General features: G+C 57.1%; 47 protein-coding genes and 1 tRNA gene (2 of these 48 cut by a window edge). 27 read left to right on the top strand and 21 right to left on the bottom strand.

Annotated elements, in window-relative coordinates:
- From BOSE62_RS09305 to BOSE62_RS09275, 7 genes are all read right to left on the bottom strand, one after another.
- Positions 1 to 271, bottom strand: partial view of a FecR family protein gene (locus tag BOSE62_RS09305; protein WP_159645301.1) — the 5' portion only. Its footprint begins 650 nt before the window's first position; the window shows 271 of its 921 coding nt (coding positions 1-271); its start codon is at positions 269 to 271; its stop codon lies off the left edge, out of view.
- Positions 261 to 959, bottom strand: a complete 699-nt coding sequence (locus tag BOSE62_RS09300; RefSeq protein WP_328799771.1) for an RNA polymerase sigma factor — start codon at positions 957 to 959, stop codon at positions 261 to 263. Before BOSE62_RS09300 ends, BOSE62_RS09305 begins: the two co-directional genes overlap by 11 nt.
- A 74-nt stretch (positions 960 to 1,033) precedes the next feature.
- Positions 1,034 to 4,240 (bottom strand): autotransporter outer membrane beta-barrel domain-containing protein, encoded by a 3,207-nt coding sequence (locus BOSE62_RS09295; protein ID WP_159645298.1) that lies wholly within the window; start codon positions 4,238 to 4,240, stop codon positions 1,034 to 1,036.
- Between the two features lie 167 nt (positions 4,241 to 4,407).
- Complete coding sequence (locus BOSE62_RS09290; protein ID WP_159645295.1) at positions 4,408 to 6,348, bottom strand: AsmA family protein; 1,941 nt, start codon at positions 6,346 to 6,348, stop codon at positions 4,408 to 4,410.
- Between the two features lie 369 nt (positions 6,349 to 6,717).
- Positions 6,718 to 7,314, bottom strand: a complete 597-nt coding sequence (locus tag BOSE62_RS09285; protein WP_159645292.1) for an SDR family oxidoreductase — start codon at positions 7,312 to 7,314, stop codon at positions 6,718 to 6,720.
- A 32-nt stretch (positions 7,315 to 7,346) separates the two neighbouring features.
- Positions 7,347 to 8,021 (bottom strand): type 1 glutamine amidotransferase domain-containing protein, encoded by a 675-nt coding sequence (locus tag BOSE62_RS09280; protein ID WP_159645289.1) that lies wholly within the window; start codon positions 8,019 to 8,021, stop codon positions 7,347 to 7,349.
- Positions 8,022 to 8,153: 132 nt separating this feature from the next.
- The gene (locus BOSE62_RS09275) at positions 8,154 to 8,651 is read right to left on the bottom strand and encodes a lactoylglutathione lyase family protein (RefSeq protein ID WP_159645286.1); all 498 of its coding nucleotides are present in this window, start codon (positions 8,649 to 8,651) and stop codon (positions 8,154 to 8,156) included.
- A 102-nt stretch (positions 8,652 to 8,753) separates the two neighbouring features.
- Between BOSE62_RS09275 and BOSE62_RS09270 the strand changes: the two genes are divergently transcribed.
- The 3 genes from BOSE62_RS09270 (at position 8,754) to BOSE62_RS09260 (ending at position 12,724) form a co-directional block, all read left to right on the top strand.
- Positions 8,754 to 9,650, top strand: coding sequence for a LysR family transcriptional regulator (locus BOSE62_RS09270; protein WP_159645283.1), 897 nt, complete (start codon positions 8,754 to 8,756; stop codon positions 9,648 to 9,650).
- A 55-nt stretch (positions 9,651 to 9,705) separates the two neighbouring features.
- On the top strand, positions 9,706 to 10,788 hold the full coding sequence (locus BOSE62_RS09265; protein ID WP_159645280.1) for a nucleotidyltransferase family protein: 1,083 nt from the start codon (positions 9,706 to 9,708) through the stop codon (positions 10,786 to 10,788).
- A 196-nt stretch (positions 10,789 to 10,984) separates the two neighbouring features.
- Entirely contained in the window at positions 10,985 to 12,724 is a 1,740-nt protein-coding gene (locus BOSE62_RS09260) for an ABC transporter ATP-binding protein (protein ID WP_159645277.1), read from the top strand.
- A gap of 44 nt (positions 12,725 to 12,768) precedes the next feature.
- On the opposite strand, the gene BOSE62_RS09255 is transcribed toward BOSE62_RS09260, so the two are convergent.
- On the bottom strand, positions 12,769 to 14,310 hold the full coding sequence (locus BOSE62_RS09255) for a carbon-nitrogen hydrolase family protein (RefSeq protein ID WP_159645274.1): 1,542 nt from the start codon (positions 14,308 to 14,310) through the stop codon (positions 12,769 to 12,771).
- A 194-nt stretch (positions 14,311 to 14,504) separates the two neighbouring features.
- Here BOSE62_RS09255 and BOSE62_RS09250 point away from each other — a divergent pair, with 194 nt between their 5' ends.
- Entirely contained in the window at positions 14,505 to 15,698 is a 1,194-nt protein-coding gene (locus tag BOSE62_RS09250) for a DUF3667 domain-containing protein (protein WP_159645271.1), read from the top strand.
- A 4-nt stretch (positions 15,699 to 15,702) separates the two neighbouring features.
- Positions 15,703 to 17,337: an alkaline phosphatase D family protein gene (locus BOSE62_RS09245; protein ID WP_159645268.1), complete on the top strand. Its 1,635-nt coding sequence runs from the start codon at positions 15,703 to 15,705 to the stop codon at positions 17,335 to 17,337.
- Positions 17,338 to 17,388: 51 nt separating this feature from the next.
- Here the strand turns inward: BOSE62_RS09245 and BOSE62_RS09240 are convergent, their stop codons facing one another.
- Entirely contained in the window at positions 17,389 to 19,338 is a 1,950-nt protein-coding gene (locus BOSE62_RS09240; RefSeq protein WP_159645266.1) for an alpha/beta hydrolase family protein, read from the bottom strand.
- Positions 19,339 to 19,639: 301 nt separating this feature from the next.
- Between BOSE62_RS09240 and BOSE62_RS09235 the strand changes: the two genes are divergently transcribed.
- The 4 genes from BOSE62_RS09235 to BOSE62_RS09220 all read left to right on the top strand — a co-directional run bounded on the left by BOSE62_RS09235 (position 19,640) and on the right by BOSE62_RS09220 (position 23,183).
- Positions 19,640 to 20,851 carry an LL-diaminopimelate aminotransferase gene (locus tag BOSE62_RS09235; protein ID WP_159645263.1) on the top strand — a complete coding sequence of 404 codons (1,212 nt, stop codon included), beginning with the start codon at positions 19,640 to 19,642 and terminating at the stop codon, positions 20,849 to 20,851.
- 43 nt (positions 20,852 to 20,894) lie between these two features.
- Entirely contained in the window at positions 20,895 to 21,584 is a 690-nt protein-coding gene (locus BOSE62_RS09230; RefSeq protein WP_159645260.1) for a glutathione binding-like protein, read from the top strand.
- A gap of 44 nt (positions 21,585 to 21,628) precedes the next feature.
- Positions 21,629 to 22,252, top strand: coding sequence for a 2-hydroxychromene-2-carboxylate isomerase (locus BOSE62_RS09225; protein ID WP_159645257.1), 624 nt, complete (start codon positions 21,629 to 21,631; stop codon positions 22,250 to 22,252).
- 106 nt (positions 22,253 to 22,358) lie between these two features.
- Entirely contained in the window at positions 22,359 to 23,183 is an 825-nt protein-coding gene (locus tag BOSE62_RS09220) for a crotonase/enoyl-CoA hydratase family protein (protein ID WP_159645254.1), read from the top strand.
- A 114-nt stretch (positions 23,184 to 23,297) separates the two neighbouring features.
- On the opposite strand, the gene BOSE62_RS09215 is transcribed toward BOSE62_RS09220, so the two are convergent.
- Positions 23,298 to 23,732 (bottom strand): acyl-CoA thioesterase, encoded by a 435-nt coding sequence (locus BOSE62_RS09215; RefSeq protein ID WP_159645251.1) that lies wholly within the window; start codon positions 23,730 to 23,732, stop codon positions 23,298 to 23,300.
- A gap of 6 nt (positions 23,733 to 23,738) precedes the next feature.
- Entirely contained in the window at positions 23,739 to 25,160 is a 1,422-nt protein-coding gene (locus BOSE62_RS09210) for a spinster family MFS transporter (protein WP_159645249.1), read from the bottom strand.
- A gap of 320 nt (positions 25,161 to 25,480) precedes the next feature.
- Here BOSE62_RS09210 and BOSE62_RS09205 point away from each other — a divergent pair, with 320 nt between their 5' ends.
- The 9 genes from BOSE62_RS09205 (at position 25,481) to BOSE62_RS09165 (ending at position 33,681) form a co-directional block, all read left to right on the top strand.
- The gene (locus BOSE62_RS09205) at positions 25,481 to 26,017 is read left to right on the top strand and encodes a helix-turn-helix domain-containing protein (protein WP_159645246.1); all 537 of its coding nucleotides are present in this window, start codon (positions 25,481 to 25,483) and stop codon (positions 26,015 to 26,017) included.
- An 89-nt stretch (positions 26,018 to 26,106) separates the two neighbouring features.
- Complete coding sequence (locus tag BOSE62_RS09200; protein ID WP_201295649.1) at positions 26,107 to 26,466, top strand: hypothetical protein; 360 nt, start codon at positions 26,107 to 26,109, stop codon at positions 26,464 to 26,466.
- Between the two features lie 62 nt (positions 26,467 to 26,528).
- The gene (locus BOSE62_RS17370; RefSeq protein ID WP_236553957.1) at positions 26,529 to 26,972 is read left to right on the top strand and encodes a hypothetical protein; all 444 of its coding nucleotides are present in this window, start codon (positions 26,529 to 26,531) and stop codon (positions 26,970 to 26,972) included.
- Positions 26,973 to 27,061: 89 nt separating this feature from the next.
- On the top strand, positions 27,062 to 28,489 hold the full coding sequence (locus BOSE62_RS09190) for a glycosyl transferase family protein (RefSeq protein WP_159645240.1): 1,428 nt from the start codon (positions 27,062 to 27,064) through the stop codon (positions 28,487 to 28,489).
- Positions 28,443 to 29,615 carry a hypothetical protein gene (locus tag BOSE62_RS09185; RefSeq protein ID WP_159645237.1) on the top strand — a complete coding sequence of 391 codons (1,173 nt, stop codon included), beginning with the start codon at positions 28,443 to 28,445 and terminating at the stop codon, positions 29,613 to 29,615. The genes BOSE62_RS09190 and BOSE62_RS09185 overlap by 47 nt, the downstream gene beginning before the upstream one ends.
- Positions 29,616 to 29,718: 103 nt before the next feature.
- The gene (locus BOSE62_RS09180; protein WP_159645234.1) at positions 29,719 to 30,633 is read left to right on the top strand and encodes a sulfite exporter TauE/SafE family protein; all 915 of its coding nucleotides are present in this window, start codon (positions 29,719 to 29,721) and stop codon (positions 30,631 to 30,633) included.
- Positions 30,634 to 30,668: 35 nt separating this feature from the next.
- A complete protein-coding gene (locus tag BOSE62_RS09175; protein WP_159647989.1) occupies positions 30,669 to 31,403 on the top strand; it encodes a TIGR02186 family protein in 735 nt (244 codons plus the stop codon).
- Between the two features lie 112 nt (positions 31,404 to 31,515).
- The gene (locus tag BOSE62_RS09170) at positions 31,516 to 33,219 is read left to right on the top strand and encodes an ATP-binding protein (protein ID WP_159645231.1); all 1,704 of its coding nucleotides are present in this window, start codon (positions 31,516 to 31,518) and stop codon (positions 33,217 to 33,219) included.
- 129 nt (positions 33,220 to 33,348) lie between these two features.
- Positions 33,349 to 33,681 carry a hypothetical protein gene (locus BOSE62_RS09165; RefSeq protein ID WP_159645228.1) on the top strand — a complete coding sequence of 111 codons (333 nt, stop codon included), beginning with the start codon at positions 33,349 to 33,351 and terminating at the stop codon, positions 33,679 to 33,681.
- 182 nt (positions 33,682 to 33,863) lie between these two features.
- On the opposite strand, the gene BOSE62_RS09160 is transcribed toward BOSE62_RS09165, so the two are convergent.
- The 6 genes from BOSE62_RS09160 to BOSE62_RS09135 all read right to left on the bottom strand — a co-directional run bounded on the left by BOSE62_RS09160 (position 33,864) and on the right by BOSE62_RS09135 (position 42,214).
- On the bottom strand, positions 33,864 to 36,584 hold the full coding sequence (locus tag BOSE62_RS09160) for a valine--tRNA ligase (protein ID WP_159645225.1): 2,721 nt from the start codon (positions 36,582 to 36,584) through the stop codon (positions 33,864 to 33,866).
- Between the two features lie 135 nt (positions 36,585 to 36,719).
- Positions 36,720 to 37,391 (bottom strand): enoyl-CoA hydratase/isomerase family protein, encoded by a 672-nt coding sequence (locus BOSE62_RS09155; RefSeq protein ID WP_159645205.1) that lies wholly within the window; start codon positions 37,389 to 37,391, stop codon positions 36,720 to 36,722.
- On the bottom strand, positions 37,388 to 39,481 hold the full coding sequence (locus BOSE62_RS09150) for a S9 family peptidase (RefSeq protein ID WP_159645197.1): 2,094 nt from the start codon (positions 39,479 to 39,481) through the stop codon (positions 37,388 to 37,390). Before BOSE62_RS09150 ends, BOSE62_RS09155 begins: the two co-directional genes overlap by 4 nt.
- A gap of 55 nt (positions 39,482 to 39,536) precedes the next feature.
- Positions 39,537 to 40,022 (bottom strand): DUF2497 domain-containing protein, encoded by a 486-nt coding sequence (locus BOSE62_RS09145; protein ID WP_159645194.1) that lies wholly within the window; start codon positions 40,020 to 40,022, stop codon positions 39,537 to 39,539.
- A gap of 53 nt (positions 40,023 to 40,075) precedes the next feature.
- Complete coding sequence (locus BOSE62_RS09140) at positions 40,076 to 41,539, bottom strand: TolC family outer membrane protein (protein ID WP_159645185.1); 1,464 nt, start codon at positions 41,537 to 41,539, stop codon at positions 40,076 to 40,078.
- Positions 41,540 to 41,560: 21 nt separating this feature from the next.
- Positions 41,561 to 42,214: a protein-L-isoaspartate O-methyltransferase family protein gene (locus tag BOSE62_RS09135; protein ID WP_236553956.1), complete on the bottom strand. Its 654-nt coding sequence runs from the start codon at positions 42,212 to 42,214 to the stop codon at positions 41,561 to 41,563.
- Between the two features lie 251 nt (positions 42,215 to 42,465).
- Between BOSE62_RS09135 and BOSE62_RS09130 the strand changes: the two genes are divergently transcribed.
- The 8 genes from BOSE62_RS09130 to BOSE62_RS09095 all read left to right on the top strand — a co-directional run bounded on the left by BOSE62_RS09130 (position 42,466) and on the right by BOSE62_RS09095 (position 52,350).
- Positions 42,466 to 42,539, top strand: a tRNA-Cys gene (locus tag BOSE62_RS09130).
- A gap of 234 nt (positions 42,540 to 42,773) precedes the next feature.
- Complete coding sequence (locus BOSE62_RS09125) at positions 42,774 to 43,154, top strand: hypothetical protein (RefSeq protein ID WP_159645178.1); 381 nt, start codon at positions 42,774 to 42,776, stop codon at positions 43,152 to 43,154.
- 312 nt (positions 43,155 to 43,466) lie between these two features.
- Positions 43,467 to 44,996 carry a hypothetical protein gene (locus BOSE62_RS09120; protein WP_236553955.1) on the top strand — a complete coding sequence of 510 codons (1,530 nt, stop codon included), beginning with the start codon at positions 43,467 to 43,469 and terminating at the stop codon, positions 44,994 to 44,996.
- Between the two features lie 71 nt (positions 44,997 to 45,067).
- The gene (locus tag BOSE62_RS09115; protein ID WP_159645173.1) at positions 45,068 to 47,794 is read left to right on the top strand and encodes a TonB-dependent receptor domain-containing protein; all 2,727 of its coding nucleotides are present in this window, start codon (positions 45,068 to 45,070) and stop codon (positions 47,792 to 47,794) included.
- Positions 47,795 to 47,983: 189 nt separating this feature from the next.
- Positions 47,984 to 49,540, top strand: a complete 1,557-nt coding sequence (gene gspE, locus BOSE62_RS09110) for a type II secretion system ATPase GspE (protein ID WP_236553954.1) — start codon at positions 47,984 to 47,986, stop codon at positions 49,538 to 49,540.
- Positions 49,541 to 49,605: 65 nt separating this feature from the next.
- Positions 49,606 to 50,403: a tryptophan 2,3-dioxygenase gene (locus BOSE62_RS09105; protein WP_159645156.1), complete on the top strand. Its 798-nt coding sequence runs from the start codon at positions 49,606 to 49,608 to the stop codon at positions 50,401 to 50,403.
- Positions 50,400 to 51,521, top strand: a complete 1,122-nt coding sequence (locus BOSE62_RS09100; RefSeq protein WP_236553953.1) for a kynureninase/PvdN C-terminal domain-containing protein — start codon at positions 50,400 to 50,402, stop codon at positions 51,519 to 51,521. Before BOSE62_RS09105 ends, BOSE62_RS09100 begins: the two co-directional genes overlap by 4 nt.
- Positions 51,522 to 51,663: 142 nt before the next feature.
- Positions 51,664 to 52,350, top strand: a complete 687-nt coding sequence (locus tag BOSE62_RS09095; protein ID WP_159645144.1) for a crotonase/enoyl-CoA hydratase family protein — start codon at positions 51,664 to 51,666, stop codon at positions 52,348 to 52,350.
- 15 nt (positions 52,351 to 52,365) lie between these two features.
- Here the strand turns inward: BOSE62_RS09095 and BOSE62_RS09090 are convergent, their stop codons facing one another.
- From BOSE62_RS09090 to BOSE62_RS09075, 4 genes are all read right to left on the bottom strand, one after another.
- Positions 52,366 to 52,734, bottom strand: a complete 369-nt coding sequence (locus BOSE62_RS09090; RefSeq protein ID WP_159645141.1) for a VOC family protein — start codon at positions 52,732 to 52,734, stop codon at positions 52,366 to 52,368.
- A 21-nt stretch (positions 52,735 to 52,755) separates the two neighbouring features.
- Positions 52,756 to 53,286 carry a DUF4199 domain-containing protein gene (locus BOSE62_RS09085; RefSeq protein WP_159645138.1) on the bottom strand — a complete coding sequence of 177 codons (531 nt, stop codon included), beginning with the start codon at positions 53,284 to 53,286 and terminating at the stop codon, positions 52,756 to 52,758.
- Between the two features lie 93 nt (positions 53,287 to 53,379).
- A complete protein-coding gene (locus BOSE62_RS09080) occupies positions 53,380 to 53,793 on the bottom strand; it encodes a response regulator transcription factor (protein WP_159645135.1) in 414 nt (137 codons plus the stop codon).
- A gap of 81 nt (positions 53,794 to 53,874) precedes the next feature.
- Positions 53,875 to 55,818, bottom strand: coding sequence for a S9 family peptidase (locus tag BOSE62_RS09075; protein ID WP_159645130.1), 1,944 nt, complete (start codon positions 55,816 to 55,818; stop codon positions 53,875 to 53,877).
- Between the two features lie 71 nt (positions 55,819 to 55,889).
- Between BOSE62_RS09075 and pabB the strand changes: the two genes are divergently transcribed.
- Positions 55,890 to 57,671, top strand: partial view of an aminodeoxychorismate synthase component I gene (gene pabB, locus BOSE62_RS09070; protein ID WP_201295648.1) — the 5' portion only. 39 nt of this gene lie beyond the right edge of the window; 1,782 of the gene's 1,821 nt are visible here — the first part of the coding sequence; the start codon lies at positions 55,890 to 55,892; its stop codon lies beyond the right edge, outside the window.

Below are 57,671 nucleotides of genomic sequence, written 5' to 3'. Positions count from 1 at the left end.
TTCCAAGCAGCGCAGCAGCCAGAGCTCCACTCAGCCATGTCCGGCGATTGGCAAAGACCGGCTGCTTGGTGGCTACAATGTCGTCGGCCGGTTCAGGATATTCATCAAGTTCCGCGTCGCGGGCCGCCAGCCGGTCGTAGATGGCGGCATGATTTGGGGCCTGTTCCAGCCATTCGGTGAAGTTCTCCCAATCGTCGAAAGCAGGATCGCGTTGGCGGATTATCCAGTCCAGTGCCTGGGCTTCGACCGCAAAGGGTGTTTCATCGCTCATCGATTTGCCCTTTCATTGTGGCAAGCACTTTGTAGACTTTGCGTAAATCCGCCTCCACCGTGCTCAGACTGACACCCAGCCGGGCCGCGATGGCGCGCTGGCTTATACCCTCGATGCGAAAATAGCGGAAGGCGGCGGCTGGGCGTTCGCCGAGCTCGTTGATCGTAGCTTCGACGCGGGCCAGTTCCTCCCGCGAGATAAGCGATTGTTCGACCGATGGATGCCCACGTCCGCTTTCTTGCTCACCCCAGGCCTTCTCGCGCATTTCAGTCGCACGCGCGGAGCGGTAGCGGTCCAGCATCAGATTGTTGGCGGCGCGGTAAAGATAGGAAAGCGGGTTTGCCACGGGTCCGGGGCGTGACCTTGCAATCTGTACCCACAATTCCTGGAATAGATCTTCAGCACTGTCGCCGGCGCCGCGAGCCAGCAGAAAGCGGATCAGCTTTTCACGGTTGGTGAGCAGCACAGCTTCGATGCCGCGTGCGGATTCAACTTTTTTATCAACCATGCTCATGAACTGTTCGCTTCGGCTGTGGCGCTTGTCCGGTGCGATGCGCCTTTTGCTGATATGGCCGTCGCAAGCGTCTTCCGCTGGCGCGATATATAGCGAGCGCAATCTATCGCGCAACAGCAGCATGAGTGGGCGGGCGGTGTCCGAGGCGGGTGTAGCAAAAATGTCTGTCTCCATTTCCGTTTTAAAGGAAGGCAAGGGGGGGATTGGGATATATCCTGCCCCCTTGCGCTCTCGCCCGAGCGATTTTACTACAGACCGACTCGCAGACTGGCGCGTACCGCTACAGCCGCATGACTCTGCTGTTCCTCGACAGAAACTTCGCCGCCGATCTGGAAGGCGGAATTGCCGGCGACTGCGCGCAATCGTCCGATCCATCCGCTTTTGCGTTGTTCCGGCACAAGGGTGAAGGGCGAACCGTTTTCGAACTGGGCAACGGTGACACCAAGAGATCCGCCGACGATTTCGCGTCGCCCTGCCTCGAGCTCAAAGCGATACCATCCATCATATTGGTCAACACCACCCAGATCGAGGCCCATCGAAATTGTGCCGGAAACCGCCAACTCGTCGCTTTCACGGTCGGCGACAGTCAGATCCAGCGCCTCGCCACCGCCGGATTCAGCATAGCCGTCTTCACTCAACTTGAAATATTCTACGGCAACTGTCGGGCGGATCGAGAAATTGCCCGAACGCATGTCACGGGCTACCGCACCGGAGGCTGACCACAAGGTGCCACCCCAATCCGATGTCATGGTCTTCGTGATATCCTCCCCGTCCAGTTCCCCAACAAAATAGCGGTTGCCGTCAAAGTTGATCTTCGCGCCGGATATGCGGGCATGGGCCAGCCAGTTGTCGGCGGCCAGACGCCAGTATCCGGCCAGTTCCCATTGTTCGGACCAGACTTCATTGCCATTGCTTGCGTTATCGTTCTTGCCGTGAATATATCCGACAGAGGCGCCGAAATTGCAGATGCCGGTCTTGTGTTCTGCACCCGCGGATATACCCCAGCCACCGACGTCATAGCCGGCGGTGTCGCCCACACTTTTCGAACTGCCCCAGCCGACCTGCGCAACCCAGTAGCCCCATTTGCCTTCATCCTTGAACGGAGCGCTCGGATCTGCAAGGAACCGTGCCATTGCCCGGGATCCCAGAGTGACATTTTCGAAAATTCCACCCCCATGCTCGGGCAACATCTGCTGCAACTGATTGCGAAACTGTTGCTGATCGGCAATTGCCAGGAACAGGCCTTCGACATCCTCATCGGTTTGCAGTGCCGCATAGGCTGCGGCAAATCCGCTTGCCTCGGACCGGTTGAGGCCGAGTTCCGTCGCATCCTTGCGGGCCACGCTGACAATGACCTGATTGGCGTTCGAGCTGAGGGATCCTTTGTAGAGGAAAGGCAGGAGCGCGGTTGAGGCGGTCAAATTTGTCGCGCCGGTGATGGTTCCAGCCTGCACGACCACATGGTCCCCCTCGGCGCTCTGGACATTGGACAATTTGATCGCGAGTTTCGATCCGGCACCAAAGCTTGCATCGCCTGATACCTGTAAAGCCGTATCGTTGGTGCCGCCCAGTGTGACGCCGAGCACAGCATCGTCCGTGATGGCAAGCGATGCAATTTGAGCAGCGCCGGTGACATCGAACGTGCCGCCAGACGCTGTCACCGCAAGGCCTTGTGCATTGGTCAGCGAGCCGGAGTATCGTGAGGTGCCGGACAAATCCAGCATGTCTGCTCCGCCGCCAAAATCAACATTGCCGTCAAACACCGCTGTGCCCGAGAGTGCCAGAATATCTGTGTCTGCGCCAAATTCCGCTTTGCCGGCGTAAACTGCGTCGCCGGACAGGTTGAGCTGATTGTCGCCGGCGCCGAAGCTGCTGCTTCCCCTCATGCTGCCATCGGCTATTTCGAAAATGTCGTTGCCGTTGCCGAAGCGAACGTCGCCGATGATCGAAGGAGCCTTCGCCGACGCCGCTACTGCGGTCTGGCGGACGGTGGCACCCGAGTCATTTGCCGAAAGATCGATCGCGACATTGCGGCCCGATGATGCGAGCGCACCGGTGGCAGCGATCGTACCGCTGTTTTCAATCAGCTCGACGGTGCCGGACGAGTCCATGATCGCAATCGCGGTGGCCTCATTGCCGCCCGCTTTAGCGCCAATCGTGCCACTGTTGCGGATGGTTGCGAGATTTGCGCCGGCGCTGATCGAAATCGCGGTGCTGATCGAAGTTGTGATGCTTCCACCGGTCGCTTCGATGGTGCCGGCATTGCGGATTTCTGGTGTCGTGGCGCCCGATCCCAATTGCACCGCTGTTGCCGATCCACCGTTGGAGACCGCTTTTATCGAGCCGGTTGCACTTATGCCAATGCCGCCGTCTATGGTGACGGTGCCGCCGAGTCCGCCGATTTGCAGGCCGCCGGCGTTGATGCCGCTGTAAACACCGCTGCCCAGGACGCCGCCGTCGATGACCAACCCAAAACCTGTTCCCGTGCCGGCGATCGCGCCGATGGTTACGGCGTTGCCGGCATCGCCAATACGCATTGCGGGCGCCGCGCCATAAGAACGGACGAGCGCAGAACCTTCTTTGGAATCCTCAATGCCGTCATCATCCTCGTCATTGTCTGTGGCGCTGTTATCCTTCGGCGGCACGGCGAGAATGATACCGCCCGAAACATTGCCAGCAATCGACAGGGTTGGGCCGCCTTGCAGCAGGTCGTCGGCGTCCAGCTTGGAGCTGTCGGCGGGCGCTGTCGCATATCGATAGCCGGTGGACTGCAGAGATCCCTGGACCACAAGCGCGCCATCGACATTACCGTCGACACGCGCCGCTACCGCGTCAAGACCTTGCACGGTGATGGTTCCGGCAATCCGAACATCGCCGGTAATATCTTGCAAACTAACGCCTAGCGCGTTGTCGCCGAGCACGGTGGTCGTGCCGTCATGCACAAAATTGCCGGCCAATGGACCGCCCAGACGGATCCCGGCGGAGTCATTGCCTTCGATCGTGATCGTTCCGCTATTCGTAATATTGCCGTTGAAAGCGCCGGCGGTCGCGATGCCTGTCCGGCCTGTTCCGGTGGCAAATGGGCCATCTATGTCCCCGTCATTGTCGGCATCTGTTGGCGCATAGGGCTCGTCAAGAATGATCTTTCCCGTCGCGCTATTGGTGATTGTACCGGTGACGCCTGACTCTGCGAGAATAGCGGTCGCGTTGTCGGCATTGCCGATCTCTATCGTACCGTCGTTGACCAGAATGTTGTCGCTGTCGACGGTAACCGCAATACCCGCTGTCGGTTGGACCGAGCCCGCTGAAGTGATCCTGATATCATCGGCTCCCCCTCCATCGATGGTGGATGTGCGGATCGGGTCGGTGGTGGCTGTCGCTATGCTTGTTTCCGCCCGTGCGGGGAGGGCAATGACAGCGACCAGACAGGTCGACGCGAGTAGATATTTGCGCATGTAAATCCTCTTGTGAATATGGGGACATATTTCCCTGAATATTCACAAGACGGAGCCATTTGGTCGCAGCCTTGACCGGAGTGAATTTTTTTTGGGGTTCAGCCTGATTGTTCTAGGTTTTTCAGGTGGCTGCAAGTGGTAGAAGGTGCAGGGCGGTTCCCGCAATATTAGCGCATCGCGTCGGCAACAATTGCATCGCAGTCCAGCGACTTCGGCTTTTGCATGAAAGCCTCTTTCTGTTCGTCGCTGTCGCCTATACCCAGCGCGCTGCCGATAGATTTTGTCGCAACTTTCAAAACATCTCCGAGGGAAGGCTTTTCTGCATCCCGGGCTTTGCCGAGCCCGGCCACGGACACATCCGGAGCGTTCAGCGTTCCGGAAATTTTGATCGGATCGACAATGCGCAAAGCGCTTTTCCCCTTGGCGCCGCCGCGCAATATCAGAGAGACTGTTTCGCCTTTCAGGGCGATCCGTCCCTGGCCACGTCCGACCGAGACACTGGTATCTATGGCAAGCGGTGCGGGTGTCAAAATACCGTTTCGGGCCGTAAAGCTGGCTACCAGACAGCGCAGTGGCACCCGCGCTTCCGGATTGCCGATTATTTCCTGGACCGCGGCCCCGAGATTCTGGCCAAGAACATGTGCAGCTGTAGCGCGAACGCTGCCGCCCGAAGCGACCATCGCGGCTCTGCCGTTTGCCTTTTCCAAGGCGGACCGGACCGTGTCGCCGGTGCCGGACAATAAAATCCGGCCCCGCATCTTTGCCGTCACGATATCGTCATTGCCGATCAGATCGGAAAGGGAAGCGCCTCTCAGTGTCAGGTCCGTTGAAAATTTCGGTGCGCCACTTCGGTGATCGACCCGCACGGTGCCAACCATTCGGCCACTCTTCAACACGATGACCAGATCTGTCATGTCGATCAACTTGTGATCCAGCGACAATTTGCCCCGCACGCTCCGGAATATCGTATCCCGCCGCGAAAGCAGGCGGTCAACGGTGAAAGTCATCTGGCCATCGGTCGGCCCCATTTTGGAGAGATTGATACGGGTGTTGGGAATGACCCGGGGGCCAATGCGCCGGGTGAGAGCCGCCGCTTTGGCCAAGCCTTCATCGTCTGCCAGATCGTTAAAGTCCAGCGTAGCGAATTTTATGCTGGCGTCTATTTTGGTCCGGCCATCCCGTTTCAGGACGTCCGCCTTGCCCGTCAGGCTGGACCGGCCTATCGATCCGTTCAGCTTCTCAATATACCAGTCCTTTCCCTGGTGACGGATATCTGCTTGCAAATCGATCTTTTGCGTCCCGAACAGACCAGCTTCGACAATGCGGTCGAGATTTTTTAGAGTCGGCGCGCGTGCAGATAGCGTCGCGACGAACCGATCGGTGTTCAATACGCCCTGCATTTCGCCTTTGGCCTTCAGTTCCAAAGCCGGAGACTGCAAGGAAAGCTGAAAAGGATAGCCGGCTTCGGGATCAATCCCCGTAATGGGGCCTCCGGTGAACGCCATTACGGCGCTGGACTTTAAAAATGTACCGCGTCCCTCCGCGCGAAGACCGTTTCGCGAATTGACCAAAATGGGACCCGCAAGCGAGAGGCCCCGCTTATGGTCGACATAGCTGAAACGGGAGTGGGCGACATCCAGATCGGTCAGGACCGGGGTGCTGGCTTCTGCACCATCCTTGCGATCATCTTGGTCATTCCAGTTGCTCCGGCCATCCTCGTCGCGGACAAGAGCGATTTCCAGCCCCTCTACAGTGACCCGATCTGGCTGAGTGTTGCCGGTCAGAACTTCAAACACGGACAGCCGCGCCGAAACTGATTTCAGTCGGAGGAAATCGCCTTCACCCGCCCAGGCCGGTTGCGCAACGCGAAGATTATGGATGGTGATAACCGGAGCGTAGGAAAAAAAGCTGTCCCGGGTGACGGTGCCGATTGTTACTTCGCGTTCGGCGGTTCCTTGCAACTTCTCCTTGATCACGCTTTTGAAGATGCCTGCGGGAACCGCCCCCAGCAGCAAAATAGCCGACAGCAGAACGACGAGACAGGTGGCAATGATGATTCTCAGCTTCCGATAGGGGCTTTCGCGAGTGATTTCAGCGATATCGACCATCTACGAATGATCCGCCGACGTTGCGCGGGTGCGGAATTTGGCAATGATTGCATATTGAACCGGTTCGTCCCGCTTTGCCCTTGCCAATTTCATCTGTTGCGCATCCTGCTGGTTGGTGCCGGTATTTTCCGCCCTTGGCGGTCGAATGGTCCTGCATAGCTGGATCTACGTCCGGGCGGGACAAAAGTTGCAGCGATACAGAGCGCCCCGACTGAGCCGGCGGACGAATGGCAGCGCTTACCGCTTTGGTGGCCTGCAACATATTGGTCATCGCATTTTCGCGGAGCCGTGTAGGGCGCTTGGCCGTCCGGGCAGGCGGTTGGCGTGGCTGATCTGAAATCGTTCAGCACCAGGGTTGCCAGCCCGGCACTAGACTGATTGCATCAGCAGAGCCTTGCCTGTCCAGTCACTGTCTTCCACCGCGTTGGCCAGCACTGCAGCGACATCGCCACGCGCCGCTTTTCCCTTGGGGTCAACATCGTCGCCGAACCGCATGTTACGATTGCCATCCTCATCGGTCAGGCTGACGGGCCGGACGATTGCGTAGTTCAGGCCCGAGGCTTTCAAATGTTCATCGGCGTCATGTTTCGCTTGCAGATAATGCGCAAGATCGCTTTCCGGGTCGGGATCATCCGCGCCAGCGCTGCTCAACATCACGAAGCGTGATACGCCCGCCTCGCTGGCCAGATCAATCAGCCGTTTGGCACCGTCGCGATCAACCTTGTCGGTCATTTCGGGACCGGTGGATCCGCCTGATCCGGCCGCGAAAATTACGGCATCGCAACCATCGCAAACGCCGCTTTGCAGATCGGTCAAGTCCGCCTGGCGTTGCTCTACCCCTTGCGGCAATGAGCTTGTATTCGAGGATTCACGAACCAGCGCGACGGGGGAATGGCCGCTGTTCTTCAGTTGATTCACGAGCCGCAATCCGGTTTTGCCGGTCGCGCCGGCGATCAGAATATTCATAGGTCGCTCCGTTCACTTCACTTGTTGGGGGATTAAAGCAGATCGAGCAGCTTGCTCGCGGCTTCTGCTGACGATGCGGGGTTCTGGCCAGTGACCAGCATGCTGTCGACGACAACGAAAGGGGCCCAGTCATGAGTCTTGCGATAGATGCCACCATTTTCTTTCAGCATATCTTCGACAAGAAAAGGCACGACATTGGTCAGGCCAACCCCTTCTTCTTCCGAATTGGTAAAGCCGGTTACTGCCTTGCCTTTGACCAGCGGTTCGCCAACCGCGTTTTTCGCATGTTTGAAGATGGCGGGAGCGTGGCAGACTGCGCCGACAGGGCGGCCGCTGGCGGAAAATGTTTCGATCAGGGCCTTGCTGTCATCATTTTCGGCCAGATCCCAGAGCGGACCGTGGCCACCGGGATAGAAGATTGCGTCAAAGCCGTCGGCCGAAACGGCTGACAATGGCTTGGTGTTAGCAATTGCCGCCTGCGCGGCTTTGTCAGACTTGAATCGTTTCGTATCTTCGGTCTGGGCGTCGTCTGCGTCGCTGGATGGATCCAGCGGCGGCTGTCCGCCTTCGGGGGAAGCCAGCGTGATATCCGATCCGGCATCCTTGAAAATATAATAAGGCGCTGCGAATTCTTCGAGCCAGAAACCGGTCTTTTTGCCGGTGTCGCCAAGTTCGTCGTGTGAGGTGAGAACCATCAGGATTTTCATATTTCTTGCCATCTTGTAATGTTATATTTGCTATTTCCTCCAACAACGTTCCGGTGGTGCATTGGTTGCGCGGCCGGGTCTCAAATTCGGTGAATGCAAGCTCAAGACCGCGCGTCCAATCCATTCATTCTGCTATGAATAGGCGCCTTCGGAATAGGTCAGTTCATAGCTGTGGCTGTATATCTCGAACACGATTCCGAACGGGTCCTCGACGTAGCACATGCGATAGGGCTTCTCGCCGGGATAATATTCGCGTACCGGCATGCGCTGCTTGCCGCCGGCCGCAACAATCTTTTCGATCAGCCCTTCTACGTCCGGATCTTGGACACAGAAATGGAATGTTCCCAAACGCTTGTGGTCCAGATTATTATCAGGCGCATAGTTGTCCGGAAACTCGAACAATTCGATGCCGACGCGATCAGCGGTGGCGAGGTGGGCGATACGCAGGCTGTCCCATCCGGGGCCAAAAACATCCGTACACATGATTCCGACCGCACTATCGTCTTCGATGACACTCGTCGGTTCCATTATCGTGTAGAGTCCGAGAACCCCGGTATAGAATTTCACCGCGGCATCGAGGTCGGGAACGGATAGTCCAATATGGGAGAAAGCGCGTGGTGCAGTTTGCATTCTAGATTTCCTTTCATCTTCTGATCAGAAGGAAATAGAGCAGCAACAACATTTAAAAAAATAATCATTCAAAAATATAATCATAACATATAGTAATGATTCATGCTGAATTCCCAATGGCTGGAAAGCTTCGTTGTGCTTTGCGAAACCGGTCACTTTACCAAGGCAGCCAGCCTGCTGAATATGACACAGCCAGGGGTTTCGCAGCATCTGCGAAAGCTCGAGACTCAAGTTGGTCAATCGCTGATCTCTCGCCAGGGCAAAGGTTTTAGCCTGACATCTGCGGGTGAAGCGGTTCTGGCAGTCGGACAGGCAAGGCGGGCTCAAGAACAGGCGCTGCAGGAAACCATATCGCAGGATGATCCTGCGGTTGGCGAAGTGGCTATGGCCTGTTCCGGTAGTTTTGCAACGCTGCTATATCCTGAAATGCTATCTGCGATGCAAACCTCGCCGAGCCTGAGTATAAGGCTCGAGGCGGTCCCGCAGGACAAGGTGCTGGCCGGTGTACTGGAGGGACGATTTGATCTCGGTGTTGCCGATCATGATCCGCAACACCCACGGCTTCAGGCAGAACATCTGGGGCAGGAGGAATTGTGCCTGGTGATTCCCGAACGCGCGTCGGTTTCGCCGATCAGCTTTCAACGGCTGGAAGAGCTCGGCTTCATCGCGCATCCAGACGGTTTCGCCTATGCTGACGATCTGTTCGCGATGAACTTTCCCGATGAGTTCCGCGGATCGGATCGCCTGCGAATCCGGAGCTTTGTAAACCAGATCAGCCAGATTCCCGCACCCGTGGCGCGCGGTATCGGTTATACGCTGCTGCCACGCAGCGGTGTCGACAGCTATCCTGATAACGACAGATTGCGCATCGCACCGCTTTCCAAGCAGCTGCGCCACGATCTGTGGATGATCTCCCGGAGGGGGCGAGTCTTGCCAGCACGTGTTTCGCGAATTGCGGCGCTGATACAGGCGGTATCTGATAGGCTGGAGAAAAAATGAGTGCCTTTGGCATTCAGGCCTCGCCTAAGCGGAAGTAAAATTCTAGGTGCTATTCATGGACAGCGATAGCAAGGCCCTTCTATTATCATTGAGCAGATATCTGCGTCCAGCCATATCCTTGCCGCCAAGAGGTGTTGGGGAACCGATCAGCGAGACGCTCGCAACTTTTGCAGACAATCGGCATCGCGTCGGCCCGCTCTTGCACATGGCGATGCAAAATTGTGCTGATATTACAGCAACGGGCCCTGCCGCAACGCTGTTGGAATTGGCCTGTCAGAAAAATTTGATTGCAAGTCTGAAACAAAAGGCTGCCGAACAAAGAATATCGAAATTGCTAAAAGACCATTCCATTCCATTCACCGTTCTGAAAGGGCGAGGACTGGCACAACAGCTTCATGATAATTCTGCTGTCCGACGATCGAAAGATATCGATATTCTCATTTCCCCGGACCGGTCCCGTCAAGCTATCGCAATGATGAACCAGCAGGGTTATATCTACAAGTCTGCGACGTTGAAACGTACTGAGATACCTCAGTCTATACGCCAGAAGATGGAGTTGAAGCGGTTCAAGGATATTACCTTTATTGACCCTGCTGTTTCGGTCCCAATCGAACTGCATCAGAGATTGTTCAAGTTCGAGCCGAGAGATCTCACAGGAGATTTTAACAATTCCGTGCAATTCGATGCCCAGCCATCGCTGTCTAACAGCTTCTACTGCCTGTACCTCGTCCTGCATGGATCGCTCGCCATGTGGCCGAGATTGAAGTGGGTCGTCGATTTGTCGATTGTTGCGCGATACATGCCCGCGGATAATCGACTGGAGATGCTGAGTATCGCGGCAACCTACGGTTGCGATACAGCGGTCGCGGCAAGTCTGCTGATGACCGAACAAGTCTTTCCTGACAGCCTGGATGACGGATGGCAGCAAATACTCAAGCCATATATGAAAGCTCGGAATACCGCAGAATTGAAGGACCTGTTCTTCGAAACATTGACGGCTGACACCAACGGCCGACCGAATTTGCCTTGGAAAAGCTCGCTCCTCTCTGGCTCTGCCGATATTATCTTTTCGGGGAAAATCGGTCTGATGGACAGCACGCGCGCCCGCGTTTTGAATTCTGTATTTGCCCGGATATAACCATGCATATCAGGCGGCCATATACGGCGATCATGGCGATGACTTTGTGGAGAAGGCGCTGACGCATTCGCTGCTTCATCCTTGTGACGATATTTCTTCTGTTTTTGTGGACCATCAAATGGCGTGGTGATTGCTGTCGCCCGCGATACGGCCGACGCCTTTCGATTGATTAGTTGAGCGCTTTAACTAAACGACTATGATGCTGATTCTGACTTATCTGAAAATGATGTGGCGTTTTTCGCCGGCCCGCTCGTTGCTGTTTGCCACATTATTGCTGCTGTCCAGTGTGACACAAGGCATCGGGCTGGTGCTGCTGGTTCCCCTGTTGGCGGCGTTGCAGAAATCGCAGACGGAGGCCACAGGTGTCGTCGGAATGATCGTGGATGGCCTGGTATTTCTGGGGATACCGATCACGCTGACTGGTCTTCTCGCCACATTCTTGGCTCTGAATATTTTACGCGCTTGTATAAGCTATAGCCAGACAATCGTATCCGAGCGTTTCCGGCTCGAATTGCTGGACGATCTTCGTACAAAAAGTTTCAATGCGATGCTGGAGGCACGCTGGGAATGGCTAACAACGCAGAAAAAGTCGGACATGTCCAATCTGCTGGTTACCGAAATCAGCCGGATGGGCACCGCGCTGATGTTCTCCGTCCGTTTCATTGTCTCGGCTTTTTCGATCCTGGCTTACATCACAGTAGCGCTCAGCCTGTCCCTGCCACTGACGCTTGCAGCCATGATCCTGGGCGGCGGGCTGTTCTTCACCATGCGCAGACAGCACAAGCTTGCCCATGAGCAGGGAAAGCTGCTGAGCGTTGCCAATCGGCAGGTGCAGCAAACGATTGAAGAAGGTCTGGCCGGCATCAAGCTTATCAAGATTCTCAGAAGCGAAAACCGCCAAAGCCGCTTGATGCTGGAAATACGCAGCCTTTTGCGCACACGGACTTTGCAATTCACCCATCTGAATGCCGCGATGAGCGTCATATTCCAGATCCTGGTCGCGTTGTTCATGGTGATGCTTCTCTATATCGGTGTCACGACATTCGAGCTCTCATTGCCCACCCTGCTTATTCTGGTTTTGATTTTTTCAAGACTTTCCCCGCAGATCCGGGAGATCCAGACCCAGATCAACAATATTCTCCATTCTGATTCCGTCTTGTCAAATTACACGAGTCTGATGCGCGAAGCCGGTGCGGCACGGGAAGCAACATTGTCTGAAAATCTGGGTGACAAAATCCGGTTCGACAAGTCCATAAAGCTTTCGGGCGTTTCGTTCAGCTACCGGACCCGGGGGACCCCGTCACTTTATGATGTCGATATCGAGATTCCGCACCGAAAAACCACTGCGATCATGGGGGCCTCGGGATCGGGGAAATCGACGCTGGCGGATCTCATCATGGGCCTGCTCACTCCTGCCACTGGGAGTATCGAAATCGATGGCGTACCGCTCGATGAGAAAAACCGGCTGCGCTGGCGCAAATCCATCGCCTATATGCCGCAGGATGTTTTTCTTTTCCACGATACGATCCGCAACAATTTGTTGTGGGCTGATGATAGAGCCACAGACCAGGAGCTGGAAAAGGCATTGCAATTTGCTTCCGCGGATTTTGTCTTCAGCCTTCCCGAAAAGCTGGATACCGTTGTCGGCGATGCGGGACAGCGCCTGTCGGGTGGTGAAAAGCAGAGAATTGCCTTGGCCAGGGCGATCATCCAGAAGCCGGAACTGATCATTCTGGACGAGGCCACAAGCGCACTCGACCTGGCAAATGAAGCGCGGATCCGCGATACGATTGACCGGTTACACGACAACATCACTGTTATTGTCATCGGTCACCGACTGCCCACGCTGGAAAATTCGGATCAGTTGATCGTGCTCGAGGATGGGCGCGTGAAGGAGACCGGTAAATGGGCGGATATCATGGAAAACGGTGACTAGAAACCGGACCAGAACCGATCCGGCGAACGTCGTTTCGAACGTATCTATCCCTTCCACAATACCCGGTACAGATCGAAACGCCGGTCCTTGAGATTTTGCACTGCTCCTGATTGGCGGCTGGTCAGGAGGCTCGACATCGACAGGTCGGCAATCGCAATTGTCTCCGTGTTGGGAGCGGTGTCGGCTGCCACGCCGTCCCGAGCAAACGGGAAATCCGAAGGGGTCAGGATCGCGCTTTCGGCATAATGAATGTCCATATTCTCGACATTGGGCAGATTGCCGACGACCCCGGACATCACGACGTAGCACTGGTTTTCAACCGCGCGCGCCTGACAGCAGTAACGCACCCGCAAATAGCCGCGCCGTTCGTCGGTGCAGAAGGGCACGAACAAAATCATCGCGCCCTGGTCGACCAGATGGCGTGCCAGTTCCGGAAATTCGCTGTCATAGCAGATCATCACGCCGATCGGGCCGCAGTCGGTCGGAATCGCTTCCGCGCCATAGCCGCCCTTAATATTCCACCAGCGCACTTCGCTGGGCGTCGGATGGAGCTTGTCCTGCGTGTAGACCGCGCCGTTGCGCAGAAACACGTAAGAGATATTGCGGATATCGCCATTTTCCATGCGGGTGGGGTGCGAGCCGCCGATGATGTTGATATGATAGGAAACCGCCAGCTTCTCCATCACTTCCTTGAACCGGTCGGTATATTCGGCGATTTTTTCGATCGCCTGGGCCGGTTCCAGTTTCTCTCCTTCGAGGGACAGCAATTGCAGCGTGAACAGTTCGGGGAACGTGACAAAGTCTGCGCCATAATCAGCGGCGACATCGACAAAATATTCAACCTGTTCCTCGAAGTCGGTTTGCGAAATAATTTTGCGCATCTGGAATTGTACCGTTGCCACGCGCACCGACTGGGGTAGCCGGTCATGCGGTGTCTGGGTCAGCAGCTTGGCTTCGGCAGCCAGCGGGTTTTCCCAGAACATATGCACTGCATTGCCGCCGGATGCCTTGTCGCTCGGCATATAGTCCTTCAAAATCCCCAGCGGGACAAAGCCCTGATTGAGCTGGAAATTGATCACCGGATCGCGGAACTGCTTGTCGACCACTGCGGCCAGATAATCGGCCGGATCGGGATATTTGCGCTTGCGCCGTGCATAGCCGGGCAGGCGCCCGCCAAAGATGATGCCCTTCAGCCCGAGATGCTGGCAGAGTTCCCGGCGCACCTTGTAGAAGCGCAGGCCGATGCGCAGCCGCCGGTAATCCGGATCGACGCTGACTTCCATACCATAGAGAATCTCGCCGTTCGGGTCGTGCCGCGCGGCAAAGCCGCCGCCGGTAATTTCCGCCCAGCTATGCGCTGCACGCGCTGTCTTTTCGGAAATCTGGAATGTCGCGCAATGGCCTACAATTTTGCCTTCATATTCGGCAACCAGCTGGCCATCGGCGAAATTGTTGATCTGGCCCCGCACTTCCTCGGCCGAATAGCCTTCGCCCTTGCCATAAACCTTGCGCGACAAGGCGGATATCTTGCGGGCATCTTCCAGTTCCGCCTTGCGGATGATGAGCTTCGGTTTTTCTGCAGTCATCTGCGCCCATTAGCGGTCTTTTGTATCGCGGGAAACAATTGTTGTGCAACCGGTGTGCATTTCCCAGTCTATCTATCGGCTGCAGAAAAGCTTTGCGGCGCGGCCGCGAATCTCGATTGCGTTACTGTTCATCTTTCTGGCCGCTCCCGATCCCAAAAAGCCGCTTGCCTTATCGATCGAATGGGCCAAAACTAATGGCTATGTCGGAAGAACTGGAAGCAATGGGAACGGCTGTAGAAGGCGGCTTGATAGCCAAAGCGGTGGATGCCGAAAACATGGGCGCATCGGACGGCGAGGGGCACATATGCCTGAATTGCTCATCGAAAGTTACGGGCCGTTATTGTACGGAATGCGGCCAGCCATTGGACATTCACCGGTCGATCGGTGCGTTCTGGCACGATATTTTGCACGGTGTATTGCATTTTGAGGGAAAATTCTGGCGCACTTTGCCCTTGTTGTTTTGGAAACCGGGCAATCTGACACGCCGCTATGTGCGCGGGGAGCGCGCCAAGTTCATTTCTCCGATGGCATTGTTCCTGTTCTCGGTATTCATGATGTTTGCGGTATTTTCATTTATAGAAAGTCCGTTTTCGACTGATGGCAATGATAGCGAAACTGTCGGCTTCAACGATGCGGTCACTGGAGAATCTCAAGAAATTGAGGCACGTCTGCAGGACAAGATCAAAGAACTGGAATCGGCGTCCGAGGCAGACAAGGCCGAGGTTCGCGCACAAATCCTGGACATGAAGCAAAACCGCAATGTCCTTGCCACCATGACGATGAGCGAGCTTCCCTATCCGGAAGTTGGCCTGGGGGAGGATTTTGCGGCGATTGACGATTCAGGACAGGTGGATGAGTCTTCCCGGACTGCGAATGTCGGGGCAGAAGAACAGAATGCAAGCCGCGGGAATGGAAATAGGCTGGGAATATGGTCGGATCTGGAGAATAGCGGGTTTGGCAAAATGCTTAAAAGCGGACTCGAACGCGCCAACAAGAATCCGTCCCTGCTGTTTTATAAGCTGAAAGCCAACGGCTATAAATTTGCCTGGTTGCTGATCCCGATCTCCATCCCTTTCGTGTGGCTCGCATTGATCGGTCGTCGCGGTTACCATTTCTATGATCACGCGGTTTTCGCCACTTATTCAATCGCATTCATGTCGTTGTTGTTCGTGGTCTGCGCGATACTGGCTGCAATCGGCGCTCCGGATGAAATCTGGGGGGCTTTGCTGCTGTTTTATCCGCCGTTCCATATCTACCGGCAACTCAGACATGCCTATAAGTTGTCCCGCCCCGAAGCGCTGGTCCGGCTATCGTTCCTGCTCATATTCACTGTCATCAGTCTGACGTTATTCTTCGTTATTTTGCTCGCTCTAGGCATTTTGGGATAAAGTCATGACCATGAATATCGATCGCCGCCAATTGATGGCGTTGGGAACTTTCGGCCTTGGTGCGCTCGGTGTGCCGGCGTCGGCCTCGCTAATGAGAGGGAAGGGGTTTACTCACGGCGTGGCGAGCGGCGAACCCGCGCAAGACTCGGTGCTCTTATGGACCCGTTATGTCGGCAGCGGCGATGCCAGATTGACCGCGGAAATATCGGATAATGCCGATTTTACCAGTGCCAGAATGGTTGGAGAAGTGCAGGCAACAACCGAGCGGGATTTTACGGCCAAGATCACCGTTGACGGTCTCAGCCCTGACCGGTGGTATTTCTTTCGCTTTGTCGGGCCGGACGGCTCCAAATCGGCCATCGGTCGCACGCGGACCCTGCCGCAGGGACCGGCGCAGAAGTTCAATATCGGCGTTGTCGGATGTTCCAACATGCCGTTCGGCTATTTCAACGCCTATGCCCATGCCGCGCAAAATAATGAACTCGACCTGATAATCCACACCGGCGATTATCTCTACGAATATCCGATCGGCACCTATCCTTCCCGGGAGGAGGCACTGGCCGGCCGGAAAATCGAACCCGCGCACGAGATGGTCCAGCTTGCTGATTACCGCCTGCGCTATGCCGCCTATCGCAGCGATCCCGACCTGCAGCGCATCCATCAGGTTTTGCCGATGATACCGTCATGGGATGACCATGAATTTGCCAATGACGCTTACAAGGATGGCGCGCAGAATCACGATCCGAGCGAAGGGGACTGGGAAGTGCGCAAACGCGTCGCCGAACGCGTCTACCGCGAATGGATGCCGGTTCGCGACATGGAATTCGGCAGCCCGCGCTGGCGCGAATATCAGATCGGTGATCTGGCGACGCTGTTCTTTACCGAGAGCCGGATTGGCGGGCGCGACAAGCCGGTGGACCTGGCCGAAGCGATCGAGGGGAAGAAAGATGTCGCCGCGGCGCTCAAGGCGTTTCGCGACGATGTCTGGCAGGACCCGGACCGCTCGATGCTGGGTGCGGTCCAGGAACAATGGTTCGCGAATGCCATGCGGAAATCCAGAGCCTCTGGCACGAAGTGGCAAGTCTGGTCACAGCAATGCGTGATGGGCGAACTGGTGCTGCCGCAAGATGCCAAAAACTGGGTACCGGAAGATGCGTCGCCGATCGCGCAGGCACGTGTCGCGGTGGGCGCACTGGCCGCCCAGATTGGACTGCCGATCAATTTCGACAGCTGGGACGGCTATCCGCAGGCCCGCGCCCGCTCGCTGGCCGCCGTGCAGCAAGCCGATGCCGACTTGATCGTCCTGTCGGGCGACAGTCACAATGCCTGGGCTTTTGACCTGGGGACACAAGATGGCGCTGCCGGTGTGGAATTTGCCGGACATAGTGTCAGCTCGCCAGGCTTCGAAGCCTATACCAAAGGCGTGAATCCTGATCTGGTGGCCAAGGCTGTGGTTGGTACCAACGAGCAGCTGCAATGGGCCGACACCGAACATCGCGGCTATATGAGCGTGGCGCTCACCCCCGAAAAAGCGACTTCGACCTGGCATTTCCTCGATACGATCCGGAAGAAGTCCATCGCGCTGAAGGGAAGCCAAAGCCAGACGGTGCTCCGCGGGGCTCGCACGATAGCGTCATGAAGCCCGGACTGTCCGTTCTAGTAGGCGGGCCGTTCTAAAACCCCGGCCGTTTTAGTAGGCCGGATTGTGCCGGTTCAGAAAGGCCTCCAGCTTATCCAGCCAGTCCTTCTCGCTTTCGGAATCCGAAAAGCCGTGTCCTTCGCTTTCGTAAACAATATAATCTGCGTCTTTCCCGGCTTTCTCGAGCTCTGACCGGTAAAATTTGAACTGGCTGAAAGGGACGGTACTGTCTTTTTTTCCGTGGGCGAGCAGGATCGGGCGCTCCAGTTGCGCAACGAGCCGGGCAGGGGAAACCGTGTCGAGATCAAATTCCTCATCGCCCCTTATTTCCTCTTGCCATTCCCTTTTATACCGGCTTCTCAAAAAGCGACCGTCATAACTGAGCTGTTTGTCCCAGTCAGTAACCCCGGCGAAACTGGCGGCACAGCGATAGCGTTCGGGATTTCGCGTGACGCCCCATAGGGCCGCGTAACCGCCATAAGAGCCCCCGACGATGCAGACCCGGTTCGAATCAACAATGCCGCGGCCAACCAGCCAATCCATCCCGTCGTCGAGATCGTCCTGCATCGCGCGGCCGATTTCTCCCGAGCCTTTTTTGTAGAAAGCCTCCCCATAGCTGTCGGAACCCCGATAATTGGGTTGCAACACGGCATATCCGCGGTTGGCAAGAAACTGTGCTTCGGTGTTGTAATCCAGCGTGTCCCGAACGCCAAAAGGGCCGCCGTGCGGGAGGATGACAAGCGGCAAATTCTCGGCGGGACGGTTTTTGGGCAGCGTGAGATAGGCCGGAATCGTGGTGCCGTCACGGGCATCATATTTCACATATTCCGTTCTGGACAGTTTCCCGGTGTCCAGCTTGTCGTTCAGGCTGGCAAACCACGCGAGTTTCTTGATCTCGGGTTCGTAGAGATAATAGCTGCCCGGATCGGTAGATGATGTCACATAGACGATCATGCGTTTCCCGTCGCGGCTTTTGGACTGGATCCACGCTTCCTGTCCCGGCAGGGCGGCATCCAGCTTCCGCTGATGTTCTGCAAGTTCGTCGTCAAACCATTTTACCCGGTCCCGGGAGTCGGTAAAATAGACCGATTCCAATGCGGTCCCACTATCGTTGAGGTTGAACCCGGTAATGTCATTCTCGTCATGGCCAAATACCATTTCTCCGACTTCGCGGGTCAGATAGTTGAACTTGTAAAGCGCGAAGCGTCCCGTTTTCTCGTTGGACAGGATGTAACCTTCATCGGCCTCGGAAACGATATCTGTGATATCCAGCAGGGCTTCTTCCAGATCGTCCTTTTCCCTTATTTTCCCGATTTGTCTGAATTTCTCTCCCGCCGTCTTTCGATAGTAGATTTTCAAGGTGCCGCCAATCTGGCTCAGCCCCATTCTCACAACGCCACTATTGTCGGCAATCCAGGTCCAAATCTGTGATTGCCTGCGGACCACGCGCGTGGTTTCATTATTGGCGAGTTCGACACGATATACGGCGGGATAATCGAAAATGGACCGCTGCATGGAAAGCAGGATATATGTACCGGTGGGATCGACATAGAGGACATTGTCCCCGTCATATCCCTGCGTTTTCCGGCCCAGTGTAATGGAAACGCCGCTGCTCACATCCGTGACATACAGCCCCGTGTGCCTGCGCTGGCCACGCGACGTGTCGACGATGGCGGACACGCCGAACAATATCTTGTTGTTGCCCGCCCACCGATACCAGCGAAGATCCACATTTTCGGGAATGGTTATGCGTTTCTTGGCATCACCATATAATACCGCAACGGTGAGATAGGATTTGCCGCCCAGTTGCTGCCGGTATACGACGCGCTCGCCGTCAGGAGATATTTTTGGATTACCGAAATGACCCGGTTTCGCGAAAATTTTTGTCTCGATAATATCGGCGGATTGGGGCTTTTTATTCGCCTGGTCTACAGTGGCAGTATCGTCCCGAGCCTGGGCCGCTGTAGTGAAAAGGCTGAAAATTACGATTGCTCTGACCACCTTAACAATAGGCAATCCAGTTACACCCATTCTATTCATTCATCCCCGCCCCGCAATATTCTCTGGATCTCTGGAATAATCACCGGGGGCGCAGAAATAAACCCGCAAACTGAAAGTCTTGATGGATAAACATTTGTTGGGAACCTGGGTGGGGAGGGAGGCTCCATTCCCGTGACGCGATTTTGTCTTTATCCAACGCCATGTCCGTTGCGCACAATTCCCACCGACTAGCACTCGACATTCGCGTGAAAATTACGCAAAGCGGGGGCCCTGTAATATTTAACGCAAGAAACGATCAATAATGTCCGAAGAGTTTTACCGCATCAAGCGACTGCCACCCTATGTGATTGCCGAAGTCAATAACATGCGGGCAGCGGCGCGAGCGGCCGGTGAGGATATTATCGATCTCGGCATGGGCAATCCCGACCTGCCGCCACCGCAACATGTCATCGACAAGCTTTGCGAAGTGGCGCAAAAGCCGGACGCGCACGGCTATTCCGCATCCAAGGGAATTCCTGGTCTGCGCAAGGCACAGGCCAATTATTACGGCCGCCGTTTCGGCGTGGATCTGGATCCCGAAACGGAAGTCGTGGTGACGCTTGGCTCGAAAGAGGGATTGGCCAGTCTGGCCACCGCCATCACGGCACCGGGTGACTGTATCCTGGCGCCGAATCCGAGCTATCCGATCCATACTTTCGGTTTCATCATCGCCGGTGCGACCATTCGCAGCGTACCGACCACGCCCGACGAACATTATTGGGAGTCGCTGGAACGGGCGATGGCTTTTACCGTCCCGCGTCCGACATTGCTGGTGGTCAACTATCCTTCCAATCCGACCGCGGAAGTCGTCGATCTCGCCTTCTACGAGCGGCTGGTGGCCTGGGCCAAGGAAAACAAGGTCTGGCTTCTCTCCGATCTGGCCTATTCCGAACTTTATTATGACGGCAATCCGACACCTTCAATATTACAGGTGCCGGGCGCGAAAGATGTCGCGGTGGAATTCACCTCGCTCAGCAAGACCTATTCGATGGCCGGTTGGCGAGTCGGCTTTGCGGTTGGTAACCAGACGCTGATCAGTGCGCTAAGCCGGGTAAAAAGCTATATCGACTATGGCAGTTTCACGCCGATCCAGGCGGCGGCTTGCGCGGCGCTCAATGGCCCGCAGGATCAGGTCGCGAAGAACCGCGAACTCTATCACAAGCGTCGCGACGTGCTGGTGGAAAGCTTTGGCCGGGCGGGCTGGGACGTTCCGCCCCCCGCCGCTTCGATGTTCGCATGGGCTCCGTTGCCACCGCAACTGGCCCATATGGGCAGCCTCGAATTTTCCAAGCAATTGCTGACCCAGGCCGGTGTCGCGGTCGCTCCGGGCGTCGGCTATGGCGAGGACGGCGAGGGCTTTGTCCGCATCGCCATGGTCGAGAACGAGCAACGCATCCGCCAGGCGGCACGCAATGTGAAGAAATATCTGCAGAAAATGGGTGTCAATACGCCGGGCCAGAACGAAGCGATTTGATGACGCGTGACGGAGGCTGCGATTTACAACAGGTGATATCCCCGTGATCGATCTTTATTTTGCGCCAACACCCAATGGCTGGAAGATTTCGGTCATGCTCGAGGAGGCCGGACTCGACTATAATCTCAAATGGGTGAAAATCGGGGCAGGCGAGCAATTTGAACCGGATTTTCTCGCGATCAGTCCGAACAACCGGATTCCCGCGATCGTCGATCATGAACCGGTGGATGGCGGCGAACCTGTGAGTATTTTTGAAACCGGTGCGATCCTGCTTTATCTGGCGGACAAGGCGGAGCAGTTTCTGCCGCACGATCTGCGCGGACAGATTGCCGCGACGGAATGGCTGATGTGGCAAATGGGCGGGCTGGGGCCAATGATGGGGCAGCATGGTCATTTCAAGCTCTACGCGCCCGACCGGATCGAATATGCCACCGGACGCTATCGCAAGGAAGTGCTGCGCTTGTTTGGCGTGATGGACCGGCGTCTGGCGGATCATGACTTTCTGGCGGGTGAAGAGTATAGCATTGCCGACATGGCCTGCTTTCCGTGGGTGCAGACCTACAAGCGGCAGGAAATCGCGCTTGAGCATTTTCGCCATGTGAAGCGCTGGTACGAGACGCTCAAGCAGCGCGAAGGTCTGCGGCGCGGGATGGCGGTCGGCCGCGACAAAATCAATCGCAACCCACAGGATGACGCGCAGGCGCGCAGGACATTGTTCGGGTTGAAGGAATAGAGCGCGCGATGCGCGGAACAGGGTAAAGTGAAGGGAACCGGTATATGACCACAGTGGAATTCTATTTCGATCTCTCTTCCCCCTGGACGTGCCTTGCCTTCCACAACATCCAGCCGATCATCGAAGATAATGGCGCAGAAATCATCTGGAAGCCGTTTCTCGTTGGCGGCGTTTTCAATGCGGTCAATCAGGATGTCTACGCGGCGCGGGAGAATCCCGACAACCGCAAATTCGTCCACAGTTTTCGCGTGCTGAAGGACTGGGCCACGCTGGCCGGATTGCCGATGAATTTCCCGAGCGAGCATCATCCGGTCAAGTCGGTGCATGCGATGCGCCTGTGCTGCGCGCTGGAAGAGGACCAGGCCGCGCTGCACAAGTTCGCAACCGCTGCCTTCAACGCTTATTATGGTGATCAGCGCAATCTGGATGATCCGGACGTGCTGATCGCAATTGCCAATGAAGTCGGTCTCGACGGTGCCGCTCTTGCTGCGCAAACGCAGGAGCAGGCCATCAAGAACCGACTGCGCGCCAATACCGAAGAAGCGATTGCTCGCGGAGCCTATGGCTCGCCAAGTATGTTCGTGCCATTCGGAAAGGGTGAAAGAATGTATTTTGGCAATGACCAGTTGCCGCTGGTTAACTGGGCGATTAAACAGGCGGCCGGATAGCAACGAATCTTCATTCCCCTTCGTGACGAGCCCAGGCGAGGCACAGTGGGAATATCATATTTCTCGATGTCGCTCGCAGCGAACGGGGAAGAACAAAGGATGAAAAATGTCAGAGCGCGTCACCATCACCGTCAAGGATCATATCGCCGATGTCCGGTTCAACCGGCCCGACAAGATGAACGCGCTCGACGCGGCACAGATTGAAGCCATCGTGGAAGCCGGCGAAAAGCTGACAGCGATGGAGGGTATTCGTGCCATCGTCCTGTCGGGTGAAGGCAGGGCTTTTTGCGCCGGTCTCGATATGGGCAATTTTGCTGCCTCGGCTGCTGCCGCTTCGGACGAGAAAGAAGGCGGTGAAAAATCACCCCTCTCCAGCACGCTGGCCGAGCGGACCTTTGGCAATGCCAATAAATATCAGCATATCGTGTTGCTCTGGCGCCGCCTGAAAGCTCCGGTCATCGCCGCGATCCACGGTCCATGTATCGGTGGGGGGCTGCAATTTGCCAGCGCTGCCGACATCCGTGTGGTTGCGCCGGATGCCAAAATGTCGATCATGGAAATGCGCTGGGGCCTGATCCCGGACATGGGCAGCTACACGACCTGGCGCAGCTTTGTGCGCGATGATATCCTGCGCGAGCTGACCTATACCAACCGCATCTTTACCGGCGAAGAAGGCAAGGAGTTGGGCTTTGTCACCCATCTGTCCGATGACCCGCATGCCAGGGCCATGGAAATCGCGGCCGAGATCGCCAGCAAGCATCCGCAGGCCGTGCAGATCGCAAAGGATCTGATCAACAAATTGCCGGACATGAACGAAGACGAGATTTTAATGATGGAATCGGTGGGTCAGGACAAGGTTGCCCGCACGCCGAACCAGATCGAAGCAGTGATGGCCTTCATGCAGAAACGGGAAGCGAATTTCGTCGACTGATTTGCTGACTGCCGACCAGCGCCGTTCGTCCTGAGTCTGTCGAAGCACCTTGTTCTTGCGTGCCGCCAGTTTGGCTAGATCGTGGCTGGGGGGGGGGGAGCTTTCCCAAAGCCGTCAGCCGGTGGTGCGCATTTTCTCCAGTTCATCGACCACCTCCTGCCGCAGCGGTCTGCCTTCGCCGTCGGTGCGGCAGACGATGACAGACTCGCAAGTGGCGATACACTGGCCATTCTGGAACATTGCCTGTGCGATGACATAGCTTGACCGGCCGATCTTGCTGACGCCCGAACTCACCTCGACGTCATCAGGATAATGGCCTTCTCGAAGATAGTTGATCGCAACCGAGGCAACCATACTCCGCTCGTTTTTCGGTCGGTCCGCCCATGGCCGCAGGCTGCGGTTCAACCGCACCCGCGCATTCTCGAACATCGCCGCGAAGGCGACATTGTTGAGATGCCGGTTGGGATCAATATCCTGAAAGCGCGTTTGCATGACGACAGACACGGGATAATTTGCAGCGATCAGCTGCCAGGTTTCGGGGCGGGCCATATGGGTCTAGCTCATCTTTGCTACGAGGTCTTGCTGGAGCGTCTTGCAGACATAGATATAAAGACCGCCTGCGACGAAGAACAGGCCGACAATATAGATCATCGACCAGCGCAAACCTTCCGCGCTGGCCGTGAGGCAGGCGTTGGTCTTGGCTGCGCCCAGTGCTGCAATCAGCTCTTCCGGTTTGCCTTTGCAAATCTGGCCGGTCAGCTCCGCGGCATATTGCGAGGCAGCGAGATCGGCATTCATCAGCAGGTCGCTGGCAATTCCCATGACGAGTGGACCGCAGCCGTAACCGATAAGGTTTACGATGAACAGGAACAGGGCGACGGCGGTGGCGCGCGACTGCGGGCTCGCGACGCCCTGGCAGATCGTATATTGCGCTCCGAGATAGCCATAATGAAGGACAGCGGCGAACAGCAAAGCCGTCAACGCGATGCCTACGCTATCCGTGGTCAAGCCGATCCAGTATAAGGGAACGCAAATGATCAGCATGATCCCCGGCAGCCATGCCACCACATTGGGATAGCGTCCGCTCATTTTCTCGGTCAGATAGCCGGTAATGAACGCGCCGAATGAAGCGGCCAGGCCCAAGGGGACCGCAATCTGCAGGGTCACTTCCGAAATGGACATTTCATGCGCGCGCTGAAAAAAAGCGACCTGGAAATTGCTGACGCCATAGCCGACAAAGGCGACCAGTGCGGCAGCGATCATATTGATCCAGAAGCTGCGTTTGCCGGAAACTTCCCTGATTGTCTCCGTGATACCCATTTTCTCGGGTTTGGTCGCGGTTGGCGGATCAGCATAGCCGCGTGGCGGTTCCTCGACTGTAAACAGGAAAATCAGACCGAAAATGACCCCAGGGACGCCCAGAGCGAGAAAAGCCTCGCGCCAGGAAAATAATTCGGTGATCGGACCGCCAAAGGCATTGGCCAGCACGCCCCCCAAGGTAATGCCCATTGTGTAGATCGCGATAGCCCGTGCGCGGCTGCGCGGTGGAAAATAGTCTGAAATAATCGAATTGGCGGCGGGTGTCAGGCCAGCTTCCCCGATGCCGACGCCGATACGGAAAACAAGTAACGCGATGAAACTGCCGGCAATCCCGCATAATGCGGTCATCAGTGACCAGAGGATTACGCTGGCGGCGATGATCTTGACGCGGTTCATTCGCTCGGCAAGCCGGGCGATCGGAATGCCCATTACGGTATACATCAGGGCGAAGCCGAAGCCGGACAACAGGCCAAACTGCCAATCCTGCAACCTGAATTCTTCGATGATCGGCTGGGCGACGACACCGATCAATATGCGATCGATGAAATTCAGGGTGTAGAGGAGCATCAGCGAGATGATCACGTAGTTGCGATATCCGTCCGATCGATATGCCAGTCCCGTATTGGTCAGGGGCGCTGCAGCCTGCGTAGCGTTCATGCTCTCTCCATCTTTTTCTTTGGTAGATGGCCTGAAGCTGCGGGCAAGTCCAGCATACTTTACGTTCCAGAGCCGTTTCACCGGCTGGGAAATGTCTCGGCGGTCCGGCTGTCGTTCAGCTTGCCAATAATATTTCAAAATTTTCGAACTATCTGGTAATGGTCGTGCAGAATACCATGGAGCTAATTGAAAAATTAGGGGGCCTCAATGGCAATAGGGCGGTTAATTCCGATCTTATTTGAACAGGATCGACCAGGCTTTCCTTTCTGTTCGTCATCTTTCATATTTTTCTGCTGTCGATTCGACAGGCTTTCCTTGCAATGCCGGTAAGCAATATTGACCAGCTGAATGACGGACAGCGCGATTGCTTGCGGCTTGTGCTGGCGCATCTCAATTCGAAGGAAATTGCACGCGAACTTGGTGTGTCCCCGCACACGGTGGATCAGCGGTTGCGCACGGCTATCCGCATTTTGAACGTCCAGTCGCGTTTCGAAGCGGCGCGAAAATTCGCCGCCGAAGATCAGCAAAAAACGTATCAACCATTGATATATCAAACGTCGCGGGTTGAGCCTGTCCCTGAAACAAGGGAACAGGAGCCGTCATCCGGGAGAACCAGCGAAAGGCTAGCCGGCAAAACGGATGATCGAGCGAATGCGGTTCGTGGCAGGGCTGCTGCGGCTTTGGGTCAGGCGGAAGTTACACGACGGCCACTGCCCTTTCCACGCTTTCGCGGCGAGAAAAACCGTCTTGCTGCTGTAGAGCGTTTGGGATGGATATTGGCCATTGCGATCGGGTCTGCCTTGTCTTTCGGCGGCCTGGTTGCGGGACTGGAAGCGCTTTCCCGACTGAAGGGTTAAGCAACACGCCCTTCCGGCTCCATCATTCGCCCGTTGACGATTCCATGCGTGAGTTCGCGTGGATTCCCAGCCTTAGGAAAGGAACGAAGATGCTGAAACAACGACGAGACGCAGCCGAGAATCTGACGAAACGGCTATTTGCGGCGGAACAGGCCATCGACGATGCTATATGTAGAGTGTCGGATCTGGCCGGATATATGCCCGTTGCGCGGGCGAACGCCAAACTCTCGGCTGTAGTCGGGCAGAAGGCGATTGATCAGGCGGCAGCAACGCTGACTGCATTGGTTGCGGCCAGGGGATGTCTGGTTTCGACACACAACCATCTCGCAGAAACCCGTGATCAGATTGGATTGCAGGCGATGGCGATGGGGAGTACCGGAGTAAAGCCGTCCGAAATGGCTCAGACCTTGGATGAGAATATCGTCAATATGGCTGATCATGCTGCCTAGATGGTCAAAACGATGCTGGTCCGGTTTCACGATGCAGCGCGTCCAAAGTTAGAAACGACGCAGTGATCTTTCACACCATCTGGGGCTATCTCTATTATATTTTTTTGTTCGCTTGTTGCGGATATGCAATTTTGCGGGGCGCACGTTGGGAATATTGCGGAGCGACGATTATGATATTGGGATCACTATCGACCTTGGCGGTTGCACGTTCGTTCGGAACATCGTGGGCAACATTGGAAGTAGGAATATTTGCAATTGATATCGTTGCTTTTTTTGCGTTGATTTGGCTGTCGCTTAAATCCAATCGGTTCTGGCCGATGTGGGCCACGGCTTTTCATTTGCTAGCCTTAACTACGCATATGACAACGATCGTGGCACCGCAGATAACCGCTTGGGCGCTAGGTACGGGAGCAGTCTTCTGGGCCTATCCGATGTTGCTGGCGCTGGCGATCGGGGCCAGGGAAAATCAACTGGCACCGTCGCAGCAGCAACTGGAGTCCGGCTAGCGTCAGTACGCAGCAAACCGTTTGTTCTTTGTTCATCCCAGAAAACCACTCGCAGAGGCACAGCTTTTGCGAACAGCCGGAGAATGTCCATGGCAGGCGACCAATATTTGCCGTTTCTCGACTTTCTGCAGAAGGAACTGCTGCTGTTTGCCAGCCTGTCTTTCCTGATCGGTTCCGTCGACGATCTGATGTTCGACGGTTTGTGGCTTTTTCATCGCATGAAACGGCGGCTTTTCGTCTACTCACGCTACGAACGGGTGACGGTGGAAAAGCTTGCGGACCCTTCACCCGGATGCCGGATGGCGATATTCGTGCCGGCCTGGCAGGAGGCGGCGGTGATCGGGGCAATGCTGCGGCGCTGTTTGCAGCAATGGGCCGGCAACGAATATCGAATATACGTGGGCTGCTATCCCAATGATAGCGACACGATTGCGGCGGTGGCTGCCGCTGCCGCGGGCGATAGCAAGATCAGGCTGGTCATGTGTCAGCATGACGGCCCGACCACCAAGGCAGATTGTCTCAACCATCTCTGGGACGCCCTCTGTCGCGACGAGATCGAGGAAAACAGAAATTATGCCGCGATCATATTGCACGATGCGGAAGATATCGTGCATCCTGAAGCATTGCGGCTTTTCAGACATCTGATTGGACGCGCTGCATTGGTCCAGTTGCCGGTCATCCCCCGACGGGCAAAAGGATCGCGCTGGGTCGCCGGCCATTATGGCGATGAGTTTGCCGAATTGCACGGCAAGCAAATGGTGCTGCGGGAAGCGCTCGGCGCGTCCATACCTTCTGCTGGTGTCGGCTGTGCTTTCGCCAGAGAAAGCCTGCAGAAACTGTCGGCCAGAACCCGCGGAAAGCCCTTTGATGCGCGGAGCCTGACCGAAGATTATGAATTGGGACTTCATCTGACGGGCGGAGAATCGCGCGGCATTTTTGCCCGGTTGCGGGATCGGAACGGACAGCTGGTCGCCACGCAGGAGTTTTTTCCTGATAAACTGGAAGACGCCATACGGCAGAAAAGTCGCTGGATGGCAGGCATTTCCCTGTCCGGATGGGATCGTCTGGGCTGGAAGAATAGCTGGCGGGAAAACTGGATGCGTCTGCGTGATCGCAAGGCCAGTTTCGCGGCCATTATCGTCGCTATTGCCTATGTGGCCGTCATATTGATGGGAATATTGGCGTTTGCTGATCTGATCGGCATGTATCGCCCCCGGCCCGTTTCCGGTTTCTTGGAAATATTGCTCATTCTCAATCTGGGTTTTCTGCTGTGGCGGCTGGCGATGAAATTCTATTTTGTCTTTTCCTTATACGGTCTGCGCGAAGCCTTTTTGTCGATTCCCCGGACAGTGGTGGCCAATCTGATCAATATCATGGCCGTTTGGCGCGCGCTCAGCCAATATATCGGTCAGCTGACCGGTCAGCCCGCCCGGTGGGAAAAGACGAGCCATTTTTATCCCGATGAGAAGGATGTCCAGCGACTCCGACCGCAGGCCAGCACAGGCGGTAGAGGCTGATCCGTTGTTGACGACAACAGCAGGTGCGCCACTGCGTGCAATGGTCACTCTGGCCGCGATCTGGATAGTGGTGCGTGTGATCTCCTGGCATGGAACGGCGAATATCGTTTCAAACCCACCACAGCCAGTTTCGACAAGCGCTGCCTATCGGGCCGGAGACAGCAATCGGCTCTCCTTTTCTAACCGATCATTGGCCGTCCCGATTGAAATCCGCCGTGAACAGGCAAATACGTCCGATCATCATTCATCCAATATGACAGGAGAAGGCGCGCTAAAAGTACCGGTGGAAGATAGGAAAACCGCCCATGTGCCGGACCGTCCATCCTGGCGATGGCAGGATTCTGAAGAAGCCAGCAGTTTTCTTCTGCAGACTTTATCCAATTCGACCGGTTCGACTGCACCGGCAGGTGCCGGTGCCCGCCAGCCTTTTCCGGTTTCACCCGCTCTTCACGCGCGCAACCGGTTCTCTGCCTATTTCTGGATATTTGCACGGCAGGATCCCGGTCCGGATCGGGGGGTGCAGGGCAACGGGCGGCAATTGATCTCCAACGGGCAATATGGCGGTAGTCAGGCTGGCGCTATATTGTCCTATCAACTGCTGGACAGGCGGGCACCGGATATATCCCTATATGGCCGCGTTTCGACAGCGCTGGATCCCTGGAGCCAGGAGGAGGTTGCTCTGGGGGCCCGCATCCAGCCGGTTCGGACATTTCCCGTCGCCTTGCACGCGGAGCAGCGTTTTGATGCCGCGAGGGGACGGGAATCGGGAACCGCTTTCTTTGTAACCGGTGGCACCGGCCCAGAGCCGATTGCAGAACGTTGGACGCTCGAGACCTATGCACAGGCCGGCTATGTGCTTGGTCCGAATGAGACCTATTTCTTTGACGGCGCAGCAACTGTACAGCGACCGATAGCGGGGCTGGGCTCAGCAAGAATATCCGTGGGCCCGGGCGCCTGGGCCGGCGGTCAACGCAATATCCGCCGCGTCGATGTCGGACCGCGGATCGATGTGGCTGTCCCCGTCATCGGGCATTCGGCGCGCATTGCCCTTGACTGGCGAATCCGCGTTGCCGGCAATGCGCGGCCCGGAAACGGAGCAGCGCTAACCGTTTCGACAGGCTTCTGAACAAGCGTATTTCCGGTCCTGTCAGCGGATCGGATCGATTTCCTGCCGGCGAGACAGCAACGCCCTTTATCCCGACAGCAAAAGAGATTAGTCCAACATCTATATGGACATCTATCTGCCAATCGCCAATCTATCGGTAAATGCATTCGTTATCGTCCTTCTCGGCGGACTGGTTGGTATTTTGTCCGGGATGTTTGGTGTCGGCGGCGGGTTTCTTACCACGCCGCTGCTGATTTTTTACGGAATACCGCCAACTGTGGCCGCTGCATCGGCCTCCACTCAGGTCACAGGGGCCAGCATTTCCGGTGTCGCCGCCCATATGCGCCGCAAAGGCGTCGATTTCCGTATGGGTGCGATACTGGTGGTCGGTGGTATCGTCGGTACAATCGTTGGCACCGGGCTGTTCCAGATCCTCCAGACCTGGGGCCAGATTGATACCGTGATCAATGTTCTCTACGTCCTGATGCTGTCCAGCATTGGTGGGATGATGTTCAAGGAATCCCTGCAGAGCGTCCGCGCGCTGCGCGCCGGCAAGCCGATGCCCGCCCGTAAGCGACGCCATCATCCGCTGGTTGCCAATCTGCCTTTCCGATGGCGCTTCTACCGGTCCGGTCTGTATATATCGCCCATCGCGCCGTTCGTGCTTGGTCTGCTTACCGGCATTCTGACGATGTTATTGGGTGTCGGTGGCGGTTTCATCATGGTACCGGCGATGCTCTACCTGCTGGGTATGGGCGCGCAGGTGGTGGTGGGAACCTCGCTTTTCCAGATATTATTTGTCACTATCGCGTCGACGATGATGCACAGCATGACCACGCGGGCGGTCGATATTGTTCTGGCCTCCCTGCTGCTGCTTGGCAGCGTGACCGGTGCGCAGCTTGGCGCAAAGTTCGCGCAACGGATGCGACCAGAATATCTGCGGTTGGCGTTGGCATCCATGGTGCTGCTGGTTGCGATTCGCATGGCTCTCGGCTTGGGGTTCCAGCCGGATGAAATTTATACGGTGCAATTGCTGTGAAGCGGGGAGCTCGCCTTTTGGGTCGCTTGCTGGCAATGTTCGGTATTGCCATTCTGACAATTGCCGCAACGCCGGTCCTGGTTCCCGAAGTCTCGCAGGACCGGATCAGTATCAAGGGCGATTTCAATGGTGCGCAGCTACTGCTTTTTGGCGCCATCACCTATCCCCCGGGCACCCGCAATACCGATCAGGCCGATATCGTGGTGGTGCTCAAGGGACCGGTCAAATCAATTGTCGTGCGCGAAAAGCAGCAGATCGCCGGTATCTGGGTTAACGCGGCGAGCAGCGAGTTTCGGTCGGCTCCCGGTTTCTACGCGATTGCATCCTCCAAGCCGATCGACGAAATTGTCGACGGCAAGACCGCTGATATTTACGAACTGGGACTGCACCATTTGCAGCTTTCTCCGGCCGGGGCGATTGACAGTCGTGAACTGGATCGTTTTGTTGACGGCCTGGTTGATCTGAACGCGCGGGGAAATTTGTTCAAGAATCTGCCGAATAGCGTGAAGATCACCGATAGCGTACTCTATCAGGCGCGGATCAACCTGCCGGCCAGCGTACCGGTTGGAGATTATACCGCAGAAACCTTTCTTGTTATCGATGGTCGAGTGGAGGCTGCCGAAGTAAAAGAAATCACCATTGAAAAGACCGGAATGGGCCGCTTCATCACCAATCTTGCCCAGAATTACGGCTTTCTCTATGGGTTGATCGCGGTACTTATTTCAGTTTTTCTCGGCTGGTCTGCGGGTTATCTGTTCCGCAAGATGTAATGCTTGCCAGACCGCTTCTACCTTTGGCCTGTCTTTCTGTTGCCCGAGTAAATCTTCCTTAACCATGTTCGACTAGTTCGGTGTCCTGACCAGTAAAACAGGAAAATAACCGATGTCCGATATGGGTTCTCATAATTTCCCCGCCGCCACACCTCTCGCGGAGGCCGAAATTGCAACGCTGGAGGAGGAGAACCAGGGGGCCCCTTCGCAGCGTAGTGAAGGCTATAAAATCGGCGAGGTGATCGAAATAGCCGGCTCCGGATCAAAAATCCTTATGGATACCGCAGTGCTTGCGCAACTTCAGGACCATGTGGACCCGACCATCAAAACCGCGGGGCAGGTTGGTAGCCAGGTTAAGATACGCGTTGGCCAAACCTGGTTGCTAGCCAATATCCGGACCCAGCGCCTTTTCGAAGGCCAGTCCGGACTGGTGATCGCCGAGATCGATTTTCTCGGCGAAGGTGACGAAGAAAAACTGACCGGCCAGATCTACAATTTCCGCCGCGGCGTCACCCGCTATCCGACACCCGCTTCAGAGGTCTTTGCCGTCACGACGGCCGACCTCAAACAGATATATGCCTCCGACGGTCGCGCTAACGTCGAGGTTGGTACCGTCTATCCGACCGATGATATCCGCGGTGCGCTTTATGTCGACGCCATGCTCGGCAAGCATTTTGCGCTTCTAGGATCGACCGGTACCGGTAAGTCGACAGCGGCAGCTCTGATCCTTCACAAAATATGCGATCTTGCACCCGAAGGCCATATTTTGATGATTGACCCGCACGGTGAATATTCAGCCGCCTTCAAGGGTAACGGTAAATTATTCGATGTGAACAATCTCAATCTGCCCTACTGGTTGATGAACTTCCGCGAACATTGTGAAGTATTTGTCCAGTCCAAGGGCGATGCCAAGCAGATGGACTGTGATATTCTGGCCAAATGTCTGCTGGCGGCAAAAGCCAAGAGTCAAGGAGCAACCGGCGGCACCAAGCTGACGGTGGACTCACCGGTCCCCTATCTGCTGTCCGATCTGACAACGATCCTGCAGAATGAAATGGGCAAGCTCGACAAGGCGACAAACAGTGCGCCTTACCAGCGACTGAAATCGAAAATCGATGAAATCAAGGCCGATCCGCGCTATAGTTTCATGTTCTCCGGCATGCTCGTCGGGGACACTATGGCGGCGTTTCTTGCCAAGATTTTCAGACTGCCATCCGAAGGAAAGCCGATATCAATCATCGATGTTTCGGCGATGCCGTCCGAAATCACACCGACTGTGGTTTCCGTGCTCAGCCGGCTGGTATTCGACTATGCAATATGGGCGCGCAACGAGCCCCAACGACCAATGCTCCTGGTTTGTGAAGAGGCGCATCGCTACATTCCCAATGACGATGTTTCCGAGGAAAGCAGCGTTCGCGATATTCTCAGCCGGATTGCCAAGGAAGGCCGTAAATATGGCGTGTCTCTGGGGCTGATCACACAGCGCCCGTCGGATCTCGCCGAAGGGGTGCTCTCGCAATGCGGTACGATCCTGTCGATGCGTCTGAATAACGATCGTGACCAGGCTTTCGTGAAAGCCGCGATGCCCGAGGGCGCGCGCGGTTTTCTCGATTCCATCCCAGCCTTGCGCAATCGCGAAGTCATTTGCTGTGGCGAAGGTGTCGCGATTCCGATCCGCGTTTCGCTGGATACGCTTGCCGAGGAACGTCGCCCTGCTTCGGAAGACCCGATATTCTCCGATCTCTGGCGCGAACATGGCGGCGAGGAAGAGATTGTCCAGCGCGTGATCAAGCGCTGGAGAGCTCAGGGCCGCTAACCGGCACCGGAGCGTTTGTCCATTCTCCTCGGTTGTTGATCGATAGCGACTTTCAAATCTCCAAGCATCGATTACATCTGTAGTCAACGGGCCAGGCATTGGGCTTGGCTGACTGATATGGAGAATCCGATGGTCGAGAAACGTTATTTCCCGTTGCTTGCGGGACTGGGGCTGGTTGCGGCGTCGCTAGTGCCGACTATGGTGGTGCATGCGCAAGATACGGATCATCAGCAAGAAAAGGAAGGGAGCGAAACGCTCGCTCGGGTAATCAAGCCGCAGGTCGAGGCCGGTATGGCTGAAGGTGCCGTCGGCATGGAAAAAGGCGCAGAAGAAATGCTGCGGGGAGCCGAGCGGATGGAAGCCTATGCGGATCGGCTGGAGAGCGATGCGGACTTTGTGAACGTGAAGCGGCCAGTCAAATTGGTCGCGGACATACGCATTTCACAGCATCGCAATTGCTGAACGGTGCACCAAAAATACGCCGGGCCGCGGAAAAAATGCGCGAGGGTGCCGAACGTATGCGGATTGCGGCAGAAAGATGCGTCGTGGCAAATCTAGCTAGACGCTATTCCGGATACTGAACCCGGGCTTTTTCGCAATCCGGGCAAACACTGGACGATTGGTCCCTGCATGAGCAGGACCTGTCACCCCAACCGGTCTATAGCGGCCTGCAATCGTTCGGATTCTGCCTCTTTCTCGGCCAGATCGGCGCGCGCTTTTTCCACTGCTTCTGGCTTGGCTTTCTCCACGAAATTTGGATTGCCCAATCGTCCGCTCAGGGATTTGGCTTCTTTTTGAGCGGTTTCCAAAGCCTTGTTCAGTCGACCCTTCTCCGCGTCAATGTCAATCGCACCGGCGAGTGGCAATATATAGGTCGCGTTGTCGACGATGATCTGAGCCGAGGGACCTTCCGGGGCAGGGTCAAAGGAAACAGCCTCGAGACGTCCAACCCGGTCAAGCGCGGAATGCTGGCGCGCCACCTTGGCCTGCAGACTGTCGTCTCCATCGCGGACATGGGCGGTCATTTTGGTCCCTGGGGCGATGTTCAGCTCGACCTTTGTAGAACGTACTTCGGAAATCAGCTTGATCAGCCAGTCCACTTCTGCCTTGGCATCCGCATCGACGGCAGCTTTCGGCGCCGGCCATTTTGCAATGATCAGATCATATTCCCTGTCGCCCATTGCGTGCCAAAGTTCTTCGGTGATGAAGGGCATGAACGGATGGAGCATGACGATGATCTGGTCGAGCACCCAGCCGGCCACCATCCGGGTTTCGTCGGCCGCGCTGGCATCTTCACCCTGCAGAACCGGCTTGATCAGTTCGAGATACCAGTCGCAGAACCGGTCCCAAGTGAAGTGGTAGATGGTGTTGGCCGCCGCATCGAAACGCAGGTCGGTCAGCGCCTTGTCGAGCGCCTGTTGCGTCTCGACCACTTCGCTGATGATCCAGCGGTTGACGGGCAGGGCGGCTTCCGGGGCAGCAAGCGTCTTGCTCGCGCCGATCCCGTTGGCCTCGCAGAAGCGCGAGGCATTCCACAATTTGGTCGCGAAATTGCGATAGCCCTCGACCCTTTTGTCATCCATCTTGATGTCACGGCCCTGGCTTTCCATGGCCGCCATGAAGAAACGCAATGCGTCGGCGCCATATTGGTCAATCAGGCCGAGCGGATCGACGACATTGCCCTTGGACTTGGACATTTTGGAGCCATCTTCGGCTCGGACCAGCCCGTGCAGATAGAGCCGCTTCCACGGCACTTCCTTCATGAACTGGATGCCCTGCATCGCCATCCGCGCATCCCAGAAGAACAGGATGTCAAAGCCGGAAATCAGCAGGTCATTGGGGTAATGGCGTTCGAGGTCTTTGGTCTGTTCCGGCCAGCCAAGCGTGCCAAAGGGCCAGAGAGCGGAAGAGAACCATGTGTCGAGAACATCGGGGTCGCGAGCGAGCGTGACGTCCGGGCCTGCCTGCGATTGTGCCTCCTCTTCGCTCATCGCGACATAGATTTTGCCATTTTCGTCAAACCATGCCGGAATCTGATGCCCCCACCATAATTGCCGCGAGACGCACCAGGGCTGGATATTTTCCATCCAGTTGAAATAGGTCTTTTCCCAACTTTTCGGCACGATTTCGATATCGCCATCGCGCACGGCCTTGATCGCCGGCTGGGCCAGCGTTTCCGCATCGACATACCATTGGTCGGTCAGCCATGGCTCGATCACCACGCCGCCGCGGTCCCCGAAAGGTGTCGCGATGGTGCGCGGTTCGGCGTCATGTTCAACTGGTTCGCCGTCCTTGTTTTTCGAAACATGCGGAATCAGGAAGCCCTGTTCCTTCAGCCGCTGTACAACCAGTTCGCGGGCGCCGTCGACGCCGTCTTTGCGGAACCGGTGCAGCCCGATATATTCGTCCGGTACCAGTCCGTCGGCAGTCTGGCAGACATTGGCTTCGCCATCGAGCATATTGAGCATCTCGCCGGCGGCAAAGCCCGCCCGCTTGCCAACCTCGAAATCGTTGAAGTCATGGCCCGGCGTTATTTTCACCGCGCCCGAACCCAGTTCCGGATCGGCATGTTCGTCGGCAACGATTCTGAAACGGCGCCCGGTGATCGGCTGCTCGATTTCCTTGCCGATCACGCTCTTGTAGCGCTCGTCCGATGGATGCACCGCAACCGCCATATCGGCGAGCATCGTTTCCGGCCGAGTCGTCGCGACCTCGATATAATCCTGCCCGTTGTCCAGCGTGACGCCATCGGCCAACGGATACTTGAAATGCCAGAAGCTGCCTTTTGTGTCGACGGTTTCGACTTCCAGGTCGGAAATCGCGGTCTTCAGCGCCGGGTCCCAGTTTACCAGGCGCTTGTCGCGATAGATCAGGCCGTCATTATAAAGATCGACAAAGACCTTGAGCACGGCCTCGTTCATGCCCTCGTCCATGGTGAAGCGTTCGTTGGACCAGTCCATCGAACAGCCGAGACGGCGCAGCTGTCTGGTGATCGTGCCGCCGCTTTCCTCTTTCCACTCCCAGACTTTCTCGACAAATTCCTCGCGGGTGAAGTCGGTGCGTTTCTGCTGGCGTTCGTTCATCTGGCGCTCGACCACCATCTGGGTGGCGATGCCGGCGTGATCCATGCCGACGACCCAGAGCGCATCCTTGCCCTTCAACCGCTCGTGCCGGATGATGATGTCCTGCAGCGTATTGTCCAGCGCATGACCGATATGCAGCGACCCGGTGACATTCGGGGGCGGGTTCACAATCGTAAACGGTTCGCGATCATCGCGTTCCGGGCGGAACAGGCCCTTGTTTTCCCAATGTTCATACCAGCGGGCTTCGATGGCGGCGGGGTCGAAATTTTTGTCTAAGGTCATGGCTGGGTCTTTGGCATTGCTTTTGGCGGGAGACAACAGTGTTGTGCTCCGCACTTGATGCTGAGGCCTAAAAAGGGACGTGCGATCTTGGCCTCCCGGAACTCCGCATCAGGTGCGAAGCACCGGGGCCGGCACTCAACCCTTCAAAATCGCATCAATCTCGGCATTAGCCTTGGCGCGCAATTGCCGTTTGCAGGCCTTGAATCCTGGCTGAGCCGCCAGTTCCCCTGCGGTGGCAACGGCCTGTTCGAGCAGTTGCCCGGGGCTTGCCAGCTCGTCAGCCAGCCCAGCGCTAAGGGCTTCGACAGGGTTTAGCAAATGCGAAGACAGAGCCAGCCGGCGCCGCCAGACAGGATCCAGCCAGTGATCCAGTATCGCCTGCGGAACGGGCGGAAAGGGCAGGCCGGCCTTTGCCTCCGGCAGGCCGATTTTATAATCGCCCTGTGCCGCGACAATCCAGTCCGCTGCCAGCGCCATGATCCCGCCCGCACCAATCGTGTTGCCGTTGAGAGCCACCACAAAGGCGCAGGGCAAGCGATGGAGTGAGGCCGCAAAAGCATCAATGGCGGCAGCGGCCTGTTTCTGGCCAGCCTTGTCCAGCGCCGCCGCGATTTTGGTGTCCATTCCGCAAGTAAAATGCTCGCCCGCCCCGGTCAGGACAACGCCATGTGGGGGAGGGTTGTCGGCCAGTGCCTGAAAGGCCGCAATACCTTCTTCCAGCAGTGCCGGGTGGAGCGTGTTGCGTTCGCCGTTGGTCAGCGTGACAATCGTGGTGCCGCCACGGTCCTCCGTGGGGAAAAAGCTCATTGGCCTTCGCTGTCCTGCCCATCGGTAGCGGTCCATTTGTCCATCCAGTCAAACACCGTCCGGTACCATTGCACGCTGTTCTTACCCTTGAGCACCCAGTGATTTTCATCCGGGTAGATCAGTAATTTGGAAGGGATTTCCATTTCCTGGGCAACGGTGAACGGCATGATGCTCTGGGTGTAGGGAATGCGGAAATCCTTCTCCCCATGGATGAACAGCGTCGGTGTTTTCCAGTTTCCGATGTGGTTCACCGGATTCCATTTTTCCGGATTGGGGCGTGTCCACCAGTTGCCACCGTGTTCCCATTGGTCAAACCACAATTCCTCGGTGCTTAACGCCATCGAGCGCAGGTCAAATACACCCGCGTGGTTGATCAGGCAGTCAAACCGGTCAGGCCAGTTGCCCGCGATCCAGTTCATCATATAACCGCCGTAAGAGCCGCCGAGTGCGCAGGCGCGATCGCCATCGATTTGTGGGTCGGTCTCGAGAGCGGCAGCATAGCCCAGTTTCAGGTCTTCCAGCGGCTTGCCGCCCCAGTCCTGATTGATGCTGTCGGTAAATTCCTGCCCGTAGCCAACTGAACCATGGAAATCGATGGTGACTGCGGCATATCCCTGCGCAGCCATCACCTTGGGGTTCCAGCGTGTGGACCAGCTGTTGCCGAAACTGCCCTGTGGCCCGCCATGGACCAGAAAGGCCATCGGCAGTTCGCCGGGCACGCCTTCCGGCTTGATGATCTGTCCCCAGACGGTGTCACCATTGGCACCAGCGAAACTGAACCGCTCGATTTCTACCTTGTCTATCTCGGCCAGCTCGGCGCCATTGATATTGGTCAGCTGCCTGACACTACCATCCGCTGCGCGTCGATACAGGTCTGTCGGTGCTTGCAGGCTGTTCATCGTGTAAAGCAGCGAACCATCCTGCAGGGGAATTGTTGTGCCAACATTGCCGCTTCCAGTCAGGCGGGTAACCTTGCCGGTCGCGACCTCCACTGCAAAGGCGGGGTGATCGAGCACATCCTGTGCGGTTACGACGAGATATTTGTCGTCGGGCGTCCAGGTGATCGAGCCGACCGAACGGTCCCAATCCTCGGTCAAGGCAATCGCATCGCTTTCATCGCTGCCTTGCTTGCGCAACTTTACGACAAGCCTGTCTGACTCATAGCCGGGCCGTTCCATTGCCGCCCAGGCGAGCCATTCCCCGTCCGAAGAAAATGCGGGAAGCGTATCGGTGGCTTCGTTGCCATCGGTATAGTTGACGGTTCCCGAGCCATTGGTCTTGGCGCCGTAAATATCGATATTCGTCGACTTCGGTTCATTGCGGTCCGCGATCCTGAGCGCGAAGAACACGCCGTCTTCTCCTGGCACCCAGGCAATTTCCTCGCCGCCGCCAAAGGGTTTGGAGGGACTGTCGCCGACCAGATCACCATCCAGCGCCGCGCCGTCACCAGTGAGTTTCCCGTTTTTCAGGTCAAAGGCGAATATCCGGCTGTAATTGCCCGGTGTTTCCCAGCTGGACCAGTGGCGGATGAAAAGTTCGTCATATTCGCGGCCTGTTCCGGGGCCAGGTTCGGCCCGGTTTCCGTCTTTTTCGCATCCGAAGGTGGGGCAGTCTTTGGCAATATCACCCCAAAGCACAATTTTTTCGCCGGTTGGTGACAGCTTGAAGCCAGCGATGTCGGCTTTCAGGTCGCTCGCCTGGACCGGATTGCCCACTTGCTCGCCTGCTGTGATACGCGCATGCCAGAGCTGTTCCGAACCGCTGGCGTCGCTAAGATAATAAAGGCGGCCGTTGGGGGCGAAAGCCGGGCTATGTTCGCTTTTGCCGGCGGTGTCGGCAATTGGTACGGGAACAGCATTGTCAGTCTCAATGTCCAACAGATAAAGCGCGCTGGATCGTTCGTAACTGTCCGCATCGGTTTCGGTGACGTCAAAGACGGCCCATTTCTCATCGGGAGAAACCGAAACCGATCCCATGCGTTTTAAATTCGCAAGATCTTGCGCTGTCATTGGTCTTGCCCCAGCCATCGCAGGGGCCATCATGCCGGTTGCGAGCAGGGCGGCGGTGAATGTTTGGAAAAATTTGGTCATGAGCAACAGTTTAGCACGGCTGCTCGACAAGGCAATTGCGATTAGATCGGCGTGCCTATTTCTCGCTCAGTCGCTGGATTTCGCGTGCCACCAGCTCTTCAACCAGATCGGGCAAATTGGCATCCAGCCATTGCTTGATCATCGGCCGCATCAGGTCACGGGTCAGCTCTTCCAGCGATGTGCTGCCAGCGGGTAGCGCTGCCGGTTTGCGTTCCATGGCTTCCTTCTCCACCAGCGCCGAAAGCGACTGGCGCATGCTGTCCAGCTTGTTGTCGTCGATCAAGCGTTCTTCCTTGCGGCGGTCGCCGAAGACGCCGCTCGCGGATGAACTATGATGGCCCGGCAATTCGTCGGTCAGCTCCAGAATTTCTTCATTGCGATCGGCCGGAGTGATGTCGGGGACGGCCTGCAGCGCCGGTTTTGTTGCCGTTTTGCGATGCGGCTGGGGGGTGTCCGCGTCGATCGCCTTGTCCTCAGCGATGATGCGTTTGATCGACGAGAGAATTTCCTCCATCGACGATTCCCTGTTCTGTTCGGCCATTTGCGAAACCCCCAAGCTTATACTGTGTTGCCGCTACTATCGGCGCCATGCATCTATTGGCGCTTCGGTGTCTCGGGCAATGGCTCTATCTCCGCTTTTTGCGCCTGCGTGTCAACGGTCCTGGTCGCCTGCGGTTCGGGATTGGGGTCACTCTGGAAGTCGTAGAACATATCGTCGACCCGGTCATAATTGACATCGGGATCATAAAGCGGTCCGCCTTCCAGTCCCAGATCGCGCGCTTCTGCGCGGCCCATTGCGGCGAGCAGGGAGAATCCCGCGACATAGCTGTTGCGGCGGGCAGTCACCAGCTGGACCTGCGCGTTGAGCAGTTCCTGCTCGGCGTTCAATATATCCAATATGGTCCGGTTGCCGACGGAATTTTCCGCACGCACGCCTTCCAGTGAGAGGCTTGCTGCCGCCACGGCCCGCTCGGAAGACTGGATCACCCGCTCTGCCGCGCGCCAGCTGGAATAGGCCGCACGGGTTTGCGAAATGACATCGCGCTCAATGGCGATCAGCTGTTCGTAGGCCTGACCGGAGAGCGCTTGTGCCCGACGAATCTGGGCGGCCGGCCGGCCGCCTTGATAGATCGGTACGCTGGCACGAACTCCCACCTCGGCGGTAGACTGTTCCTGAATGAACACACTGCCGGCGACATTTCCGCCAAGCGAACCATGATAATTGAGATAGCGTCCCTGCGCGTAGGTGCTGACCGTCGGCTTGTTGCCCGCCCGGGCCGTCTTGATATCAAATTCGGCGGCCTCGCTGCGCTCCTTGGCGGCGAGCAGATCCGGATTATAGGTCAGTGCCACATCCACAGCCTGATCCGGAGTCTCCGGCATGTCCGGCAAAGGCGGAGGCGGTTCCAGCTCGCCCGGCTCGCGACCGACCAGAGCAATATAATTTTCCTTGCTGCCGATCAGGCTGGCGCGGGCGGTTTCCAGGTCACCCTTCGCCACTTCCAGCCGGGATTCCGATTGCGCCACGTCGGTCCGCGTCAAATCTCCGATTTCGAATCGGTCGCTCGTCGCTTCAAGATTGACCGTGAGAACGCCAACGTTGGCCCGGTTCAGCTTGACGATCGCAGTGTCGCGGATCACATCCATATAAGTAGCAACCACATTGCTGAACACGCTCGCTTCTGTCGCTCGAAGGTCATATTGTCCGGCTTCCACTCGGGTACGAGCGGCGCGAATGGCATTTTTTACGGCACCCCCGGAATAGATCGGTACGTCGATAGAGCCGCCTGCCGTGGATTGGCGCAGCGGAGCCGTGAAACTATTGGCACTGCGGAGGAAATTCTCCTGAAATCCGAAATCTGTTGTGGCGCTGGGTCGGCCATCGGCTTTGGCGATGGCAACCGTTTCATCTGTTGCCCGTTGCGCTGCCCGCGCGCCGGACAGCGTCGGGTTGGTTTGATAGGCAGCTTCCAGCGCGTCGCGCAACGTATCCGCTTGCACGGGTGCAGACAGCAACGCCACAATAGCTGTTCCCAGGAAAAGGCGGCGTCTACTCATGTCGTCACTCTCCCGAACGCCTTAAAATGTAAAGCTTTTTTCTTTTTCAAGGCCGGGCAGGGGGCTTGCTCCGCAATCGGCAAAATATTGATAGCCGATATGGCCATCTGCCGTTCGGCCCAGAGCAAGACGCGACACGCCGTCTTTCATCACGGCTGCAACCATGCGGCCATCCGGCGTGAGTTGATCGACCAATAGCTGGGGAATCTCTTCCACCAACCCGTCGATGACAATCACAGAATAGGGTGCAGCCTGATTCCAGCCATCAGCATGTTTTCCGGATTCGACACGAATATTGTCAAATTCAGCCAGATTTTTAGCCGCTATGGCAGCCAGTTTGGCGTCTTGCTCAACCGCGACGACATTCCCCGCGAGTTGCGCCAGCACCGCTGCCGTATAACCGGTGGCAGCGCCAACCACGAGAACCGTGTCGTCTTTGGTTGCATGCGCCATATTCAGCAAGCGTCCCGTTGCGAGCGGCGGGTTCAATGTTCGGCCTTGGCTGATATGCACACCTCGGTCTGCATAAGCAAAGCTGCGCTGGGCAGCCGGGACGAAATCTTCGCGAGCGACATGGCTCATCGCCGCGATAACCCGCGGATCACTGACATCAGTTGTGCGCAGCTGGCTTACAACCATGGCTTTGCGCATCTGTTTGAAATTTTCCTGGCCCAAGCGTCGATCCTCGCAATGAATGTTGTGCGTCCATGCCATTTCCGTATTATGAATACAATACACTATGGCGGAATGTTGTCGCTTCTAGCTCGCCTTGCCCTTTGCGCCAAGATGGATTTCGGTGATTTTCTGCTAACTGCGTCTTTTGCACGACATAGGGCCTTTTTTGACCTGTCGAAGGCAATGTGGTTTGCGGACGTAACTTTGGGTTGACTTTCGCAGCAAAGCGACGCAATTCGCGCCCTCTCTCTGGCCCGATGGCGGAGTGGTGACGCAGCGGATTGCAAATCCGTGTACGCCGGTTCGATTCCGGCTCGGGCCTCCAGAGACGCTTCCCATACCTGTAAATAGATTGACCGCCAAGCCGGCCTCGCGCTTCCGAGAGTGATTTGCTGTGCGCGCGATTGCCCGCGATCCTTTCGCCGGTTTTGTTAGTGCCGCGCTTTGTCCACCATTTTGGCCAACGGCCTCCTTGCCAAATATTACACTTTTATTGCACTTATGTTGCATCGCTGTCATATTTGTGTAACAAAGAGCTATCGGTAGAGGAGAAGATGTCATGAAGTCCGCAAAAATTCTGGGTTCTGCAACTGCTATGCTGTTGATGGGAAGTGCCGCCGTGGCGCAACCGTCTGGCGAGATTGGTTATGAAAGAGGCGCGCTCGGCTATGACGCGCTGGTGGCGGGGAACAATGAACTGGCCCTGAAACAGCTGAAGGCTTCCGAGAAGGATCACGCCAGGGATCCGGCTCGCTTGATCAATCTGGGACAGGCCTACGCCCGTTTGGGACGTATGGGCGATGCCGCACGGTTGTTCATGGCTGCCAAAAACAGTAGCCGCAATTACGATCTCGTGCTGGCCAGTGGCGAGGTGGTCAAATCCCGCGTGGCAGCAGAACTGGCTTTGCAGAATCTGAACGAGCGGCTTGCGCACCGCTAACGGGGGCCAAGTCAGGCAAACCGATCACTTAAATTTGAAATTCGGGAGGATGGCCGCTTTTGCGGTCATCTTTTTTTATACCAGAAGCTCTGTCGACCGGGATTGTTCCTCGGGCAAACCGTTCAATTCCGCAGTTGCGGTCATGTTGAAAAATAACCGTCATAATTGAGTCTCCAAACCGTCACGCAAACAGCATCGCAGGGTCATTTCCGGTCCCTAGTGCCCATTCCCGAGGGCGATGGGGGCCGGTTGATTCGAACCGCATCGTTTGATTCGAAAGTATCAAATCAGTTTTTTGCGGAGACCAAACCCATGTTGAATAAGCAATTTCGTTCTGTCCTGTTTGCAGGTGCGGCAGCTGTCGCAGTGACGGCCTGCGGTGCCGACGATGTCGCATCGCCGGGTGAAGGCAATATCGTTGTTCTGCCTTCGCCAACGCCAACACCGACACCGACCCCAACCCCGACGCCGACCCCAGGCACTGCGGCCGATGACTGTCCGACAGGCTTTACCAATGCCGGTGTTCTGGCAAACAACCGGGTCTGCCAGATTCCGAACAGCATTCAGTCTGCCCTTACGGTCCCGCAGCGCGACGGAACAATTTATTCGATGAGCGGACGCGTAGAAGTCGGTACCGACGTTGGCGGTGATGGCGCTGCTGCCGGTGGCGTATCCAGCAGCCTGACCGTCGAGCCGGGCGTTGTTGTTTTTGCCCAGAGCGCCACGACCTTCCTGATCGTCAACCGCGGATCGACCTTTAACGCTCCCGGTACCGCAACCGAACCGGTGATTTTCACCTCGCGCCAGAATATCGAAGGCACGACCACCGACGCCGACTCGAACCAATGGGGTGGAATTCTGGTTCTTGGTCGCGCACCGATCAGTAACTGCATCGGCGCCGTTGCTGGCGGTACTGCCGGATGTCAGCAACTGGCAGAGGGTGCAGGCCCGTCCGATTTCTACGGCGGAGACCAGGCGGCCGACAATAGCGGCACTATCAGTTATCTGCAGGTTCGTTATACCGGTCGGGCTGCATCGGCCAACCAGGAACTTCAGGGCTTGACCTTGGGTGGCGTCGGTTCGGGTACCGATATCTCCTACGTCCAGATCCATAATAGTGGTGATGACGGTGTCGAAATCTTTGGTGGCACGGTCAATCTGGACCACCTGATTATCACCGGAGCGGACGATGACTCGCTAGACACCGATGTCGGCTACAAGGGGGCCATCCAGTTTGTTATCGGCGTTCAGAACACCACCGGTGGCGACACATTGTGGGAAGTCGACTCCGATGATGACAGCGGCTTCGATTTCACCCCGCGTCAGGATGTCAAGCTGGCCAATTTCACCTTCATCCAACGCAAGACAGGCGACAAGGTCATTCACCTTCGCGGCGGACCGGATGCCGCGATCCTGAACGGCATTCTGGTCGGACCGGGAACCTGCCTGGATATCGATCAGGCCGAAACGGTTCAGGCAGCCAATGCCGCGCTTGACGAGCTCGGCCCCCCACGGATCCAGTCGGTGGTTGGCAGCTGTGCCACGGGCGACTTTGATGCGGATGCCGATACGTTTGAAGCCACTGCGGTGAATGCTGCGGGCAATGCGAATAACGACTTCAACTTCGTATCCAGCCTGGTTTCCCTGTTCATCAATGGCTCGAACGAAACGGCTGTGACACCGGTCGCCAATATCACCAGCTTCAGCCCGGATTTCGTTCAGGTAGATTATATCGGTGCCGTCCGCGACATCAACGATCTCTGGTACCAGAGCTGGTCTTGCAATGCGAGTTACGCCGATTTCGGTTCTCTCCAGACTTGCGCAGCTTCGCCGGTCTCCTGATCGCCACAGCCCGTTCAGGAGGTGGCGGCCCGTGTCGCCACCTCCCTTTCTTTTTATCCGAGGGATCATCAATGTCGAAACCTGCCCCACTCGCGAGCATACTCCTTTTTTCCACAGCACTCAGCCCTCTGCCGGCGCTGGCGCAAGCGAGCCCGGCTGAAGTCGTTGAGCCTTCTGAAGCTGAACCAGCTGAAGAAACGCAATCCGGCGATGATGTCGACATTTCTGCTCCTGGCGGTGGCTTCAGTGGCGAGATTATCGTTCGCGGCCGCTATATCCCCAATTCCATACGCAATAATTCGAGCGTGATTTCCGTCCTTTCGACGGAAGATATTGCCCGATCGGGCGATGGCGATATCGCCGGTGCTCTGGAGCGGGTTACCGGGCTTTCTGTTGATAGCGGCGGTTTTGTCTATGTTCGTGGCCTCGGCGACCGTTATTCGCAGGCATTGCTGAACGGCACGCTTATCCCCTCGCCGGAGCCGCTAAAGCGGGTTGTGCCGCTTGATATTTTTCCTGCCTCGGTGCTTGCCAGTGCCACGGTTCAGAAGAGCTATTCGGTCAATTATCCCGGCGAGTTTGGCGGCGGTCTGATCAATCTGACCACGGCTGCCATTCCCGATGAAAGCTATTTCGAATTCGGAATGGGCATGGGTATGAATAGCGAAACGACCGGGAAACTTGGCTATACCCATTTTGGCAGCGACAGTGACTGGACTGGTTTTGACGACGGTACCCGCGACGTGCCGGCCGGTCTGGCTGCGGCATTTAACGCCGGGTCCCGCATCGAACTGGGCCCTGATTTCACCCAGGAGCAATTGCAGGATTTTACCGCCAGCCTGGTTAACGCGCCGACCACATTGGTTCAGCGCAATGACGATATCCCGGTCAACTGGAGCGCCGATATGAGCGCTGGTCTGGTCGAGGATATTGGCGCCAGCCGTCTCGGCGTGATCTTCAATGCCTCGTACAGCAACAAGTTCTTCACCCGCGATTCGATCGAACAGGGCGGCACCACCAGCATCATTGCCGATGACGGTCGTAACGTGCGCACCGATCACAATATCGTGGTTAGCGGACTTCTCGGCCTGGGTCTCGAAGTGGACGAGCATGTAATCCGCTGGACCAATCTCTACATTCGGGATTCCCTGAAACAGACAAGCCTGAAAGCCGCGGACAATATCAATACCGGCGACATCGACCCCAGCACACCGGCGGATGAAATGCGCCAGCAGACCAACTGGATCGAACGTCAGTTGATAGACACGGTTTTGGTTGGCGAATTCAAATTCGGCGATATATCGCTTGATGTTCGCGGTGGTTATGCGAATTCGCAACGCGAAGCTCCCTATGAGCGCTCCTTTACCTATTTCTATGACCCGGTTGCCGAGGATTATGTCAATAACCTGCTGACCAACCCACAGTCGGCCACTATCGCATTCAGCGATCTGAACGAAGATGTGTGGAATGGCGGTATAGATTTTGCCTATGCTCTGCCGACTTCGCGCAACATAACTTTGTCGGCCGGCTACAGCTATGTGAACACCAGCCGGAACGCATTCCGGCGCGACTTCCGCTACTTTCCGACAAGCAGCCTGCCGTTCGGGGTGAGCCAGGAGCGTCCAGATTATCTCGTTTCCGACTTTAATGTCTACGGCGGCTACACCGAAGGCATTACAACCGACGGTATTTTCATTCAGGAAGACCAGACCAATGCAGGCTCTCAGGCCTATGATGCAGAGCTGACCGTTCACGGTGCCTATGTCAAAGCGGATGTGGAACTGATTGACTTCGTCCAGGCCGAATTGGGTGTCCGCTATGAATCGGCTGATCAGTCGATAACCGCGCTGGATATCTACAATGACGGCACGCTGGTGCAGACAGCCCCGCTCAAAAATGACTACTGGTTGCCTGCCGGTACACTGACATGGAATTTTGCCGAGGATATGCAATTCCGTGCAAGTGCTTCGAAAACCATCGCTCGTCCGCAATTTCGCGAACTGGCCCGCCCGCAATATCTTGACCCGGACTCCGGCCGGGTATTCTCGGGCAACCCCTTTCTCGAAGATAGCGAGCTGTTCAACGCCGAAGCCCGCGTCGAATATTATTTTGGCGATGGAGAACGTGTCCTGCTGGCCGGCTTCTACAAGAAGATCGACAATCCGATCGAACCCGTTGCATTCATTCCTGCCGGCAGTTCGGATTTCCAGACCACATTTGCCAATGCTCCGGAAGCCCAGCTATATGGTGCGGAAATCGAGCTGCTGAAATATTTCCCGATGGACGGGCTGGGGAGCTCAGACTTTTTTGCGGATAGAAGGTTCGTTGCGATTGCCAACTATACCTATACCGATTCCGAGCTGAAGGTGGGCACGAACGATACGACCATCCTGGACGATACGCTGGGCGTACGCTCGGCGGATCAGGTGTTCATCGACGGTTCGCCTTTGACCGGACAATCAAAACATCTGGCAAATTTCCAATTCGGAATCGAAAACACCGAACGGCTTTCGCAATATACTTTCCTGCTCAGCTATGCCAGTGACCGGGTCACCACGCGTGGCCCGATCACGGGTGGCCAGCCCGACCCGGATCTGGTGCAGGACGCAAGCCTGAAGCTGGATTTTGTTGCGAGAGAAGCCGTCACCATTGGCGGTCAGGAACTGGAAATCAAATTCGAGGCACGGAACCTGACCAACGAGAATTTCCGGGAAACCCAGTCCGGCAACGTTCTGATCATCAACCAGCAATATGATCTCGGCCGGAGCTTCTCCATTGGGGTCAAGGCGAAATTCTAGCCCCCCCCCCGGCGCGAGCGTAACCTATCTGTCATCTTAGTGTCGCGGAGGCGTCACCATAGCGATCTAGCCAGTGTAACGGGCAAGACAGGACAGGGACGTCGTGATAACCGGATTTCTGACAACAGGCTGCAAGAATAGGGTCGGATCGGCCGGGCAGGCCGTCCGATCCAATGACGGATTGCTGCCATGAATATGCCCGCTCCGGTCGAACAAACATCCGGCGGGAACACATCCCGGCCCATTTGCGACAGCCAAGCGCTATTGCTCGACCTTCCTTACAGCTATGCCCGCGATCAGGGCGTTATAATCTGTTCGATGGAGGACGAGCGGGCAACCATAGCAATGCGCGAGGGTGCGGACCCGTCCGCCTTGCTGGAGGTGCGGCGCTATCTGGCTCTGCCCTTCGATGTGGAACTGGTCGATGCTCCGGCGTTCGAGAAGCTACTGAGCGCCCATTATGCGATGGACGGCTCGGCGGCCGCCATGGCGGGCGATATGGCGCTGGCCGGCGAGGGGCTGGACGGCATTGCCGGGGACATTCCAAGCGCCGAGGATCTGCTCGACAGCGCCGATGATGCGCCGACGATCCGGCTGATCAACGGGATCATTGCCGAGGCGGCGCGGCAAGGTGCTTCGGATATCCATATAGAACCTTATGAGACGGGGCTCGTCGTGCGGATGCGGGTCGACGGCGTGCTGACCGAGAAGCTGCGTATGCCGCCGCATGTCGCCGGCGTAATCGTCAACCGGATCAAGGTTATGGCGCGGCTCGATATTGCCGAGCGGCGGATACCGCAGGACGGCCGGATCAGCCTGACGCTGGGCGGAAAGCTGCTCGATGTGCGTGTTTCCACCTTGCCCAACCGGGCGAGCGAGCGGGTGGTGATGCGGATCCTCGACAAGGAAAGCGCCGGTATTTCGCTCGACCTGCTCGGCATGTCGCCAAGCACCCACGCGATCCTGACCGATGCGCTGAGCGAGCCCAATGGTATCATATTGGTCACCGGCCCCACCGGCTCGGGCAAGACCACAACGCTTTACGCTGGGCTCAAGCAGCTCAATGACGGCAGCCGCAATATCCTGACCGTCGAGGACCCGGTGGAATATGCGATCGAGGGGATCGGCCAGACGCAAGTCAATGCAAAGGTCGGGCTGACCTTTGCTGCAGGATTGAGGGCGATCCTGAGGCAGGACCCGGATGTCGTAATGATCGGTGAAATCAGAGACAGAGAGACCGCCGAAATAGCAGTGCAAGCCAGTCTCACCGGCCATCTCGTGCTCTCAACCGTCCACACCAATGACGCGGTCGGTGCGATCACTCGGATGCGCGACATGAAAGTGGAACCGTTTCTGCTCGCCTCGACCCTGCGCGCGGTGGTTGCCCAGCGTCTGGTGAGAAAGCTCTGCGACCATTGCCGCACGCCGATCCAGGCGGACGGGAGCCTGGCAAGCTTGCTCGGTTTTGACAATGGCACCGTGGTCTATCGGGAAACCGGCTGCGACCATTGCAACCATACCGGCTTTCAGGGCCGGATCGGCGTGTTCGAGGCGATCCGGATTGACGACACGCTGCGCAAGCTGATCAACGACGGTGGCGACGAGGCGCGCATCGCATCGCATGCATTTCTCAAACAGCCCAATCTGGGATCCGCTGCCAGAGCGCTCGTTCGCGAAGGCCTAACCACTGCCGAAGAAGGAATCCGGATTTCCCGCCGCGAAAGCGAGACGATATTGATTGGATGAGATGATTTCATCGGATATCAGTCCGCTTCTCTTCCCATCAGGCGATAGCGGCGTTACACTTCCGCATGACCGACACATCCACCATGACCTATGCGCGCTATCTGGCGCTGGACACATTGCTCGACGCGCAGCATCCCCGGTCCGATCTGGACGACGAGATGCTGTTCATCATCATCCACCAGACCAAGGAACTGTGGCTCAAGCAGATCATCCGCGAGATGCGCTTCGCCAAGCAGCAGATCAGGACCGATGCGCTGGTGCCGGCCTATAAGGCGCTGGCGCGGGTCAGCCGGATTCAGGCTGTCATGACGCTGAGCTGGGACGTATTGTCGACCATGACGCCGAGCGATTATACGCGCTTCCGTCATGTTCTAGGACCCAGCTCGGGTTTCCAGTCCGACCAGTTCCGGACCGTCGAATATATGCTCGGCCTCAAGGACAAGGGCTTCCTGAAATATCAGGAGGATCGTCCGGAAGCGCAGGCGGCGATGCAGGCCGCGCTCGACCAGCCGAGCATCTGGGATGATGCGATCGCGGCGCTCGCGCGCGCCGGTTTCGATATTGATCCGGAACTGCTGGACCGCGATTTTTCGCAATCCCATCAACCGTCCGAACAGGTCGAGTCGGCTTTTCTGGAAGTCTATCGCAAGCCCGAGCAATATTGGGAGCTTTATCAGCTGGCGGAAAAGCTGGTCGATCTGGATGATGCGATGGCGACCTGGCGGCACAAGCATGTGCTGACGGTCGAACGGATCATCGGCGGAAAAATGGGAACCGGCGGCACGGCGGGCGTTTCCTATCTGCAGAGCACCTTGGGCAAACGCGCCTTTCCCGAACTATGGTCACTGCGCACCCAGTTATGAGCTGGAAACATCTGTTCTCCCGCTCTCTGTCGGCCAATCTGGAGCGGCTGCATTTTGCTGCTCACAGCCACCATCTCTGGCCCGATGCCAGCCACGACGGCCATATGACTGCCTGGCAGGATGCAGCGGCGTTGGCGGATCACAAATGGGACAAGATCATGGGGCCGGTCTGGACCGCAGCGCAGCAGCATGTTGCGAATGAACTGAACCTGCCCGATCCTGCCACCCTGTGCTTCGCGCCGAACACGCATGATTTCATCGTGCGCCTGTTGTCGGCCATCCCGAAGCGGCCGGTCCGGGTGCTGGCGACCGATGGCGAGTTTCACAGTTTTCGCCGGCAGATGACCCGCTGGGGGGAGGCGGGGGAGGTTATCCTGGAAACGGCATCGCCGGACAGCTTGCTGGAGACGGCTCGATCCGGGCATTTTGATCTGATATTTGCGAGCCATGTGCTGTTCAATTCCGGCGCCATTGTCTCCGTGCTGGACGAGCTTGCGGCGCTGGCGCGTCCCGAGGGACCTTGGGTTGTGATCGATGGCTACCATGGCTTCATGGCGATCGAGACCGACCTGTCGCAAATTGCTGACCGGGTATTCTATCTCTCGGGCGGGTACAAATATGCGATGGCCGGTGAGGGTGCCTGTTTCCTGCACGCACCGCCGGGCTATGCCGAACGGCCGGTGATGACGGGCTGGTATGCCGCCTTTGACGATCTGGCCCTGCTACCCGAAGAGGTCGGCTATGCACCGGACGGACGGCGCTTTCTGGGCAGCACGTTCGATCCGTCCGGCCTTTACCGCTTCAACGCGATCCAGAATATGCTGGCTGCGGAAGGGCTGACGACAGCGGTAATTTCCAGCCATGTCGGCGCATTGCAGGCGCAGTTTCTGGAAGAGGGTCCGCTGGCAGATTTCGAACTGCTCAATCCGCTTGGCGACCGGCAGCACGCCCGTTTTCTCGCCTTTCGCGGTGACACAGCCTCCGCGCTCCATGACCGGCTGGCCGCGCGCAATGTCGTGACCGATGTGCGCGGCGATGTCCTGCGGATCGGCTTTGGACTTTATCATGACCACGACGATGTGGCCCGCTTGCTAAAAATAACAGGCGAGCCGGGCTGAGCGATTTGCCGCTACGGCTTGTCAGCCCAGGCCCGTCACTCAGCGGCTTTCGAGATTTAGGCCGCACATTTTTCGATTGACCTGAGCCGATTCGGCCATAGGCTTAACCGGTCAATTAAACACGCATTGAAAGGGACAGGCCATGAGTATTTCCGTCGATATCCAGAATGATGTGGCTCTTATCACCCTCGATGACGGCAAGGCCAATGCGGTCAATTTCGATCTGATGATCGCGCTCAACGAAGCGCTGGACAAGGCTGAGGCGGACGCCAAGGCGATCGTGCTGGCCGGCCGTGAAGGCCGTTTTTCCGGCGGTTTTGATCTTGGCATGATGGGCAGCTTCACCCGCGAGGATTCCGTTCGTCTGCTCGATCGTGCTTCGGAGCTGGTGCTGCGGCTCTATGGCGGGCCGCTTCCTGTGATCGGTGCCTGCACAGGCCACGCGATTGCCATGGGCGTCTTCCTCCTGATGTGCTGCGACACGCGGGTGGGAGCCGCCGGCGAATTCAAGCTGGGCGCGAATGAATCGATTACCGGCATGACGCTGCCGGTCTTTGCGGTGGAACTGGCACGCGACCGGCTCAGTCCGCTGCACCAGACCCGCGCGATGATCCAGGCGTTCATCTATGATCCGAACGGCGCGGTCGAGGCGGGATATCTGGATATGCTGGTGGAACCGGACAAGGTGGTCGGACAGGCAACAGCGATAGCGGAGCAACTCGCCAAGCTGCCGGGCCATGCCTATGCCTATCAGAAATCGGCGATGCGCAAGCCGGCGCTGGACGCGATCCGCGCGAGCATTGGCAATCATCCGAATTTGCGGAACTAGCGCCGAGCGCCGCCGCTAGCGATGCTGGTCGATCAGGATCGGATTGCCGTCGGGATCGGTGAGCATGATGTTGGCCGGGCCTTCCCCGTCATCAGCCTGACTGTCGAGCTGCACGCCCGCCGCCAGCAATGATTTCTGGATATCGCGGACATCGGCGAAATCATCGAGATTCTGGCCATCCTGATCCCATCCCGGATTGAACGTCAGCATATTTTGGGGAAACATGCCCTCGAACAGGCCGATCAGCGTCTCGCCATTTTTCAGGATCAGCCATTTCTGGTCCTGATCGCCGGCGAATTGAACAAAGCCGAGCTTTTCGTAAAAGGCTCTGGAAGCGGCAATATCCTTCACCGCCAAGCTGATTGAAAAGGCTCCGAGTTTCATATTCCCTCTCCTTGTGCGGGTTCATTGCCGTGCGGGCAGGATTTTCGGATTTTGCAGAAGCGCGGCCGACAGGATCGATATGATCAGGCCGACCGGAAATATCTCCAGAAAGGTCATCGGCATGCGGATATAGATTTTTCCGTAGTCGGTTCGCATTTTTTCCAGACCGGCGATTTCCTCCGCCAGTTTCTCCGCGGGCAGCCCGGCGGCCTTTCTGGCCTCGATCGCGCTGTTCACATAGCTGTCGATGAAAGCATAGCCGTTGCTCATCGAATAGAGTTCCCAGACCAACGTATACATGATCCCAGCGATCACCGCGATGGCTAGCCCCATGGCAAAAGCGGGAAGAAAGCGGATCACCCCGCCCAGTTCCTGGTCGCGGTAGCGTTTGATACCGATGAATATCATCGACAACGCAACCAGCATCGTCAGATAGCCGAACAGTTCGGATGACAGGAAACTACCGCCGTCGCTGACCACCAGGCCCAGGATCAGGGTGACGATAGTGATCGTTCCGGACAGCACTCCGTAGGTCAGGGCGATTTTCCACATGGTCGTTCCTCCGCTTGAGCGGTGGTTATGGCACCTGCTCCTGCATTTGGAAATCACCCGGATGGGTGATCTGGGGCCAATCACCCGGATATATTAGGGGATCAGATGCAGGTGCCGCGCCTGTTCGATCGCCCGGACGCGGCCGCTGACCTGTAGTTTTTCGTAAAGCCTAGCGATATGGGTCTTCACGGTGTTGGGCGAAATAGCGAGCGTCCGCGCGATCTCCTTGTTCGACTGTCCCGCTGCCAGCGCCACGAGTACTTCGAGTTCCCGGTCCGAAATGCCCAGCGATTTCAGCGCTGCCCTGTTTTGTTCAAACGGACCGCGCGCTTTTTTCGCGGTCAGCCTGTGCCCCACCCAGACGCCCAGCGCGGCAAAGACCAATGCGATCAGAACGACATAGATTTCCACCGAATAGACCTTGGTGAAATATTGATATTGCAGCCACTCCAGAGCGAAAACAGCGGCGGCGAGGGGCATCGCATAGAGGATGACAATCCTGGCCACCCGAAAGGTCACTCCTGCCACCGAGGAATTATAACGGCGGAAATGACCTTCGGGAAATTCATATGGCCGGCACCCTCATATTCATTCCCCACCCAGTAGATATTTCTGCCAGAAGAGCAGGCTCGCCCAGAATTGATAATCGGCGTTGGCCTTCTTGCGGAAACCGTGCCCCTCGTTCTCGGCCAGCAGATGCCAGGCGGGACGCCCGTTGGCGCGGACCGCGGCGACGATCTGGTCGGCTTCGCTGGCCGGGACGCGCGGATCATTGGCGCCGGTGACCACCATCAGCGGGATATCGATCTCGCTGGCGCGGCGTAGCGGGCTGATTTCTTCCAGTTTGGCGCGTTGTTCGGGAATACGCTCGTCGCCATATTCCACCCGCCTGAGATCGCGGCGATAGGCCTGGGTATTCTCGAGAAATGTGACGAAACTGGAGATGCCGACGACTTCGAGCCCGGCCTTCAGTTTCCTGCCGTAGCGCAACATCGACGCCAGCGTCATATAGCCGCCGTAGCTGCCGCCGGTCACCGCTATGCGCTTGCGGTCGATCCGTTTGTCCTTGCGCAGATGGTCGAGGAACGCCCCGATATCGAGCACGCTATTCTCCCGCAGCCACGGACCGTTGTCCAGCGCGACAAATCTTTTGCCGAAGCCGGTGGAACCGCGAACATTGGGGTAGAATATGGCGACACCCAGCGTGTTGACGAGATAGTTACTGCGCCCGAGAAAACGCGGGGTGGCCTGACCTTCCGGACCGCCGTGTATATTGATGATCAGCGGCCGTTTGCCGGTGTGGCGCGCAGGATCGGGGCGATACAGAAAACCGGAAATTTTCTCGCCGTCGAAACTTTCTATCTCCACCAGCTCGGGCGCGACATTGTCCGCTGCATCAAGCCCGCCGGTCTCGCTTCTGGTCCAGCGGGTCACCGCCAGCGTTTCCGGGTTGATGCTATAGGCATCTATGCCGGTCCGGTTGCTGTTCAGAGTGATGCCCAGTTCGCCCCAGGGCGCGAACTTGACACCACTGATCACGCCATCGGGCAAGCCGTCAACGATCCGGACCGCGCCGCTCTGCATATCATAGAATTTGAGCACGGAACGGCCCGCATGGTTCACCTCGAATGCGATCCAGCGGCCGTCAGGACTGATGTCGAAATCGGTGATATCCCGGATTTTCTCGTCAATCACCGGTTCAAACGTCGCGGTTTCCAGATTGACGATGCCGAGCCTTTTGACGTCGCTGCCATCGTCCGATGCTGCCCAGAGCCGGCCGTCGGGCGCGAATTTCAGCCCGTCATAGGCCACCGGCTGGTCGCTTTCGGTCAGCTTGCGCGATGTCCCGTCGGCGATGTCGATCAGATAGAGCTGGTTGTCGGTAACCGAGACATAGTTGAACACCAGCAACTGCTTGTCATCGGGCGAGAAATCGATCGGGAACCAGCCGCCGCCGGTTGAGGCGACCAGCATTTTCGCGCTCTCCGGATCAGCCGGATCCATCAGGTAGATATCGTTATACAGACCGGTCCGCTTGTTCGAGCCGAAGGCGACCAGTGTACCACTGCTCGACCACGGGCCCAGACTGTTGCGGCTTTTGCCGTCGGTCAGCATTTTGGGCTGGCCCTTTTCCAGCGCGAAGATCTGGTTGACCTCATTGCCGCCGCTGTCCTTCTCGAACAGCAGGGCCGAGCCGTCGGGCGCGTAACGGGCGGAATAGACCGGTTCGCTGGCGAAAGTCAGCTGCTGGCGCTGGCCCATCGGTGCAGCGACGCGGTGCAACTGGCTGGTATCGGCGAAGCGGGTGGAAATCAGCATTGCCCGGCTTTTCGGATCCCAGTCGACAAAACTGGCGGTGCGATATTCCATATAGGGCCGGGTCTGCTCGACGATTTCCTGCGGGATGGCAGGGACTTGATCGGCAACCAGCGCTGCCGGGCGAAGGGCAATCCCATCCGCCTCCGCGGCTGCTGGAGCAACGGTAAATACCGACAATATAAGTCCAATCTGCCAGACCGGTCCAAAACGCATATGACAAGCTCCCTGTGTTTCTTTTGGCAAGCTTATGGACGAATGGTGGCAAAAGCAATTAGGGGAGGGGGATGTTCGATGGAAATTCTCCCTTTGTCCTGCTCGACGATGCCCGGGCCTGTGATGCAGCGCCAGCGCGGCTTTACAGCGATCCGGTGGCGGTCATCCGGGCCGACAAAATGGAAGAATTGGAAGCATGTTTTGCCGCCCTGTCGCGGGCCCGATCGGCGGGGCAGCATGTGGCGGGCTATCTGTCCTATGAGGCGGGGCTCGGACTGGAGGCGCGGTTGCGGGGCAAAATGCCGGCGGATTTGCCCGCCCCGCTGGCATGGTTTGGAATATTTCAGGATTACAAAGAGATAACGCAGAAATCTGTGGGAGAATCTCTGCCCGACCGCAACGGGGCCTGGCTCGGGCGGCTGAAACCCTCGATCTCGCGCGACGCTTATGAAGCGGCGTTCAAAAAGGTACAAAATTATATCAACAATGGCGATATCTATCAGGCAAACCTCACTTTTCGCGCGGAAATGGACTTTTCCGGACATCCGCTGGCGCTTTATGCCGCGATCAGGGACCGGGCGCAGGCCGGCTATGGCGGCGTCGTGTTCGACGGCGACAACTGGATGCTGTCCTTCTCGCCGGAACTGTTCTTCGCGCTGAAGGACGGCCGGATCACCGCGAAGCCGATGAAGGGCACCGCCGCGCGTGTTGCCGATCCGACAGCCGACGCAGCGGTGCAGGACCATCTGCAAAGCGACCCGAAGCAGCGCGCGGAAAATCTGATGATCGTCGATTTGCTGCGCAACGACCTGTCGCGGGTGGCGCAGCGCGGCAGCGTCGCCGTGCCGGAGCTGTTCCATATCGAAAGCTATCCGACCATCCACCAGATGACCTCGACCGTCACCGCGCAGCTGCAGGACGGGCTCGACGCGGTCGACATAATAAGGCAGATTTTCCCCTGTGGCTCGATCACCGGCGCCCCGAAAATCCGCGCGATGGAGATTATCGACGAGCTGGAAAGCGCGCCCCAGGGCTCCCCCGCCGACCACGCCCCGCGCGGCATCTATTGCGGCTCGATCGGCCGGATCGACGCGCCCGACGCACAGGGCCGCTCCGACGCCGCCTTCAATGTCGCGATCCGCACCTTCTTCCTGCAAGAGGGCAAAGAAACGCTTTCCATCGGCCTCGGCTCTGGCATAGTGGCGGACTCGGACGGGGAAGACGAGTGGCGGGAATGCCTCGCCAAGGGGAGATTTGCGAAAGTGGATGCCAATGCGGAAGGCGGCCATAAGGTCGATCTGATCGAAACCATGGCCTTTGATCCCGCCAGCGGCATCGCCCGGCTGGAAGCGCATCTGGAACGGATGAAGACCAGCGCCGCGACCCAGGACTTCGAATTCGACCGCCACGCCGCCCGCAACGCGATCCAGGCGATCACTTTTCATCAGGACAGCCCGGCGATGGTCCGCCTGCACCTCGGCCAGTCCGGCGCGCTGGCGATCGAGCTGAAACCGATGCCCGCCCCGCCGGACGGCCCGGTGCCATGCCGGCTGGTGCCGATGCAGGCCGACAAGGCGGATTTCCGCCTGCACCACAAGACCAGCGACCGGCGGGTTTACGCGGTCGATGGATTGGCCGACGGCGTCCACCCGATTTTCGTCGATGGCGAGGGCTATGTCACCGAAGGCGCGATCTGGAATATCTTCGTCGAGCGCGACGGCAAGCTGTTGACGCCGCCTCTGGGCCGGGGCCTATTATCGGGCGTGCTGCGCGCGGAGCTGCTGGAGAGCGGGCAAGCGGTCGAGACGGACCTGACTGCGGCGGATCTGGCGGGCGGGTTTCTGGTGGGGAAT

Source organism: Sphingorhabdus sp. 109, from assembly GCF_902506555.1.
Classification (GTDB): domain Bacteria; phylum Pseudomonadota; class Alphaproteobacteria; order Sphingomonadales; family Sphingomonadaceae; genus Parasphingorhabdus.
This window is presented reverse-complemented; position numbering and strand designations above follow the sequence as displayed.

What these genes read in the sequence shown, in the direction of transcription:
- BOSE62_RS09300 (WP_328799771.1), bottom strand. Translation starts at nt 959, where the DNA reads ATGGAGACAGACATTTTTGCTACACCCGCCTCGGACACCGCCCGCCCA.
- BOSE62_RS09295 (WP_159645298.1), bottom strand. Translation starts at nt 4,240, where the DNA reads ATGCGCAAATATCTACTCGCGTCGACCTGTCTGGTCGCTGTCATTGCC.
- BOSE62_RS09290 (WP_159645295.1), bottom strand. Translation starts at nt 6,348, where the DNA reads ATGGTCGATATCGCTGAAATCACTCGCGAAAGCCCCTATCGGAAGCTG.
- BOSE62_RS09285 (WP_159645292.1), bottom strand. Translation starts at nt 7,314, where the DNA reads ATGAATATTCTGATCGCCGGCGCGACCGGCAAAACCGGATTGCGGCTC.
- BOSE62_RS09280 (WP_159645289.1), bottom strand. Translation starts at nt 8,021, where the DNA reads ATGAAAATCCTGATGGTTCTCACCTCACACGACGAACTTGGCGACACC.
- BOSE62_RS09275 (WP_159645286.1), bottom strand. Translation starts at nt 8,651, where the DNA reads ATGCAAACTGCACCACGCGCTTTCTCCCATATTGGACTATCCGTTCCC.
- BOSE62_RS09270 (WP_159645283.1), top strand. Translation starts at nt 8,754, where the DNA reads ATGCTGAATTCCCAATGGCTGGAAAGCTTCGTTGTGCTTTGCGAAACC.
- BOSE62_RS09265 (WP_159645280.1), top strand. Translation starts at nt 9,706, where the DNA reads ATGGACAGCGATAGCAAGGCCCTTCTATTATCATTGAGCAGATATCTG.
- BOSE62_RS09260 (WP_159645277.1), top strand. Translation starts at nt 10,985, where the DNA reads ATGATGCTGATTCTGACTTATCTGAAAATGATGTGGCGTTTTTCGCCG.
- BOSE62_RS09255 (WP_159645274.1), bottom strand. Translation starts at nt 14,310, where the DNA reads ATGACTGCAGAAAAACCGAAGCTCATCATCCGCAAGGCGGAACTGGAA.
- BOSE62_RS09250 (WP_159645271.1), top strand. Translation starts at nt 14,505, where the DNA reads ATGGCTATGTCGGAAGAACTGGAAGCAATGGGAACGGCTGTAGAAGGC.
- BOSE62_RS09245 (WP_159645268.1), top strand. Translation starts at nt 15,703, where the DNA reads ATGACCATGAATATCGATCGCCGCCAATTGATGGCGTTGGGAACTTTC.
- BOSE62_RS09235 (WP_159645263.1), top strand. Translation starts at nt 19,640, where the DNA reads ATGTCCGAAGAGTTTTACCGCATCAAGCGACTGCCACCCTATGTGATT.
- BOSE62_RS09225 (WP_159645257.1), top strand. Translation starts at nt 21,629, where the DNA reads ATGACCACAGTGGAATTCTATTTCGATCTCTCTTCCCCCTGGACGTGC.
- BOSE62_RS09220 (WP_159645254.1), top strand. Translation starts at nt 22,359, where the DNA reads ATGTCAGAGCGCGTCACCATCACCGTCAAGGATCATATCGCCGATGTC.
- BOSE62_RS09215 (WP_159645251.1), bottom strand. Translation starts at nt 23,732, where the DNA reads ATGGCCCGCCCCGAAACCTGGCAGCTGATCGCTGCAAATTATCCCGTG.
- BOSE62_RS09210 (WP_159645249.1), bottom strand. Translation starts at nt 25,160, where the DNA reads ATGAACGCTACGCAGGCTGCAGCGCCCCTGACCAATACGGGACTGGCA.
- BOSE62_RS09205 (WP_159645246.1), top strand. Translation starts at nt 25,481, where the DNA reads ATGCCGGTAAGCAATATTGACCAGCTGAATGACGGACAGCGCGATTGC.
- BOSE62_RS09200 (WP_201295649.1), top strand. Translation starts at nt 26,107, where the DNA reads ATGCTGAAACAACGACGAGACGCAGCCGAGAATCTGACGAAACGGCTA.
- BOSE62_RS09190 (WP_159645240.1), top strand. Translation starts at nt 27,062, where the DNA reads ATGGCAGGCGACCAATATTTGCCGTTTCTCGACTTTCTGCAGAAGGAA.
- BOSE62_RS09185 (WP_159645237.1), top strand. Translation starts at nt 28,443, where the DNA reads ATGTCCAGCGACTCCGACCGCAGGCCAGCACAGGCGGTAGAGGCTGAT.
- BOSE62_RS09180 (WP_159645234.1), top strand. Translation starts at nt 29,719, where the DNA reads ATGGACATCTATCTGCCAATCGCCAATCTATCGGTAAATGCATTCGTT.
- BOSE62_RS09175 (WP_159647989.1), top strand. Translation starts at nt 30,669, where the DNA reads ATGTTCGGTATTGCCATTCTGACAATTGCCGCAACGCCGGTCCTGGTT.
- BOSE62_RS09170 (WP_159645231.1), top strand. Translation starts at nt 31,516, where the DNA reads ATGTCCGATATGGGTTCTCATAATTTCCCCGCCGCCACACCTCTCGCG.
- BOSE62_RS09165 (WP_159645228.1), top strand. Translation starts at nt 33,349, where the DNA reads ATGGTCGAGAAACGTTATTTCCCGTTGCTTGCGGGACTGGGGCTGGTT.
- BOSE62_RS09160 (WP_159645225.1), bottom strand. Translation starts at nt 36,584, where the DNA reads ATGACCTTAGACAAAAATTTCGACCCCGCCGCCATCGAAGCCCGCTGG.
- BOSE62_RS09155 (WP_159645205.1), bottom strand. Translation starts at nt 37,391, where the DNA reads ATGAGCTTTTTCCCCACGGAGGACCGTGGCGGCACCACGATTGTCACG.
- BOSE62_RS09150 (WP_159645197.1), bottom strand. Translation starts at nt 39,481, where the DNA reads ATGACCAAATTTTTCCAAACATTCACCGCCGCCCTGCTCGCAACCGGC.
- BOSE62_RS09145 (WP_159645194.1), bottom strand. Translation starts at nt 40,022, where the DNA reads ATGGCCGAACAGAACAGGGAATCGTCGATGGAGGAAATTCTCTCGTCG.
- BOSE62_RS09140 (WP_159645185.1), bottom strand. Translation starts at nt 41,539, where the DNA reads ATGAGTAGACGCCGCCTTTTCCTGGGAACAGCTATTGTGGCGTTGCTG.
- BOSE62_RS09125 (WP_159645178.1), top strand. Translation starts at nt 42,774, where the DNA reads ATGAAGTCCGCAAAAATTCTGGGTTCTGCAACTGCTATGCTGTTGATG.
- BOSE62_RS09120 (WP_236553955.1), top strand. Translation starts at nt 43,467, where the DNA reads ATGTTGAATAAGCAATTTCGTTCTGTCCTGTTTGCAGGTGCGGCAGCT.
- BOSE62_RS09115 (WP_159645173.1), top strand. Translation starts at nt 45,068, where the DNA reads ATGTCGAAACCTGCCCCACTCGCGAGCATACTCCTTTTTTCCACAGCA.
- gspE (WP_236553954.1), top strand. Translation starts at nt 47,984, where the DNA reads ATGAATATGCCCGCTCCGGTCGAACAAACATCCGGCGGGAACACATCC.
- BOSE62_RS09105 (WP_159645156.1), top strand. Translation starts at nt 49,606, where the DNA reads ATGACCGACACATCCACCATGACCTATGCGCGCTATCTGGCGCTGGAC.
- BOSE62_RS09100 (WP_236553953.1), top strand. Translation starts at nt 50,400, where the DNA reads ATGAGCTGGAAACATCTGTTCTCCCGCTCTCTGTCGGCCAATCTGGAG.
- BOSE62_RS09095 (WP_159645144.1), top strand. Translation starts at nt 51,664, where the DNA reads ATGAGTATTTCCGTCGATATCCAGAATGATGTGGCTCTTATCACCCTC.
- BOSE62_RS09090 (WP_159645141.1), bottom strand. Translation starts at nt 52,734, where the DNA reads ATGAAACTCGGAGCCTTTTCAATCAGCTTGGCGGTGAAGGATATTGCC.
- BOSE62_RS09085 (WP_159645138.1), bottom strand. Translation starts at nt 53,286, where the DNA reads ATGTGGAAAATCGCCCTGACCTACGGAGTGCTGTCCGGAACGATCACT.
- BOSE62_RS09075 (WP_159645130.1), bottom strand. Translation starts at nt 55,818, where the DNA reads ATGCGTTTTGGACCGGTCTGGCAGATTGGACTTATATTGTCGGTATTT.